Genomic DNA, 57671 nt, shown 5'->3' on the forward strand with positions numbered 1-57671 from the left:
GGGTTGTGGTGGATGTGGGTGAAGGGGTTGCGGTAGGAGGTGGGGCCGGTGGTGGGGTTTGTTGAATCTGGTACTCCCGCAATTGTTGCACCTCGTCGCCGCACCAGAAATCGGTGCTACTGACCATCGAGCACATGACTCCCACCTGAGGCACTGGCTTGGCTGGTTCCAGGCAGAAGGTATCTACCTGCCAGCCGTCTCCGTGGCACATTCTCACCCGCTGGAGGTTGCCAGACTGGCCAGGTACCGGGCCAACCCCCAAATCGACACACACCGTCCAGCCATGCAGGGGAAGGGTTTCCTGAGATAATGCCCGACTGGAAGAAGAAGCCGTCACTGCCTGAGGCGCCCGGGTGAGAGAAAACACCAGAAGCGTCAAAGCGATGAAAAATCCGGCTATCCATGCCAGACTTGCTTTTTTAACCATGGTTCCTCCCTGCAAACCGGCGGCGAAAGTGGATGTAACCGGGTTGCTTATGATTTTACATGATCAGGAACCGCTTTTCTATCCCCGATTCGTGGTAAACTTGATTCCGCTAACCCGGTGAGGTGAACTTCATACCCGGACTACAGGAAAAAATGCTTCCGATTTATCCTTTTACTGCCATCGTTGGACAGGAGCGCATGCGCCGCGCCCTGGTGCTTAATGCAATCGACCCGCGCATTGGCGGAGTGTTAATTCGCGGGGAGCGAGGAACGGCCAAGTCCACAGCTGCACGTGCGCTGGCGGCGCTTTTACCGCTGGTGCGGGTGGTGAGTGACTGCCGCTTTGGTTGCGACCCTGATACTCCAGCCAACTGGTGCACCGAATGCCGTGAGCGCGCTGAGCGGGGTGAGCAACTGCCGGTGGCAACCCGGCAAATTCCCTTTATTAACCTGCCAGTTTCGGCTACCGAAGACCGCGTGGTGGGGACGCTGGACATAGAAGCGGCCATCCAGCGCGGTGAACGGCATTTTGAACCCGGTGTGCTGGCCGCCGCTAACCGGGGATTGCTGTACATTGATGAAGTCAACCTGCTGGATGATCACGTGGTGGATGTGCTCCTGGATGCAGCCGCGATGGGCATGAACATCATTGAACGTGAAGGAATTTCTTTCAGCCATCCTGCACGGTTTATTCTGGTGGGCACAATGAACCCTGAAGAGGGAGACCTGCGCCCGCAACTGCTGGATCGCTTTGCACTTTCGGTAGAAATTCACGGCATTCGCGATGCCCGCGAGCGGGTCATCATCATGGAACGGAATCTGGCCTTTGAGAGAGACCCGGCCGGTTTTGTGGCTGAATGGCAGCCCAAAGAACGCGAGCTATCTCAAAAGATTGAGGCGGCCCGAAAGCTGCTGGATGAAGTGACCTACACCAGCCGTGATTTGCTTTCGATTGCTTCCTTAACGGCCTCGCTTGGAGTGGATGGTCATCGTCCTGATCTGGTGATCCTCAAGGCGGCACGGGCTCAGGCGGCTTTTGAAGGACGGACAGCCATTACCCCCCGCGATATTGCGCTGGCGGCTGAACTGGCTCTGCCGCATCGCTTAAAACATACCCCCTTCCAGCAGGCGTCCACGACGATGGAAGAACTGGCCGAAAGATTGGATCAACTGCAGGGTGGTTCAACCCAGGGTGAACCTCAGGAAGTTCGCACCTCCGGGCAGGAAGAGAGCGATCAAAAAAAAACGTAATTGACGGCGCGGCAGGCCAGGAAGACCAGGAAACCAGCCAGATGGAACCTGCCCGCCAGGATATTTTTGACCAGGGGAACCAGCAGTGGTGGACGGGGGGAAAATCGGTCAGGGTTGGTGAGTCCTTCGCCCCCCGGCGGCTGGATACCCCGCTGGATAAGATGATGCGCCGAAACGCCGGTAGACGCTCGCGTACCTTTACCGAGCGGAAGCGCGGACGTTACATTATGGCCAGGCCAGCCGGGAGAAAGCGGGATGATCTGGCGTTCGATGCCACCCTGCGTGCGGCAGCTCCCTTTCAGCGTCAGCGTGAAGATCTCAAGCGGCTCAACCGGGTGGCTTTTGCCGTGCGCCCTGTGGACTATCAGCGCAAGATTCGCGTCAAACGGGCGGCCAACCTGGTTCTCTTCCTGGTGGATGCCTCGTGGTCAATGGCAGTGGCAGAGCGGATGGCTGCCACCAAGGGGGCGATCCTCTCCTTACTCAACGATGCCTACCAGCGGCGCGATCGCGTAGGGCTGATCACCTTCCAGCGCGACCGGGCTACCCTGGTGTTACCTCCCACCAATTCAGTGCAGCTTGCTGAACAGGCACTGCGCGATATTCCGGTAGGGGGGAAGACGCCCCTCTCGGCAGGGTTGGAACTGGCTTATCAGGTGATCCGGCGAGAGAAGTTGCTCCACCCGGATGTTCTGCCGCTGTTGATTGTTCTGACGGATGGGGCGGGGAATGTCTCGATGGGTTATTTGCCCCCTCTGGAAGAAGCCCGCTGGCTTGCTCAGCGGATTGCTGAGGAGAAAATTCACAGCGTGGTGATCAACATGGAACACGCCGCGTTTGATCAGGGGTTGGCTCAGGACCTGGCCGACCATCTCAAAGGCCCATGTTATGCACTGGCCGACCTGAGGGCAGAAAGCCTGTACTTTACCGTACGACAGGAGATAGGCAAGGCCCGGGGATAGTCTCTGGTTGGAAGCGAACTCTGATGAAGCAGAAGTCACAGGCATGAAATGGAGTTCTGAAGTGAAAGCTCCACTTGCCACAAATCCTCAGGGATGATATGATGAAGTCTATGGGAGGAAAAGCCCACCATGGCGGCCATCCACGACCAACAACGCAATAACATTCGCACCATTCTTGTGATTGCCATCGTCATCGCCGCTGCCTGCTACTGTGTGGGTATTACAGCTGTGCAGATCAGCGAGTGGGCTAACCGTCCGCGTACCCCTACACCGACCCTTACGCTGACCCCCTCTCTTACCGAGACACCCACACCCATTACTCAGACTCCCACACCCAGCCCTGTGGTTCCAACCGATACCCCTACCATTACCCTCACCGCCAGCCCGACACCCACATTCTTCACCTTTACGCCTACCGCCTCCAATACCCCAACGCTGACGTTCACTCCGCTGCCGCCCTCCGCCACCTTCACGCCCACGCTGGCACCCCCGACGGATACGCAATCGCCATCGGATACACCCACGACCCCCTCTCCATAACAGGGGTTCATTTTCATCAAAATGGATGGTTCCATGCCTGATCTCAAAGAATTTTTAAAACGAATCATCTCGCTTCCCGGTCTCTCCGGTCATGAGGGGCCGGTACGCGAAGTTATCGCTGAAGCCTGGAAGCCGCTGGTTGATGAGATTTCGGTCAGCCGGCTGGGGAGCCTGCATGCTTTGAAACACGGCCAGGCTGCCCCTCCGCGCCCGAAGATTCTCCTTGCCGCCCACATGGACGCAATCGGCCTCATGGTCACCAGGGTGACACCGGAGGGCTTTCTGTATTTCACCGAAGTGGGCGGGGTTGACCCGCGAATTCTTCCGGCGCAGGCAGTGACGGTGCACGCCCGGCGAGACCTGCCAGGCGTGATTGGCCAGCCTCCTGACCGGCTGCTCCCTCCTCACCTGCGGGGAAAGCCCGTGCCGATGAGCCACCTGGTGGTGGATGTGGGCCTGCCTCCTGAAGAAGTGCAGGCACTGGTGCGGGTGGGAGACCTGATCTCTTTTGCTACTGAACCACTGGAGCTGGGGGAAGATCTCATCGCTGGTCATACCCTCGACGATCGCGCGGCGGTAGCTGCGGTTACCGCCTGCCTGGACGAGCTGAAAGCGGTGAATCACGCCTGGGATGTGGTTGCCGTGGCAACGGTTCAGGAAGAGGAAACGCTGGGTGGTGGATTGACCTCGCCGTTTGAAATCCGACCGGATATTGCCGTGGCCATTGATGTAACCTTTGCCAAGGGGCCGGGGGTCAATGATTATCGCGGGCGCGGGCTGGGGAAGGGCGTGGCCCTCGGCTGGGGGCCAAACACCCACCCGGCCATTTTTGAAAGCTTTAAAGAACTGGCCGATCAGCTTGACCTGCCCTATGAAGTTGAAGTGCACCCGCGTTACTCTGGTACCGACGCTATGGGCATGCAAATTGTCGCGGAGGGTATTCCAACCATGGTGTTGAGCATTCCCTTGCGCTATATGCATACCCCGGTGGAGGTGGTATCCATGAAAGATGTTCGCCGGGCAGGCCGCCTGCTGGCGCAGTTTATTGCCGGGTTGACGCCGGAGTTTATGGAACAATTGAAATGGGATGAGTAGCCAAATCGCTATATGATCCGACATCTGATCATGTCTGACGAACCATTATTAGTAGAGGATGCAAAAAGAATTGCATCTCAGTCATTAGATTTTGCCTTGCTGGTTTCAGGTGGGTTATCTGAAGAGACCTGGAAGTCCATTGATGGTCTTTTGGATGACTTGGTGCGCTCCTTAAAGCCCGGTGGATTATTGTTCGTCCAGGGCTTGCCTATCCATTTGCCATCATTGGGAGTGTATCTGGATCAGCGGTTGAATTTTAAGTACTGGATTGTTCTTGAGTCCAGCATAAAACAATTTACCAATGGGTTGCCATCTGTCCATAGCGGTTTATTGATGTTTGTAAAAGGTCATCATTTTGAAATAAATAAAGTGAGAACTCCCCATGAGTATTGCAAAGCCTGTGAAAGAACACTGAAGGATTGGGGAGGAAAAGCCCACTTGATGAATCCAGCTGGGGCAGCTATTTCTGATGTTTGGAAAGCGCAGAATGCAGAAGACAACTACACTTCTTTGAGCGAGGCGTTCTATCAGCGGATATTGAGTTTGGTAGATGTAAATGGCAAAGAAATCATCGGTTGGGCTGGGCCAACCCATGCATTGCCCACAAGCCCAACACCCAAGCGAGTCAGCGAAAATAAAATTCAATACCAACCGAGTTTGTTCTCGGTGTTGGAACCGCATCAAACCAATCCAAAGTCTGAAGAACCGATTGGCGAATTTCCTGGCTTCAATGTGATATTGGAGGGAGATGCTTTAGAAATACTCAGAAGATATCCGAATGAGTCAATTGATTTAGTGTTTGCTGATCCTCCCTATAACTTAGATAAGTCTTACAATGTCTATAATGATGAACTAGCGGGCAAAGAATATTTAACCTGGTGTAATCAATGGCTGGAGGAATACGTCCGAATCCTGAAACCTACAGGTTCTTTATTCGTTCTTAACCTTCCACATTGGTCCATGTATCATGCCGATTACCTGAATCGGCAATTGTACTTACAAAACTGGATTGTTTGGGACGCGCTTTCTGAGCCGCGTGGAAAACTGATGCCTGCTCATTACAGCCTGCTTTTTTACACCAAACAAAAAGAAGGTTTTACATTCAACTATGAGGCCCTCAAGAATATTGACAGCCGTTTGTATTGTTTGCGAAGGGCATGTATTCGCAGCCGCAAGTTAAGAGGTGAAAACCAGCAAGAATTGCTCACAGATTTGTGGTGGAATATTCATCGGATTAAGCACCGGCGTGATCGAGATTACCATCCCTGTCAACTGCCGGAAGCACTACTCGAACGAATCATCTTACTCACCACGAACCCAAACGACGTCGTTCTCGATGCGCTGGCTGGCACTGGTACAACCATTATTACGGCTGCTAAATTGAGCCGTCGTTTTGTAGGCATTGATATTGACCCATTTTATGTTGAATTGATGCAAAGAAAGATTAAAGAAGTTCAGCTAAATGGGGAAGTAATTCGTCCTTCTATTAACCGCTCAAAAACTGGATTGACAAAGAAAGAGCTTCAATTAGAATTGCGCTCGCTTGCGAAAAAATTAGGAAGGCTTCCCACGCCAGAAGATGTAGAGATATACGGCAAGTATGATTTGAAAGTGTACCTGAATGTGTTCCCGACCTGGGGAAAGGCGATCAAAGCCGCAAAATTGGAGATTTCCGATGAAAAGAAGTGTTGAAAAGATATCCTTTGAACAAGTTTGGGAGAGTGCAAGTGTTTTTTATCTTAATCCTGCTTTAGAGGATGAAATTGATCGGGAAGTTGACAATTTACTTGACTTGGCGGTGCAAGCTCAGCTCTCCAGTGGTCAACTGATCAGGGAACGAGATTTGCGGGAGATAATCGGTCAAAATCCGGCAGTTTTGGATGTTATTCTCAGGGATTTGGAACTATCCGAGGAAAAATTTTTGAGAATCATTTCGCTCTTGCGGCGAATGGGGAGAATCGAGGGTGGTTTTGATTCGGAATGGTCGCTGGTCAGGATAAAGAGTTTAATTTCACAAGACCCACATTTTCTGAGCCTGGTAGTGTCTTTACTCTACAACGGATTTAACGATCGGGAACTGGCAAACTTGGTGCCCCGTTATTATTTGGAAAGTTTGAACTACGCCGAGATTGGTTTCAGTACGCAGGCTGCTCGCAAAGTGCGTTATAAGCGTTCATTAATCGGTACTTACGGTGCGAAAAAAGGCCATAAAGTTGAAGCAGAAATAGAAACCATTTTGCATAAAGTTCAAGATCATTACGGTATTCCTTTTCAAAAAGGACGTTCTCGTTTTGTGGAAACCGATATAGACTTTGCAGTCCCGAGTCTGGATGATCCTTGGGTTATTATCATGAGTTCTTTCCAGGAGACGACAAGCAGTGGTCAAACGAATAAGGCGCGCGATATGTTAGCCATTTACGACCGCATTCGTCATAGCAATAGCCGGTATAATGAAGACCGAATATTTGTCAATTTTGCCGATGGCGGTGGTTGGTTGGCTAGGAAACGAGACCTGTACCGGCTTTGGGAAAATTGTCATTTTTTCCTAAACCTAAATAATTTGGGCGACCTTGAAAAGATCGTACTCGAATACGTTCCCAAGAAATATTTTGAGAAAAAGTAATTCCATGAGCGAACATCTCCCATTTTCACAACTTGTTTCAAAAAGTCAACTTGCCCTGCTCGAACGGCTTTCGAATGCCTGTGCGGTATCAGGTGATGAGCAGCAGGTGCGCAAGATCGTTCTGGAAGAAATTAAACCGCATGTAGACGAAGTGCGGGTGGATGCTCTGGGCAACGTGTTGGCGGTTAAAAAATCTTCCCGGGCGGATGCTCTGCGGGTGATGGTCGATGCTCACATGGACGAAGTGGGCTTTATGATCGTGGATGATGATAAAGAAGGGCTGTTTCGCTTTGTGGCCGTTGGCGGGATTGACGAGCGCACACTGCCCGGAAAGACGGTACTGGTCGGCAAGGAAAACATTCCGGGGGTGATCGGTGCCAAGCCCATTCACCTGACGGAACCGGGTGAGACGGAAAATAAAATCCCGCTCGATTCTTTAAGGATTGATGTGGGGGCAGGGGCGGCAGGCAAGGTTAAAGTGGGAGACCGGGCCACTTTTGCCACACGCTTCCGACGGGTGGGCGATTCGATTCTGGGTAAGGCCCTGGATGACCGGCTGGGGGTGGCCACGTTGATTGAACTGCTCAAGAACCCCCCGGACGGGGTGGAATTGCTGGCCGCTTTCACCGTGCAGGAAGAGATCGGCCTGCGAGGGGCGCGGGTGGCGGCGTATGCCTTTCATCCTGACCTGGCGATTGCGATCGATTCGACCCCGGCGCTCGATTTGCCAAACTGGGATGAGCACGAAAATACCGGATATAACACCCGGCTGGGGGCGGGAGCGGCCATTTATGTTGCCGACTCGGGAACCCTCTCTGATCCGCGCCTGATACGTCATCTGGTGCAAACTGCAGAGGAACTGGGAATTCCCTACCAGTTCCGCCAGCCGGGAGGTGGAGGCACAGACGCTGGAGCCATTCACCGGGTTCGCGAGGGCATTCCCAGTGTCTCTATTTCGGTGCCGGGGCGATATGCGCATACGGCCCAGATGGTGTCCCGTCTTTCGGACTGGGAAGCCACACTGGCACTGGTGTTCCATGCGGTTTCGCGCCTGGATCGGTCCCTCTTGCTGGCCGGGCGTTAACCTGTTTTGCTGAAGATCACTGGAGAATTGCAGATGAAGGACTTAATTCGAAAACTTGTGGAAACCGTAGGCCCCTCCGGTTATGAGGCGGCAGTGCGCGAAGTAGTGCAGGCGGAGATTGAAGGCCTGGCCGATGAGATTAAAGTAGATGCCTTGGGCAACCTGATCGCCCGAAAGGGAACGCGCAGTGCCGATGGAATGCGGGTGATGCTTTCGGGGCACATGGATGAAATTGGGGTCATGGTCACTCATGTGGATGAAAAGGGTTTTGTCCGGTTTACGACCATCGGCGGGGTAAGCCCGGCCACCTGTATTGGCGGGCGAGTAAAGTTCCTTAACGGAGTTTCTGGCCTGATTTATATGGAGCGGCTCGAAAGCAGTGACCGCCTTCCATCCATGGATCAGCTGTATATTGATGTGGGAGCTTCCAGCCGTGAGACATGCCCGGTTAAAGTGGGTGATGTGGCCGTTTTCGATCGCCCCTTCCTGGATTTGAACGGTCGCCTTGTTTCCAAGGCCATGGATGACCGCATTGCTGTGGCGGTGATGATCCAGGCGTTGAAGGAGTGCCAGAACAGCCCGCATGAACTGTATTTCGTCTTCAGCACCCAGGAAGAGGTGGGCCTGCGCGGGGCGACCACCGCCGCGTTTGGGGTGGACCCGGAACTGGCCCTGGCAGTGGATGTGACCCGTACCGGCGATACGCCCAAGGGGGTAAAAATGGAGGTTTCGCTGGGAAAAGGTCCGGCCATTAAAGTGCGAGACAGCGGCATGCTGGCGGATCCTCGCGTGGTGCGCTGGATGGTTGAGACCGCCGAAAAGAGTGGTATCCCCTATCAGCTTGAGGTGCTGGAAGCCGGTACAACCGACGCGCGCGCCATGCAGCTTACCCGGGCCGGGGTGCCTGCAGGGTGTCTTTCCATTCCTACCCGCTACATTCACAGCCCGTCTGAAATGGTGGACTACGAGGATGTGCTTCAGTCGGTGCGGCTTCTGGTTGAACTGATCAGCCATCCTGTTTCGCTGGGGTGAAAACGACGCGGTTCTCTGGCGTGAAAATGGCGCAAATCGGGTCTGTGCCATCACCTGTCCGGTGGAATTGGAAAAAGACTTTTCGGTCTTCCTGTTATACTCGTGGATTGGCGGCCTTCCTTGGGATGTGGTGGATCACAATCCTGTTGACGGCGTGTCAGGCGCTGGATCGATTCCCGTTTACCTTTTTGACACCCGTTGCCACACCTACTGCGGAGGGTGCGGCGCTGACCCTGACCCCGCAACCCACCCCTGAGCCGACCCAAACGCCTACACCTCTGCCGCCGAATGAACTGACGTTGTGGCTTCCGCCGGAATTTGCCCCCGGGTCGGGCGGGCGGGCAGGAGAGGTGTTAGATAAGCGGTTGGCGGCCTTCGAAACAGAGCACGGCATCCGCATCAAAGTGCGTTTGAAAGCCGCAAGTGGACCGGGCGGGTTATTAGAATCACTCAGTGCGGCCAGTGTCGCGGCGCCGCGCTCATTACCGGGGGTGGTGGCTTTGCCCCGGCCTGAATTTGAAGTGGCGGCGATTAAAGGGTTGCTGGTACCCCTCGATCCACTGGGCAGGGTGCTCGAATCCTCAGACTGGTATCCGTATGCCCGGGAGCTGGCCATGGTTCAGGGGGTAACCTTCGGGTTGCCTTTTGCCGGGGACGCCCAGGTTCTGGTCTACCGCGCCAGCCAGGTACACCCGCCGCTTGGCAACTGGGAGGATCTGATTCAGCTTGGCCAGCCGGTGGGAATAGCCTTTAGCAGCCCCACGGCTATGACCACCCTGGCGCTGTACCGCTCCATCGGTGGCGAAGTGGAAGATGCTCAGCATCGTCCGTTATTACAGAGTGAACCTCTGGCCCGGGTGCTGACCCTCTATCGAACGGGGGCGAACCGCGGTCTGTTTCCTCTGTGGATGGCCGATTTCCAGAGCGAAAGCCAGGTGTGGCAGGCCTATCAGGATCAACGTTTCCATGTGTGTGTGGCCTGGATTTCAGATTACCTTGGAGAACAACCACCCGACAGCCTGCCAGCGCCTCTGCCGCAACTTGAGGATACGCCCTATACCATGGCGACGGGTTGGATTTGGGCGGTAGCCGATCCTTTGCCCGAGCGTCAGGCGTTGAGCATTGAACTGGTGGAATGGTTGAGCGACTCACAGTTTCTTGGAGAGTGGAGCGAAGCGGCGGGCTTCCTTCCTACACGGCCAGCGGCGCTTTCTGCCTGGCAGAATCAGACCTTCAAAAGTGTGCTCACACAGGTGGCTCTCTCTGCCCATGCCCGCCCCTCGACGGAATTGCTTTCTGGCCTGGGGGGAGTGCTGGAGGAAGCGGCAGTAAGAGTGGTGCGGCTGGAAGCAGAACCCTCACAGGCGGCAGTGGATGCAGTGGAGCGGTTAGCTGACCGGCAAACGAGGTGATGGCATGTTTCGGTTTTTGCAAAACCTTTGGAAACAAATGGACTGGCGCATCTGGATCACCTGCCTCATTTTCTCTTTCCTGGTGGCTACCAGCCTGGCCTGGAGGGAGCCACCGGCAAACCGGATGGCGGGGGCTGTACCCGGGCAGGAAAAGATGGCGTCCATTCAGATGCAAGAAGCCACAACAGACCAATGGCTCGACTCTACTCCCACAAAGACTCCGCTTCCGCCCGAATTGATGGCTAATTATCAGCAAACGACGGGGGTGATTGTCTTTGCGGGTGTGGTGGTGCTGGTGGTGGTGGGTGGCGTGTTGCGAGAGTTTCTCCGGGGAAGACATACCGGTCGCTCATGAGTATCCCGGATGCTTCCCTGGCCTTTGTAAACCATGATCAGGGGTGACAGGTAATGGGCTGGTATCCGCGCATTTCGACAGGTCAGTTATCGTTCTACCGGGCGATTCCCAAGGTGGAGCTTCATCGACATCTGGAAGGCTCACTGCGATTGAATACCCTGCTGGAAATCGCCCGTGAGCATGGCCTGACCATTCCAGAAACGCATTTCAGTTCTCTGGTACAGATGCAAAAGGATGACCCTCTGACTTTTGCCAACTTCCTCGGAAAATTCCAAACCCTGCGTATTTTCTACCGCTCACCCGAGGTCATTACGCGCATCACCCGTGAAGCCATTGTGGATGCCGCGGAAGATGGCGTGAAGTACCTGGAGTTGCGCTTTACACCGATGGCACTCAGCCGATTGCAGGGATTTTCTTACGGCGAAGTGATGGACTGGGTTCTGGAGGCGGCTCAGGAAGCCGAACGGCAGACGCATGTGGTCACCCGGTTGATTGTCTCGGTTAACCGCCATGAGCCGGTTTCGGTAGCCGAAGAGGTGATCCGACAGGCAGTGGATCGGAAATCGCGCGGGATTGTGGGTTTTGACCTGGCAGGCAATGAAGTGGAATTCCCGGCGCGCCCTTTTGCGGGAGTGTTCCGTGAGGCACGCGAAAGCGGTCTGCACCTGACGGTACATGCAGGTGAGTGGGGGGGGCCTGAGAACGTACGTGAGGCCATCGAAGTGTTGGGTGCCGAGCGGATTGGACATGGGGTACGGGTGATGGAAGACCCCAGTGTGGTGGATCTGGCGCGTGAACGCCACGTGCTTTTTGAGGTGTGCATGACCAGTAATTTTCAGACCGGGGTGGTACCCTCACTACAGCAACACCCGCTTCCTCAGATGGTAGAGGCCGGGTTGAACGTTTCCATTAATACCGATGACCCCGGTATCTCACGGATTACCCTGACCGATGAGTACCGCGTTGCCCTGGAAGAAATGGGTATGCCTGTGGCGGCGCTGGTAAACTGCATCCTGGCTGCAGCTCTGGGGTCCTTTCAGCCGCCCGAAGACCGGGTGGCGCTGGCCACCCAACTTCAGCCGACCTTGAATAAAGTGTTGAGGAATTTATAGACCTATGCATATACTGGTGACGAATGATGATGGCATTCTTTCGCCGGGGTTGCTGGCTCTGGCGAACGCGATGAAGGCGCTGGGGAAGGTAACGGTGCTGGCGCCCGATCGTAACTGGACGGCTTCAGGTCACGTGAAGACCCTTGAACGTCCTCTGCGGGTGCGGGAGGCCGCCCTGTTCGATGGCAGTCCGGCGCTTTCTACCGATGGCGCTCCTTCGGACTGTGTGGCACTGGCGCTTTTAGGGGTGCTCCCGGAGAAGGTGGATCTGGTTGTGGCCGGTGTAAACCCCGGTGAAAATGTTGGGCACGACGTAACCTACTCCGGTACTGTGACTGCGGCCATGGAAGCCGCGATCTGGGGGTTGCCGGGGGTGGCTGTTTCTTTGCAGTTACCCGAAGACCCCCCGCGTTTGCTGGACTTTCAACCGGCGGCCCGGGTGGCTCAGGAGGTGGTCCGGCGGGTGATGGAGTTTGGCCTGCCATCAGGAACACTTCTCAACGTCAATGTACCCTACCGCCCCCTGGAGGAAATCAAAGGATTGCGGGTTACCCGGCAGGGATTGCGGATTTACCGGGATGAACTGGTTAAGCGGTATGATCCGCGCAACCGCCCCTATTACTGGATTGGCGGAGAGGCACCCAGCGGAGTTGTGGAAGACGGCACCGACTTTGGGGTGCTGGCTCAGGGGTATGTTTCGGTCACCCCGTTGCAGCTCGATCTGACCGCCTGGCAGATGATGGATACCCTGCGCAGCTGGGGTTGGGAATAAGGGCAGAGAGGCGATGAACGGGCCGCGCGGAGGGCAGGCTGTCTTTTTTCCCAAAGTGAGGTTTGGGATTGGCTTGCTTGGACTGGCTCTGCTGGCGGCGGCCTGCTCTGCCGCCCCCGAATTGACCATGCCTCCTGCTGCTACCGAGACGGTCACAGCCACACCGTCGCCTACTCCTACGGCTACCTGGACACCCTCACCAACGGCTACTTTTACCCCTACCCCCACTTCTACGCCGACGCCTGCCCTGGCGGGCACACCGTATGCTGGAGGGCTGGAGGGAATCGTTGAGATCAATCTGCCTCATCTGGCAGAGCTTGCTCGCTGGGGACGGGGCATGAGCCGTGATCTGGTCTGGTCGCCCGGCGGCCGTGAGCTGGCTGTGGCATCCAGCCTGGGGGTTTTCCTGCTCGATGTGCCCAAAATGATCGAGCGGGGTTGGCTTCCGGCAGAAGATGTGCGGCGGGTGGTGTACTCGCAGGATGGAAAAAAGCTGATTACCGCGGGGAACGCCCTGGAAATCTGGAATGCGGAGACGTTCGTGCGCGAAACGAGCCTCGCTTCTGAGGCCGTCCCCTCTGTATTAGACATGCATTTAAGCCCGGATGGCCGCCAGTTAGGATTGCTGGGAATGTCGCCGGATGGTCAAAAGTTACGCCTTGAAGTCTGGAACCTGGAAACGGGAGCCCTGATGCGTGAAGGAAACTGGCTCCGTGTGGGGGCACGAACCAGGGTGGCGGTGCTCTCCCCCGATTTCTCCCTGGTAGCTGCGCACGGAGATGGGCTGGTAGAACTTATCCGTACGGCTGATGGGGCGCGCCTGACCACACTTCCACTTGAGGACACGCCCCCGGGAAGCATGGCTTTTTCGCCTGATGGGACAACCCTGGCAGTGGCCTATCCCGATGCCCGGCGTGACTATCAGAATACCAACCGTGTAGAGGTGTACCGGCTTCCTGAGGGTGATAAGTTGTTCACTTTATGGGGAGGCGGCGGGGTTGAAGGGTTATCAGAAAGGTTGATCAGCCTGGCATTTTCACCTGACGGACGCTGGATTGCCGCAGGTTTTGCCAACCGGGTGGTGCGAGTCTGGGCGAACCAGGCGGGGGCGGTGCGGTTCACACTTAACGGGAGTGCTCTGCCGTTGCAACTGGCTTTCTCATCGGATGGAGAGCTGATTGCCAGCAGTGCAGTCGACGTGTGGGCGGTCAGCCGGGGTGAACTGGTGGCCACCTCGTTGACGCACTTTGAGATGATCCAGGAGATGGCTCTATCACCGGATGGACAAACGCTCGCCCTGGCCGGGTTCGACACGATCGAGTTACGCAGTCTGGCCGATGGTCGGTTAATCCGCCAGATTACTGGCCTTCCTGGCCCTGTGCGGGGGATATCTTTTTACCCCGGGGCGCAGACGCTGGCTGCGGCGGCCGGAGATGGGCTGGTGCGTCTGTATCGCGTTCGGGACGGCCGCTTTCTTTCGATGTTGGGTGAGGCTGGCCCTCCGCTGTGGGCCGTTGCTTTCTCTCCAGATTCGCGCTGGCTGGCCTGGGGGGGTGAAGGGCAAACGGTCTTTCTGTATGACCTGGTGAAAGACCAGCTGGCTTTAAAAGTGAAAGAGCCGTATTTACCGGCACGGCTGGTGTTTTCGCCCATCAGCAATACTCTGGCAGTGTTGACCTCCAGCGGAGTGCACCTACGGACACTGGATGGAACGTTACTTCGTGCAATCGGTGGGGCTGGCCTTGAAGATGTAGCCTTCTGGTTGGATGGCAGTCAACTGGCTGTGGCGGGTAATCAGGTCTGTCGGGTGGTGGATCTGGAAACTGGCGCGGATGTGGTTGCCCTGGATTACCGTGAGGGAGATTCGCCCTCGGCAGTGGCCTATTCGGCAGATGGCGCCTTTCTGGCGGTGGGCTGGCGCAGTGGATTAATCGAATTATACTGGGCAGGCAGTAAAGAAATGTTGCGTCAGCTGGAAGGGCATCACGGTGCGGTACGGAGGATACTCTTTACGCCAGACGGGCGGCTCATGCTCTCGCTGGCAGAAGATGGGACGATACGGGTTTGGGGCATAACGCCCTGAAGATTATTCCAACGGAGGAATCATGCCACAGGCGATTTTTCATTTTCCGACAGGTTTTTTATGGGGCACTGCTACTTCCTCTCATCAAGTGGAGGGGAATAACCGAAACAATGACTGGTGGGCCTGGGAAGAACAACCCGGGCGAATTTTAAACGGGCATCGCTCGGGGCTGGCCTGTGACTGGTGGGGCGGTCGCTGGCGTGAAGACCTGGATCGCGCGCGAGAGACCGGGCAGAATGCTCACCGCCTTTCCATTGAGTGGAGCCGGGTTCAGCCCTCGGCTGACCGCTGGGATGAAGACGCTCTTGACCATTACCGGACGATCCTGCGCGGAATGCACGAACGCGGGTTGATGCCGATCGTCAATTTCTTTCACTTCTCCCTCCCTTTGTGGCTGTCGGAACAGGGCGGATGGGAGAATGACGATACTCCGGCTCTGTTTGCCAGGTATGTCCGGAAATCGGTTGAGGCTTTGCGTGAATATACCAGCACATGGATGACGATCAACGAACCGAACGTATATGCTTATGAGGGATACCTGGTGGGGTTGTTCCCGCCGGGAAAGCAAGACCTTCAGGCGACGATGAAGGTGCTCTATAACCTGTTGCGCGGGCATGCAATGGCCTACCGTGAAATCCACAATGTACAGCGCGAGGCGCGGGTAGGGTTGGCGCTGGCAGTACGCCCCCTGCGCCCTGCAGGGCCGCTTACCTTTCTGGATTCAGTTGCGGCCCGGCTCGGCTCACAATTTTTCAACGATGCCTTTGCGGATGCGTTGATTGACGGAAAATTAAACATGGTGTTTAAAACGTTCCGCGTACCCGAGGCCGCTGGAACCCAGGATTATGTGGGGGTTAATTATTACACCATGGATCTGGTGCGGTTCAACCTCCTCCGAAGGAAGGATTTCTTCACGGAGCGGTTCTTTCCACCCGGTGCTGAATTGAGCGATACTGGCTTTATCGCCAATGTGCCTGAAGGGATGTTTGAGACGATTCGCTGGGCGCGTAAGTTCAAATTGCCCATTCTTGTGACCGAAAACGGTGTGGAAGATGCAGATGATCATTTACGCCCCCGTTATTTGATCGAACATATCCATCAGGTCTGGCGGGCGGTCAATTATAACTGGCCGGTGAAAGGGTATTTCCACTGGACTCTGGTGGATAATTTTGAATGGGAACGTGGTTGGACTCAGCGCTTTGGATTGTGGGGACTGGATGTTGATACCCAGCAGCGCATCCGCCGGCGCAGTGTGGATCTTTACGCGGCGATTTGTCGGCAGAATGCGTTATCTTCTGAAATGGTAGAGGCTTTTGTACCGGCGCTGCTTCCCAGGCTATTCCCGGGGTGAAAGGCGCCTTCTTTAGAGCGTTTGCACCATGTATAACTCTCCACGTTCGAACCCCCGCGAGAGGTAGTAGAGGCGGGTTCCTACGGCGGCAATCACAGCCAGCCTGGTAAAACCACGGGAGCGGGCAATTTCAGCGGCATGATTGAGAAGCTGTGTACCTAACCCGATGTGCTGGGCTGCCCCTGGAAGCTCACTCCCTACCGGTAAGGATTGTCCGTACACATGCACTTCACGGATCAGGGCGGCGTTCTTCAGGTCTGGAAGGGAAGAAGTGACATCGGGTGCCTGTGGAGAGGGCAGGGAAAGCCTTAAGTAACCGGCGATGCGATCTTCAGGGGTGACGAATTGCAGAAAATGCTCTTCGGCGAAGGCTGCGGAGTAGGTCGTGTCGCGCAGGGTAAGGGCCTGTGAAAGGATGGGCGTGGCGCGGACTTCGCGGCAACGAATGCACCGGCAGCGCTGGCCGCGGCGGGCCAGTTCTTCGAGGATATCCTGGCGCAGGCTGGTTCGGCGGTTACCATCCACGACATTTGTGGAAGGAATGTCACGAATGACGCGGTTAATCCGGCAATACTCGGGCACGGTGGGCTTTATGTCGGCGATGAGATTCACCAGTTCTTCCGTGGTATAGGGGGTGTACTCACCTCGTTGCCAGTAAGCGTAGAGGTCGGCATTGGCAAGCAACTGACAGGGGTAAATCTTCAGTTCGTCGGGGGCAAACCCGTCGTTCCAGAGATGGAGAAAATCTTCGCGGTCTGAATCGGGGGTGGCGCCGAGGAGATTGGGCATCCAGTGCAGTACGATTTTAAACCCGCCCGCCCGCAGCAAGGCGCAGGCGCGCAGGGTTTGTTCTACGGTGTGACCGCGCTGATTGAGCAAGAGGATGCGGTCATTCAGGGATTGAGCTCCCAGCTGAACTTTGGTCACGCCCAGCCTGCGCAACCATGCCAGTTCGGCAGGGGTGATTTCATCGGGGCGGGTTTCAATGACCAGGCCTACATTGCGATGTGCAGCGGTTTCGTTGCGCTGATGGGCTTCTTCCAGGGTTGATGACTCCGTTTCGTTGAGCGCATCAAAACAGCGGCGTACAAACCATTCCTGATAATCACGTCGGTAGGCCGTGAAGGTGCCTCCAAGGATGAGCAGTTCGACCTTGTCGGTGGGGTGACCGGTGGCCTGAAGAGATCGCAGGCGCGATTCAACCTGCAGGTAAGGGTCGAAGTCATTTTGCAGCCCGCGCATGGCGCCCGGTTCATCGGGCAGGTAACTTTTGGGCATGCGCGTATCGGTGGGGCAAAAAATACAGCGCCCGGGGCACGGGTAGGGTTTGGTGAGCACGGTAACCGTGGTAACACCCGAAAGGGTGCGCACGGGCTTCATGCGGATGCGCCTTAACAGGGTGTCATCCGGGGGCCACTCCCCGCTTTCCACCAGAAGCTGGTAGGTTTGCACGAGGATGGATTTTGGCAGGTAGCCCCCACCCGGCAAAGGGTGCCTGCGGATGGCACGCAGGACATCCATACCACCCCGAATGGCTTCAAGCACCTGTCGGGCGATTTCTTCCCGGTCGGGAGAGAGGGTGTGTGTATCTTCCCAGTCCATGGCAATGGGAATCATACCAGATGGGTCAGGAATGTCAACCACCAGGGGGGGCAATGACGGGAGATTCAATGTGTGGAAGTTCTGTATTTATAAAAAAACCTTCTTCAAGGGCGGAGAGGCCGAAGTGAGTAATCTCTTTCTGCGAGGAAGGAGTTCTGACGTGTTGATCTGGTGCAAAGGGTATGCAGAACGAGGAATGGAAGCGTGGAAAAAGGATGTGTGGTTTAATTGCCGTATGACCCCCGAAGTTGAACAGATTCTCCTCAGCCTTAACCGTGATTTTTATACCCGCTTTGGCCGCGCTTTTGCTTTAACCCGCCAGCGTATCCAGCCGGGAGTGCGAAAGGTTCTGGAATGCCTTCCTGACGAAGGTCTCTGGCTGGATTTGGGTTGCGGAAATGGGGCACTGGCGCTTGCCTGGCTTGAAGCAGGAAGGAAGAGCCGGTATATCGGCCTGGATGTAAGTGAACCCCTGCTTCGTGAAGCGCAGGAATCTACCCGGGCATGGCTGGCAAAACACTCTCAGGCAGAGGAGCCGCCGGGTGCACGCGTGAGTTTTTTACAGGGTGACCTGGGGCGGGAAGACTGGGCGGAGGTGCTGGAAAGTCAAAAAGTGGATGGGGTGCTTGCATTTGCTGTGCTCCATCATCTTCCCGGAGAGGCCCGCCGCCTGCGATTCGTTCAGCAAGTGCGGTCGCTCCTATCCGTGGGTGGATGGTTCGTCTTTTCCGTATGGCAGGTAAAGAATAGCCCGCGCCTCATGCAACGTTGTCAGCCGTGGGAGCGGATCGGTCTGACCCGGGAGGATGTGGAAGATGGCGATATGTTGCTCGACTGGCGCTTTGCGCTTCCGGGCCAGGAAGAGCAAATTGGGCTGCGCTACGTGCATGGGTTTGAGATAACTGAAATCGAACAGCTTGCCCGGAGTGGCGGGTTTGAGATCATGGATAGTTTTGAATCGGATGGGCATGGAGGCCGCTTGGGATGGTATCATCTCTGGCGGGCGGCACAAGTGTAAAACCCTGAAGCCTCTCAATGCGAGAGATATTCTGTGGCAGAGGCGATTAACTCGGCGCGGGTGGCCGCGTGGAAGGTCTCTTTAAGCTCGGCGATGTGATATAGCACGGTACGCGGGTGCACTCTCAACCGCAGAGCGATCTGACGGGTGGTCAAACCGGCGGCAAGATATTTCAATACCTCCTTTTGCCGCCGACTGAGAGTGTGCATGCGATGAACCCCGGGTCTGGTGTCGGGCGGGCTGGTAACAATCACGATATCATCCTGAAATGTTGGGTGAAGAACCTGACCGGTGAAAGATGGTGATGGGATGGGAGGGCGCCAGGAACCTTCCTGGATAGCCGCGATGATTTCTTCTGCGGGTTGGTCTACTTCAAACCACAGAAAGGTATGGGAGTTGGGGATGAAGAGGATGCGGGTCATGGTGATTTATGAATAGAATATATGTTCTATTATCCCTCTTTCGTAAGGCATGTCAATAGGGTGCAGCCAGGAAAAATTTGCTGAGGAAAAGCCTTACAAAAACAATAACCGCAACCGGCAAGAAACTCTCTATAATTAACCTGTACCGGGGTTGTACCCGTATCCATGTTCAACAGAATGCCTTCAGATGCTCTGCCCGAAGAGGAATACTGAAGGGGTAACTAAAAAATGGAGCCTGCATGCGCTGGAAGCTAGGATGGAATCATGCGTTACAACGCGCGGTAAGAGGTGCCCTGGTGGGTCTTCTTTTCCCGTTGGTTGCATGGATTGTAGAATGGGCACTGGTTCGACGTTTGCCCTTCACCGTGAATCACTTTATAGAAATACAAAAGAATCCCCTCATCTGGATTATTGAACTGGCTCCTGTGGTGCTTGGTTTCTACTCCTGGTACATTGGCCGAAGAGAAGAGACACTGATGCGCCTTTCGCAGAACATGGAGGTGGAGTTAAGAGAGCGCACCGTGGAGACGGCTCAGGTCAATGCAGAGCTGGCGGCTGAGATCCAGGAGCGAAAGCGGATTGAAGCGATTATCAGCCGGGCGAAAAAGGAATGGGAGACGATCTTTGATGCCGTGTCGGATTTGATTCTGCTGGTCGATGCGCAGGATCGGATCGTACGCTGTAACCTGGCGGTAGCGCGGGCGTTCCAAACCACTTTCCAGGAGGTGATCGGGAAACCCATCCAGGGTTTCTTCTATGGGGTGGATGATGGGCGCCTCATGCCTATCGGGCGACAGATCGTTTTCCCGATGCTGGGTGGGTATTTCGATGTCAATGTGTTCGACGTGCGTCGTGAAGATGGCTCGGAGGGAAAAATCTATGTGGTGCGCGACGTTACCGAGCTGGTCGAACGAGAGAGGGAGAATTCTCGCCAGCGGCAGTTTTACGAGGCGCTGGTAGAAAACAGCCCGGTGGCGATCGTGACTCTTGATCTGGAAGAGAGGATTGTCACGTTTAATCCAGCGTTTGAGCGATTGTTCGGTTATCGCCTGGAAGAAGCGGTGGGCAAAGATATTAACTCTCTCATTGTGCCAGCAGAGATGCTCCCTGAATCGGAGCAGTATTCAAAAACTGTGGTGGAGGGAGGCACTCTGCATGTGTTTACCCAGCGCCAGACCCGGGATGGGAGAGTACTGGACGTGGAACTCCATGCAGTGCCGGTAATCGTCGGGGGGCAAAGGGTGGGAGCTCTGGCGATTTACCACGATGTATCGGACTTGCAGCGTGCCCGTAAGGCGGCCGAGGCGGCAGATATGGCCAAGAGCAACTTCCTGGCTAATATGAGCCATGAGATCCGCACCCCCATGAACGGGATCATCGGGATGCTTGAACTATTACAGGGGACAGAGCTTTCTGAAGATCAGGCCGATTACCTTGACACTGCCCGTCAGAGCGCCGATGCTCTATTGAGCCTGATCAATGACATCCTCGATTTCTCCAAGATTGAGGCCGGTCGGATGACCCTGGAGACGATTGATTTTGATCTGCGCACCACCGTGGAGGGCGTGGCAACCATCATGGCCCAACGGGCTGAAGCGCGGGGTCTGGAATTGGCCTGTTTAATTTATCATAATGTTCCTTCCCGGTTGCGGGGTGACCCTGGCAGGCTGCGGCAGGTGTTGGTCAATCTGGTAGGCAATGCCATCAAGTTCACCCACCAGGGAGAGGTGGTGATTCGGGTGATGCTCGAATCGGAGACGGAAGATCAGGTCACGCTCCTTTTCACGGTGAGTGATACAGGCATTGGAATTCCTAAAGACCGGCTTGGGATCATTTTTGAACGATTTATGCAGGTCGATAGTTCCACCACCCGCCAGTATGGCGGCACGGGACTGGGGCTGGCAATTTCACGCCAGCTGGTGGAAATGATGGGGGGAGAGATCGGGGTGGAGAGCGAAGTTGGGAAAGGGAGTACCTTCTGGTTTACTGCCCGCTTTGGCAGGAGCTTCTCGCAGGTTGAGCCAGAAGTTCCCATTCCTGTGGAGCTGGAGGGAATACGCATCCTGGGGGTTGATGATAATGCCACCAACCGCATCATCCTGGAAAAGATGCTTGAGCCGTATGGTTGCCGCATCGATGTGGTGGAGCGAGGTGAAGATGCGCTCAACGCCCTCCGTGGCGCAGTAAGGCTGGGTGATCCCTACCGGCTGGTGTTACTGGATATGCAGATGCCGGTCATGGATGGGGAGCAGACCCTGGCCGCGATCAAGGCCGATCCGATCATCCGCGATGTGAAAGTAATCATCCTCACGTCCATGGGGCAGCGCGGAGATGCTGGCCGGTTGGAAGAAATGGGCTGTGGCGGATACCTTGTGAAACCCATCAAACAGTCCCATTTGATCGAAGCGGTTCTGACGGTGCTCCGGCAATCGCAAAAACCTCACCCGCAGACCCAGCAACTGGTCACACGCCACACCTTGCAGGAGAATCGCCGGCCGGGTTTACGGGTTTTGCTGGCCGAAGACAATCCGGTGAATCAGAAGCTGGCGGTCATTCTGCTAAAAAAATCCGGTTATTCTGTGGATGTGGTGGAAAACGGGGTACAGGCGGTTGCGGCGGCCACGAGTGGTCAGTACGATGTGGTGTTGATGGATGTACAGATGCCCGAGCTGGATGGTCTGGAGGCAACGAGGAGAATTCGTCAGCAGGAAGCCGAAGGGAAACACGTGCCGATTATTGCCGTCACTGCGCATGCTTTGCAGGGCGACCGTGAGCGGTGTCTGGACGCAGGCATGGATGATTACATCTCAAAGCCCATTCAACAGGAAGAATTGATGACCACCCTGGAGCGGTGGGTGCCGCGTGCAGGTCAACCACCCGAAAGTGAATCAATAACGGGTGTACCGGTCGAACCCGTTCATGATGAAGGTGAGGAGCGGTGGCTTGACCTGAAAAGTGCTCTACCGCGCTTCAGCAATGACATGGCATTTCTTCTCGAAATGCTGGAGGAGTTTTCACGCCAGCTGGAAGCCGGTTGTGTGCAGATGCGTGATGCCGTTCAATCGGGGAATGCTACAGGGCTTCAACACCTGGCGCACAGCCTGAAAGGCGCCGCGGCTGCTTTCAGTATGGATCAGCTTACGGAAACCGCGCGAGAGATTGAAATGCGGGCCAGGTCAAATACCTTCCAGGACGTGATTCCGTTAATTGAGAAAATGGAAGTCATGCTTCCGAAGATCAGAGAATACCTTGGACGGCATCAGGTGGCCTGAAACAGGAGGAATGATGAAACGTTTACTGGTCATCGATGATGAAAAACTTTACCAGAGGATGATCGAACGTGCTGTTGAGCCTCTGGGGCTTGAAGTTACTTTTGCAGATGATGGAGAAAAGGGGGTGCAGGCGGCCCTGGCCAACCCGCCTGATATTATTATTTGTGATGTGATGATGCCCAACATGAGCGGGTACGAGGTAACGCGGAGGCTTCGACGCGACCCGCGCCTGGTGCATGTGCCTATTCTTATTCTGACAGCCCAGGTTGAATTGTCCAATAAGCTGGAAGCATTCGAGGCCGGGGCCGATGATCACATGGCCAAGCCGTTTGAGCCGGCGGAGCTGGTGGCCAGGCTGGGGGTCCTGTTGAGGCGCTCAGAAATGCTTCGTTCAGTACAACCCTTGCTGACGGCCCAGCAAGAGATTAAGAATCAGGTGATTGCCGTTCACAGTCTGCGTGGGGGAACGGGGTGTTCGAGCATGGCAGTGAATTTGGGAATCGCCCTTCAGAAGTTATGGTCGGCGAATACGATTGTCCTCGACCTGGTGCTCACCGCCGGGCAGGTAGCTTTGATGCTGGATGCCTCTCTCAAACGTACCTGGGCCGATATTTCTCATATCAAACCGGAGGAATTAGATTGTGATGCACTGGGATCAATTGTGGGTACTCATGAAAGCGGCCTGAATTTTATCGCCGCTCCCACCTATCCCTCGGAGGCAGAGTTGCTGACCCCTGAATTGTTTGAGAGGGCCTTCTCTCTGCTCCGCGGGCGGTATGAATACATCGTTCTTGATTTACCCCATGATTACAGTGGTGTGACCCTGCAAATGCTGGACGCCGCAGATGTGATTGTGGTCATGCTGGCTCCTGAACTGGCGTCGGTACGCGCCGCTGTTGCCGCGCTGGATACCTACAGTCGGCTGGAATACCCGCCTGAGAAGATCAAATTCGTGCTCAACCACACCTTTGAAGGACGCTGGTTGCCGCGGAAGAAGATCGAATCGGCATTACACCGACAGCTGGAGCTGGTCATTCCCTACACGCCCGATTTGTTCGTGGATGCGATTAATCTCGGACAGCCCGTGGTATTTGGAAGGCCCAATGAGCCAGTTTGCGAGATGTTCCAGTACTTTGCCGGGCAGATCAGCAAACCCGAACATCAGGTTACTGCTCCAGCGGCGGTCACCTCTACCTGGCAGCAAATTGCCAGACGGCTCCTTGGGTAGATGGCGGGTGCTGTCTGTGTGTTACTGGCTTCCCGGCTTTCAGCTAAGCCGGGAAATTTCCTTAAATTCGGAAAACTCCGGATCATGCATGGTATACCCGTCCTTCGGATGTGACAAAAGGCAGAAAATCCTGGCAGATTGTTCGCTTGAATTGTCGGATAATTCGGGTAAACTCCATAACGGAGAAGAAAGTTTCCCTCTCAATGTGATTTGTATTCCTATGGGAGATGTTGAATGACCGAATTTGAAGTGCCGGACCCCAATGCTACCGGATTGGAAAATGAAGCTCAGCCAGAGTCGCTGCGTTTGCTGCAGGAATCGCGCAGGAAACTCGCTGAAGGGGGTGGAAAAGAACGCGTTGATGCTGGTCATTCCCTACACGCCCGATTTGTTCGTGGATGCGATTAATCTCGGACAGCCCGTGGTATTTGGAAGGCCCAATGAGCCAGTTTGCGAGATGTTCCAGTACTTTGCCGGGCAGATCAGCAAACCCGAACATCAGGTTACTGCTCCAGCGGCGGTCACCTCTACCTGGCAGCAAATTGCCAGACGGCTCCTTGGGTAGATGGCGGGTGCTGTCTGTGTGTTACTGGCTTCCCGGCTTTCAGCTAAGCCGGGAAATTTCCTTAAATTCGGAAAACTCCGGATCATGCATGGTATACCCGTCCTTCGGATGTGACAAAAGGCAGAAAATCCTGGCAGATTGTTCGCTTGAATTGTCGGATAATTCGGGTAAACTCCATAACGGAGAAGAAAGTTTCCCTCTCAATGTGATTTGTATTCCTATGGGAGATGTTGAATGACCGAATTTGAAGTGCCGGACCCCAATGCTACCGGATTGGAAAATGAAGCTCAGCCAGAGTCGCTGCGTTTGCTGCAGGAATCGCGCAGGAAACTCGCTGAAGGGGGTGGAAAAGAACGCGTTGATGCCCAGCATGCGCGGGGTAAAATGACTGCCCGTGAGCGGGTGCTGGCCCTGCTGGATGAAGGGTCATTTCAGGAAGTGGACGCATTCATGCTCCATCGTCATTCTGATTTTGGGCTGGAAAAATCAAGGTTCCCGGGTGACGGGTTAATTGCAGGGTTCGGAAAGATCCAGGGGCGCCGGGTTTGTGTGTATGCCCATGACTTCACCGTGTTAGGCGGGTCTTTCGGCGAGGTGGCCGGCCAGAAGGTGGCAAAAATCATGGATCTGGCCATGGATGCCGGAGTTCCGGTCATCGGCTTGCAGGATAGCGGGGGTGCGCGGATTCAGGAAGGGATCTTCAGCCTGGCGGCCTACGGCGAACTGTTTTACCGGAATACTCTGGCTTCTGGTGTGGTTCCACAGATCAGCGTTATGCTGGGGCCATGTGCGGGCGGGGCCGTCTATTCGCCAGCATTGACGGACTTCATCATCATGACGAAGGGCATCAGCAACATGTTCATCACCGGGCCTGAAGTCATTAAAACGGTGACGCAGGAAGAGGTCGATGTGGAGACCCTGGGAGGGGCGGCAGCCCACGCCAGCCTGAGCGGAGTGGCCCATTTTGCTGTGGGAAGTGAAAAAGAAGCTTTTGAAACCGTGCGGCGTATCCTCAGTTACCTTCCATCCAACAATACCGAACCACCCCCCGCAGTGGTGCCCACAGATGATCCCTGGCGGATGGATGCCACGCTGAATACCCTGGTGCCCGAAGATCCGTCCATGCCGTATGACATGAAAGTGGCGATTGAGAGGATCTTCGACCTGGGTAGCTTCTTTGAGGTGCATGCCAGCTACGCCCAGAATGCGATCGTGGGCTTTGCCCGGTTGCACGGTCAAGCGGTGGGAGTGGTGGCTCAACAGCCCATGCATCTTTCGGGAGTGATTGACATTGACGCGTCCGATAAAATATCCCGCTTTGTCCGATTCTGCGATGCGTTTAATCTCCCGTTGATCACTTTGTCTGATTCTCCCGGGTTCATGCCGGGTGTGGCTCAGGAACACGGGGGCATCATCCGACATGGGGCGAAAATTGTGTATGCTTATTCTGAGGCTACGGTTCCCAAACTGACGGTAGTGACCCGGAAAGGCTACGGCGGGGCATATATTGTGATGGGAAGCAAGCATATTCATGCCGATCTGGTGTATGCCTGGCCATCAGCAGAAATTGCGGTTATGGGAGCAGAGGGTGCAGTCAACATCCTTTTCCGTCGGGAAATTCGGGCGCATCCTGACCCGGAGGCCGAACGCGCCCGGCTGGTTGCAGAATATCGGGAGAAATTTGCCAATCCATATCGGGCGGCGGCCCATGGTTTTGTGGATGATGTCATCCTCCCTGCTGAAACCCGTCCCCGGCTGATCGCCGCCCTCGAGCTGCTGAGGGATAAACAATCAACCCTGCCAGCCAAGAAACACGGCTGTATGCCGGTATGAAACCGTTGGATGGAGCAGGCGGATGAGCGAAACCATTCAGGGGCTTGAGGTCAGTCTGTTAGGGATTCTGATCACCTTCACGGCGCTGGGGGTGTTCGTCCTGATCATGATCGGTTTGCAAAAGCTCTTTCCAGAACGAGAAAATGGGGAGGTGGAAGTGTCTTCAAGAGAAGCTCCCGATGAGCCAGAGAAGGCCGAGGTGATGGCTCAGGAAGAAGAAAGTGAGGTGGCTGCAGCTATTGCGGTGGCCCTGTTATCCTTCCAGTCTCAAAGACAGGGAGGGCTGGGAGAGGCATTGAACGAAGGAAAAGGGCCATGGTGGTCACTCCACAGTCAGGCTGCCAGGCACAACCGGTTGCAATCACGCTAAGGAATCAAGAAATGAAGCGAATTACGGTCACCATTAACGGAAAACCTTTTGAGGTTGAAGTAAATGATTTGCATTCCTCGCCGCTTCAGGTGAGGGTAAATGGGCGGGAATATGAGGTTACAGTGAGCCCGACGGGCGCGGTTTCTACTTCGGTAGCGGTTCCACCCTCGCCAGTGGCGCCACCCGAGCAGGCTTCTTCGCCCAAACCGGTACCTGCCAGTTCCATGTTATCGGGGAACGTGCTGACGGCTCCCATGCCAGGGGTGATTTTAAATATCGCTGTAAAAGCGGGAGACAGGGTGGTCTACGGCCAGCAACTTTGCGCACTTGAGGCGATGAAAATGAAAAATGCCATTCGATCGCCGCGCGAAGGTACCCTTGCGAGTGTTGAGGTGCAGGAAGGACAGCGGGTAAATTATGGGGATGTGTTGTTCCGATTCGCGGACTAGGGTGAGAGAATGAACCTCTCCAACTTAAGCATTTTACTGGAAGCTTTTCGTGAACTGGCCTGGCAGAATTTTGTGATGCTGGGGGTGGGAGGGATTCTTATTTTCCTGGCGATCAGATACGAATTTGAACCCAACCTGCTCTTGCCGATTGGTTTTGGTGCTCTGCTGGCCAACCTGCCACTTACCGGAGTAACTGAGCCTGGAGGGTTTCTCAAGATTCTTTATGATGCAGGCATACGTACCGAATTGTTTCCTCTTTTCATCTTTATCGGCATTGGGGCAATGACGGATTTCGGGCCGCTTCTGGAGAACCCGCGCATGGCATTGCTGGGGGCGGCTGGCCAGTTCGGTATTTTCATGACGTTGATGCTGGCACTGCTGGCAGGGTTCCGCCTCAATGAGGCGGCTTCGATTGGGATCATCGGCGCCATTGACGGCCCGACGGCGATTTATGTCTCCAGTAAACTGGCGCCGCACCTGCTTCCGGCGATTACGGTGACGGCCTACAGTTATATGTCGCTGGTGCCCATCATTCAGCCTCCCATCATGCGTCTGATGACCTCACGGCGCGAACGACGCATCCGAATGCCTTACACGATGAAGCCGGTCTCGCATACGGTGCGGGTTCTTTTTCCCATTGTGGTGACCGTACTGGTGTCTTTGCTGGTGCCAAAGGCCTCTCCACTGATCTCGACGTTGATGTTTGGAAATCTGTTACGAGAATCGGGGGTGGTAGAGCGTTTAAGCCGCGGAGCGCAAAACGAGCTGGCCAATCTGGTGACCCTCTTCCTGGGTCTGGTGATCGGTTCGACCATGGAAGGTCAGGCTTTTTTGAAACTGCAAACCGTGTATATCCTCGGGCTGGGACTGCTTGCGTTTGCCCTGGACACGGTCGGCGGAGTGTTATTTGGCAAGTTAATGAATTTTCTTTCAGGTGGCAGGTTCAACCCGTGTATCGGCGCGGCAGGGATCAGCGCGTTCCCGATGTCGGCGCGGATTGTTCAGCGTTTTATCTCGGAGGAAGATTTCGAAAATTTCCTGTTGATGCATGCCATGGGAGCCAATGCTGCAGGCCAGCTGGGGAGTGTGGTGGCTGGAGGGGTGGTTCTGGCTGTACTGGCGGGGGTACTGTAAAATTCGCATACTGCAGAAAGCAGGGGTAACCTCGCTGGCGCCCGGACAAAAAATACAGGCAATTCAAGATGGGGAGGCGCTACCCGGAAGAGGCCACTTTCCGTGTTGTTTAAGCAATGCGGCGATGAGGTGGGTGGGAATGCCTTCATTAAAGTTGACAATTCCGCTGTGATGTAAGGCAACCAGTTGCCATTGATTATTGAAGCAGGGCGAACCTGAGGCCCCTTTTTCGGTGTTGGTACGGTATCGAACCCGTGTCTGGTTAGCGTTGAATCCGAGGATAGCTTCCGTGTCCATGGCCAGCTTTAGAGGGGCGCCTTCCGGGTGTTGCACAATGAAAAGAGGGCTACCGGGTAGAAAGGGATAATCGCGGTCGGTAAGGTGGATCCATCCGCGGGGACGATCTTCCATGGCTTGCTCACTCACCGGCTGATTGCCGGGGTGGTTGCCGAGCCGAAGGATGGCGTAATCAAGTTCTTCGGTAGAGGGCAGAGCATGGGCAGGATCCTGAACTTCAGCGGGGTTGTAGGGGCTGAAGTCGTAAAGCCAGTCTGAATCCAGAGGGAAAGTTCGCCCCGGGTTGGCCACTGTCTGCCGCCGGGAGATTTTGAAATCGAACCTGGCAAGCAGGTCTCGGGGAGAGTCTTCGCCGTGTAGAAGGCTCTCGACAACGTGGTAACAGGTCATTAACAGGTCTGCGCCGATGAGAAAACCTGTTCCCACCGGCTGACTGCTGATTTCGAGACGGCAGACCTGAAACTCAATCTCGCTCAGGCGCGAGCGCCATTCGGCAATGTCCAGCAGGCTGTTGGTTCCGGAGATGATTTTTTCGAGGCTGGAGTCGGAATAAGCGCGGCGGCGTAAGGGGTTGGGCCGCACAGCGGCTACCAGGCTTGGAGCTAATCCGAGCCGGTCAGCCGCGGCCTGCAATCGGGGGTCATGAGGGTAGGTGTTGCGGGCGGCGGTGATCAACTGCACCAACCAGCCTTCTGCATCGGCGACCTGCACCAGACTGGTGACGACCTTATCCAGCTCTGTGGCGGAAGTGATCGTCTCGAGATCGAGGTTGAATTGCTCCCTCATCATCCGGCGCAGGGTGGGCAAATCGAAAGCGGCAAGCAATGCGCCAATCAAAGCATCAGCTACGGCGGGTGTCAGGGACATTTTTCCTCCGAATGCCCTCATCTTATACTGGCACAGGGAAAAAAGCAATCCGGTAACCGGAAGAATCTCTTGACTGGAGGTTAAATTTCCTTATAATTAAAACGAACGTTCGTTATTAATTTTCGAATAAGAGAGGGACCATGCTCGAACCTCTTCCTGCCAGAGGCGAAGAAAACCGCGAGCGAATTCTACAGGCAGCCTATTCCCTGTTTATTCGGAAGGGGTTTGCAGCCACATCGGTGCGTGAAATTGCCAGAGGAGCCGGGCTGACCATCGGTGGGGTGTACGCTCATTTCGCAGGTAAAGAAATGATCTGGGAAGAGGTCTTCGATCGGTATCATCCTTATCATGAGATTCTCCCTCTTCTGCTCGATGCAGAGGGAGAGACCTGTGCTGAGGTCTTTCGCAATGCGGCGGAGCGGATTGTCAGGGAGTTGGAGAAGAGAGAAGACCTTTTCAACCTAATGTTCATTGAGCTGGTCGAGTTCAATGGGAAACATCTTGAGCAGATGGCGCTGAAGGCGCTGCCCATGCTGAGCCAGCTTGGGGCGAAATTCGAACACTGCCAAGGCAGGTATCGCGAGATCACCCCTCTTAACCTGGCCAGGGCTTTTGCGGGGTTGTTTTTCTCTCTGGTGGTGACCGACCGGTTCCTTCCCTCGTTTGTCAGGGGGCAGCTTAACCGCGAGAAGGCCAGGGAAGAATTTGTGGATATTTTCCTGTTCGGGATTTTGGCTGATGATGACCCCTCGCGGAGGGCGCATGGTTAATTTGCGGCTTGTGTCCCTTATTCGAAAAGAATTCATTCAAATCGTGCGTGATCCACGCACGCTGGCACTGACCTTCGTCTTCCCCCTGGTCATGCTATTCCTGCTGGGTTACGCGGCCACGAACGATGTTAAAAATATCTCTCTGGCTGTACTGGACCAGGATCGCTCGGCAGAGTCGCGTCGTTTTTTGGATGCTTTTCGTACGGCGGATTATTTTCATCTCGATTTCTTTGTTTCTTCTGAAGAGGAAATTCGCTCGCTCATCGATAGCAATCAGGCGCGAGCCGGGATGATCATTCCTCCGGGCTATGCGGATCACCTGACCGGCGGACGCAACGCTCAGGTGGCTTTCATTCTGGATGGCTCTGACCCGACCGTGGCGAGCACTGCGCTGGCCGCAGCCAACCTGATCGGCCAGGCCTATTCCACCCGGGTCCTGGCCATGCGCATGAATCGGGTGGGCCAGGGGAGTGGCCTTGATATGCCGCTTGAGGTGCGCACGCAGGTTCTTTATAACCCCGGCATGGAGAGTGCTCATTACATGATTCCGGGGATGATCGGAATGATCCTGCAATTTCTGACCACCTTGCTGACGGCCACCTCGATTGTCCGCGAACGAGAACGTGGCACCATTGAGCAACTGATCGTGACTCCGCTCCGCCGCTGGGAGATGATTCTGGGAAAACTGGCGCCGTATGTCTTCATCGCATTCTTCGATACGTTGGAAGTTTTAAGCGCCGGGGTGTTGTTCTTCAAAGTGCCCATTAATGGGAGCCTGGGCCTCTTGCTGGGCCTGGCGGCCCTCTTTCTGGTGACGACGCTTGGGATCGGGCTGTTGATCTCAACTGTGGCGCACACCCAGCAAGAAGCCATGTTGACGACCATGTTCACTGTGCTGCCATCTATCTTTCTCTCGGGATTTTTCTTCCCGCTTGCGGCCATGCCCAGGATTTTGCAATGGATCAGTTATCTTGTGCCTCTGCGCTATTTTCTGATCATCGTGCGTGGCATTGTACTGAAAGGGGTGGGGCTGGCGGCGATCTGGCCAGAGGTGCTGGCGCTTTCGGTTTTTGCTCTGGTCGTAATGACGGGAGCTGCGATACGGTATCGAAAACGGTTAGATTAATCCTCAGGAGGCTCAAAATGCACAAGGCTCCGCGTTATGCTCCTTTCCTCGTCATGCTGATTCTAATGGGTGTGTTTGTGGCTTTTTTAGTAAGCCGGGCTTCTGGTGCTGGAGGGGTTCTTCGAGCCTCAGGGAGTATCGAGTGGGAAGAGGTGCGTATTTCTCCAGAGGTAGCCGGAAGGCTGACTGAAATTCTGGTGGATGAGGGGGCGCGGGTAAAAGCCGGTGATGTACTGGTTACCCTGGATCATCGCGTTCTGGACGCCCAGCGGGCACAGGCAGAAGCGGCATTGCAGGCCGCGGAAGCCAATGCTAGGGCAGCCCAGGCGAACCTGGAGGCGCTCGAAGCCGGGCCTACGGAGGAACAACTGCGTGTGGCTCAGGCGGGGGTGGCTCAGGCTCAGCTTGCGCTGGATGTTGCCCGGCAGGCTTATGATGACCTGCCGGAAGCCCTGAGAGAAACCGCGAATGGAAAGGCATTAAAACAACAGGTAGACAGGGCGGCTCTTGGACTGGAGGCGGCTCAGGCTCAGTATGATCTTGTTCGGGCAGGCGCGAGGCCAGAACAAATCCGCGCCGCCCGTGAGCAGGTGGCGGCAGCCAGGGCGCAGGTGGACTCAGCACGGGCATCTCTGGCGTTGCTGGATGCGCAGAAGGAAAAATATACCCTCACTTCGCCGGTGGATGGCGTGGTGCTGACGCGGGGGTTTCAACCGGGAGAGTTTGCGGCTCCGGGATCGGTGATCTTAACCCTTGGGCGAGAAGGTTCACTGACTCTCACGGTTTATGTGCCAGAAACTGATCTTGGCAGAATAACCCCGGGCCAGCAAGTGGAGATACGGGTGGATTCCTTCCCTGGAGAGGTTTTCCAGGGGAAGGTTCTATCTATCTCCGACCGGGTCGAGTTTACCCCAAGGAATGTGCAAACACAGGCCAGCCGTACTTCCACGGTCTTTGCGGTGCGGTTATCACTGGAGGATGGCGGCGGGAAGTTGAAAGCCGGAATGCCCGCTGATGTGGAGTTTAAATAGAGGGGAGAATAGGTGGTGACGAAGGGAAAGCGCGGGTTGCTGGAATGATTCGTACCTGGAAGCTGGGTAAATCTTACGGTAACAGGCCTGCCGTGGTAGACCTGGACCTGGAGGTGAGGCCGGGGGAAATTTATGGCCTGGTAGGGCCGGATGGTGCTGGCAAGACCACCACCATTCGTTTGTTGTGCGGGGCGCTCAGGCCAACTGCTGGCCAGGTAGAAATAGCCGGAGTGGCGATGGAGCGCAGCCCTGAAGAGGCGCGGCGGCATGTGGGGTATCTTTCGCAACATTTTTCTCTTTATGACGATCTTACCGTGGAAGAGAATTTACAGTTCTTCGCTGAAGTGCGCGGGCTTCCGGGTGGGGCCTGGCATAAACGGAGCGCCGAGATTCTGGCGTTTGTCGGGCTGGAACCGTTCGCCGGAAGGCTGGCGAGACACCTTTCCGTAGGGATGAAGCAGAAATTAAGTCTGGCGGTGGCTCTGGTTGCTCAACCCAGGGTACTCTTGCTGGATGAGCCTACAACCGGGGTTGATCCGCTTACCCGTCAGGATTTCTGGCAGTTAATTATTCGGCTGGTGGGCGAAGAGCATATCACGGTGTTATTGAGTACTCCCTATATGGATGAGGCCACACGCTGTACCCGGGTGGGGTTTTTGCGTGAGGGACGTCTCGTTATGGAGGGGACACCCCGGTCGTTGCGTCAGCTCCTTGCGGGGCGCGTTATGGAGTTGAGCGGAGCTCCAGATGAGGTGATCCAACGTGTGCTGAGCCAGACAACCGGGGTTCTTTCGGCTCAGCGTTTTGGAGATCGCCTGCACCTTCTGCTGGATCCGCACCACCGACAGGAGGCTGTGGAGAAGATCATCCGGGGGGTGGAAGCTGAAGGGGGGCAGATTGTTCACCTGGGTGAAGTAGAACCATTACTGGAAGATGTTTTTATCGCTCTGAGCGAGGGGTTCTTATGACGCCGGTGATCAGAGCCGATGGATTGACGCGCCGTTTTGGTTCATTCACTGCCGTGGATCACGTCAGTTTTTCGGTTGAGGCCGGTGAAGTGGTGGGGTATCTGGGGCCGAATGGATCAGGGAAAACGACCACCCTGCGCATGTTGCTGGGGTTGCTGCGACCCAGTGAAGGCCGGGCAGAGGTGCTGGGCTACAACACGGACAGAGAGGCGGATAAAATCCGGGGGCGGGTGGGGTATATGTCGCAGAAGTTCGCCCTTTATCATGAACTGACCGTGCGAGAGAATCTGGAATTCTACGGTGGCCTTTATGGAGTGCGGAAAAACGGCCGGGTGGAGGAGACCCTCTCGAACCTTGAACTGGAGCAGTTACAAAATGAACGGGTTGCAGTGCTTTCGTCGGGATGGCGCCAGCGGCTGGCATTAGGGGTGGCGATTATTCATCAGCCCCAACTTCTCTTTTTAGATGAACCAAGCAGCGGGGTAGACCCGGTGACGCGGCGGAATTTCTGGGAGGTTATTTACCGGTTGGCGGCCACAGGGATCACAGTGATGGTGACCACACATTATATGGACGAGGCGGAGTACTGTCAGCGGGTGGGTATCATGCAGGGGGGGCGTCTGCTGGCCATGGATTCGCCGGAGCACCTGAAAGCCACCCTGCCCGGACAAGTCTGGGAGGTGCATACCCCCTCTCTCATGGAGGCGTTCCGTGTTCTTGAGAGAATGCCGGGGATCAGGCGGGTGGGACTTTCAAGCGATTACCTTCGAGCCGTCAGCGAGCGAGAGATCACCCCGGAGACCATTCAACGCGAGCTTTCCAGGCATGGGATAGAGGAAGTGGAGATCCATACAACCCGGGCCAGTCTGGAAGATGTGTTCCTTTTTCTGGCGGGTTCTTCGATTTGAATTTCTCTTCCAGAAGGATTAGAATCATCGAACTAACCTTCAGGAGGTGTGTTTTTTATGGGTCAAACGTTTTATGTTCCAGAAAGCGCTATGGCAATTGTGGCGCATCCTGATGATATTGAGTTTTCCTGTGCGGGCACGATGGCACGCTGGGCACGCGCGGGAACGCGAATTAGCTATGTATTATGCACGAGTGGTGATGTTGGAATTGCCGAAGAAGGCATGTCGCGGCAGAAGGCTGCCGAAATTCGCGAAAACGAAGCTCGCCGGGCGGCGGAAATTACCGGGGTGAGCGAAGTGGTTTTCCTGCGCGAGCCGGATGGTTTACTGGTGCCCTCCCTCGAATTACGGAAGAAACTGGTGCGTGAGATCCGGCGTTTCCGCCCGGAAGTGGTGGTGACCGGTGATCCGACTGTGGTCTGGGCGGGAGAAAACTATATTAATCATCCTGATCATCGGGCGGCGTCACTGGCCGCGCTGGATGCGGTTTTCCCGGCGGCAGGCCAGCCTCACCTCTTCCAGGAAATTGAGGAGGAGGGCTTTAAAGCGCATAAAGTGCGGAAGGTTTATGTAACTGCCTGGGAAAACAGCGATCTTTTTGTTAACATCGAAGAAACCATCGAGGTGAAGATTGAAGCGCTGAGGGCGCATAAAAGCCAGATGGGAGACTGGGACCCGGCGGAGATGATCCGAAAATGGGCGGCGGAGCGGGCCAGGGGAAAAGAGATGGCCTATGCCGAATCATTCCGGGTGGTGACCCTGATCGATGACGAAACCTGGGAGAAAAACCGAAACAACGGCCATAAACCCGCCTGAGGCGGTTTATGGCTGAGGGGGTAGCAGAAAATCCCCGGCATCGGCAAAATCTGACGCGGGATGGTCGCGGTCGATATCGACCCGAACGATCCCGCTTTCGTTGACTCGCAGGGTGATGAAGGTAACGGAGCCCGGGGCGCGAGATTGAGCCAGCACAATCCCATACTGGCCGGAGGGGGTGTAGGTCTCCTGCAGGGCTTCGGGCTTTATCCGATAGACAGCAACCAGGTGAAAATCGCCTGCGAAGAAGTCAGCCGGTACCTCAGAACGGCGCAGGAAGGAGCCTTCGGGGCCAAGAATGGGGAGGCCCTCCACGAGCGTCGCTTCACTTTCACTGGCAACACACTGGGGGAGCGGAGTGAGGCCCTTCTCACGGGTGCAGGGTGCGGCCAGAAAGCTGATGAGACTCTGACGGGAGGAAAGGTTGCCGGTGGTAAAAGCCGCCAGCACCCGGTCGACGGCTTCTACACCGGTGGTTGTACCGGAGGCATAGGGAGTAAAGGAGGCGGGAGCAGCAGGCTGTGGGTATGCGGGGGCCTCTCCCCTTTCAGAAGCTGGCGGGTAGGCTTCCTCTCCCTCAGGTACCGGGGTGCCGACCGGATATGACTGTTCCCGGGAGGTAGAAGGCGGAATGTCGGCCGGGGTAGATTGACTTTCAATGGCTGGCAGGAAGCGATTCTCAGGAGAGGAGGCAGTTGATGGTGTAGATGAAACACCGCAGGCGGTCAGCAATACTATGGAGCAAACGAACAGGGCGGGAATGACGTGCTTTTTCACGGCGTGAACTCCTTCGCTGAATGCTTATCGGTCACCGAACATTTCCCGAATCATCGGGCGAATGGCTTCCCAGTTGGGTAAGAGCACCTGAGCCCCCTGATCGGTGGTAAAGGGGGTAACCATCTCGCGCGAGATGGTGCGATGGTCAATACCATCCATACCGGCGCGAATTAACGCCAGTCCGATCCGCGGCCATTCCCAGATGGGAAGGTTGGTATCGATAGAATCGAAAAAGGTGGCGATGATTGCGGGGAAACGCGGCCAGGTGAGGGGATGGAGAAGCTGGCGCGCGGTGGCAATGAGGATGACCTGTCCCTGGCGCATTCTGAAGAAGTCGTCGGTGCCTTTGCGGTCGCGGGCAAATGCCAGGGCCTGGGCACCGTTCAGGTGGTGACGACCTGCGGGTAGCCCTCCCATGGGTTCCTTGAGCTCCAGCGTCACTCCGCCCATGGCATCCACCACTTTCTGAAATCCTTCAAACCGTATCCGGGCATAATAGTGAACCGCGAGACCAAAATTGGCTTCGATAACCTGTTCGGTAGCACGCGGGCCGCTTCCCGGTTGACTGGCCTCAGCAAAGAAATGAGCGGTGTTAATCCGGTTTTCTCCCACGCCGGGGATAGGTACCCACAGATCGCGGGGAATAGAAAGCAGGGCGACTCTGGGCTGGAGAGGGTTCACCTGGAGGAGCATGATGGTATCCGTACGCCCGGTGAAACTGCCATCGGGGGCGCGGTCAACCCCGAGGAGAAGGAGGCGGGTGTTGGCCGGGAACAGCAGGTAGGCGGCAGTCAGCGCGAAGAAGATGATCAGCAAACCAAGCAGCACTCCGCTGCAACAACCAGAGAGTCCCCGCCTGTGCCGGCGCACTGGTGCGCGGCGTTGAACCCGAACCCGTTGGAGATGGCTGAGAGGATCGTCTACAGGTACGGGTTGGGTGGGGGCAGATGGATCGATCATGATTAATAGAGAGATGGGGAAAATCATACGGCTAACAGGAGTTGCATTGGGGGATTCTTCTGCAGAGATCACCTGTGAATGGTCAGATTACGCCTGCCCAGCCGCGAGAGCCCGGCATGGGTAATGCTCAGGCAGCCCAAAAGGTCGAGGTAGCGCAGGCGTGGCATGGCACGGATGTGTTTGAGGCAGGCATCGGTGAGACGGTTGCAGTAGGCCAGGTTGAGCGACTCCAGGTGAGGTAAGGCGCACAGATGGGCTAACCCCGAGTCGGTGATTCGGCAGGAGCTGAGATTCAGGCTGGTGAGATGGGTCAGGGAGTGCAGGTAGGCCAGGCCTGCATCGGTGATGTTGCGGTTTTCTGAAAGGTTTAGAGCGGTGAGAAAAGGGAGACCGGCCAATTCAGAAACCAGTTCTCGCAGGAGATGGTCATCCATGCGCCTCACACGTACCATTACTTCATGGCCGGGGGGAATGTGGAAGATACCCGGGCCATGGTCGAGGGCCTGCCAGTCCTGTTGCTCATCTACAGGGCGGATGTACACCTCGATTTCGAACGCCGAAGAGAAACGGGCCGGTTGAAGAATGGTGTTCATGCCCCCTGATTATAACAGGTGAACGGGGGCGGTTTCAGGTCGCCCGACATGAAAGGCCGGGGGTGGCTTCCGGTGGTCAGAAAGGAGAAGAACCTTAAATAAGGTTGACCCAGAGGAAGTGTTCAAGGAGGTCAATGGTGTTCTGTTTGTCGGCCAGAAGGTGCTTGACCACATCTCCAATGGAAATCAGGCCGATCAGCTGTCCATTTTCCAGCACTGGCAGATGGCGGAGTTTTTTAGCCGTCATCACAGCCATGCAATCGTCAATGGTTTGTTCCGGGCTTACATAATACACCGGGTGAGTCATCAGGGTTCTGACAGGGATCTCCAGGTCGAGACAGTCGGTAAAGTCCACAGCGTGGCGGGCAAAATCGCGCTCGGAGAAGATTCCCACCACTTTACCACCTTCGATCACCGGCACCGCGCCAATCTGCTTCTCGGCCATCAGTCGGAGCGTCTGACGCAGGCTATCGGCGGGCGAAACCGTCCAGACATCGTAACCCTTTCCTTCCAGTAAATCACGCACAGTTGCCATTGGTATCTCCTTCGGTCATGGCATGGCAGGTTGCCGGTTTTTTATCATTATGATGATGCCTGATGGGCTTGTCAAGCACCGATGGGATGATTGACGGTGAACGAACGGGTTAATCTGCGTGGGGAAATCTCCCTGATCTTTTTTGGTAAAAATTCTCGATGTGATATACTTGATATAGAAAGTTTATTTTTTTCATCGAGAAGAAAGGGGTGTCAATGGACGAGCTGGTCAGGCTGGTTTCTGAAAAGACAGGGCTACCTCCGGAGAAGGCAAAAATGGCCGTGGAAGTGGTGATGAAATTTCTCAAGGAAAAACTTCCACCTCCAATCGCGAATCAGCTGGAGGGTCTCTTGAGCAGTGGGGGGAGTGCTCAGGATGTAATGAAAAACCTGGGCGGTCTTCTGGGACACTAAATGGAAGATGCCAACACAACCGGGAGGAAAGCATCCATGACTGCAATCGTAGATATTGAAGGAATTGGTGAGGCGTACGCGACGAAACTTAAGGCGGCAGGGATTGGTACCGTCGAGGCGTTGCTTGAAGCCGGAGCTTCTCCAAAGGGACGGAAGGAGCTGGCGGAAAAGACGGGCATCAGCCCGGATTTAATCCTGAAATGGGTTAACCGCGCCGATCTTTACCGCGTCAGGGGTATCGGGCAAGAATATTCAGATCTTCTGGAAGCCGCCGGGGTGGATACGGTGGTTGAACTGTCTCAGCGCAATCCGGAAAACCTTTACGCAAAAATGGTGGAGGTGAATGAAGCCAAAAAGCTGGTTCGCCGGATGCCCACCCAGGCGCAGGTGGCCGAATGGGTGGCAGAAGCGAAAAAGCTGCCAAGGGTGATCACCTATTAAGCCGCCATCCTTTACATGCTTAAGAAATAGCGCCAGAAACGGCGCTATTTCTTTTTTGAGCGGGAATAAGATCACGGAGGAGTACGGCTTTGATTGAGGGATATTTTGCTATATAATATATCTAAATAGTCTTATTGGAGGTCAGGTATGTTCCCGGAGGCTGTTCAGGTGGATGTGGAGCGGTATCGAAAAGATGGGTATCTCACCGCTCCGGCGGTCATCTCAGAGGGTCACCTTTCTGCATTGCGTGCCGAAGCTGACCGATTAATGGCGCTTTGCTATCAGGAACGAGAGCGTTATTCCCGGCGCATTGAATGGGAAGTGGATCATCTATCCGGGGAAAACCGAAAGGGAATGGAGCGGGTAATTCGGAAACTGGAGCCGGTTTCTGACCTGAGTCCGTTGTTCCGAGACCTGGCCTTTTCTCCACAGATTACCGAACAGGTCGGTGCGATCTTCGGTGAACCGGTGGATCTCTTCGAGGACAAACTCAACCTTAAGCTCCCCGGCGGGTCGCCTTATCCATGGCACCAGGACTGGGTCTGTTGCTGGCGGGCGCATACAGACCTGCTGGTGACCTGCTTCATTTACCTTGATCAGGCCGATGCTACCAACGGCTGCCTGCAGGTGATCCCCGGGAGTCATATCGGGAAACCCATCCTGCCCTTCCGCTCCGGCAGCCGTTTTGAAGTTGATCCGGCTTACGTGGATACCCGGCAGGCCGTCCCCGTGCCGCTCAGAGCCGGTGAGATGATTTTCTTTGATCCCTACCTGCTTCATTTCTCGGATCTGAACCGCAGTTCCACGCCACGCCGGGCCATTATTTTCACGTATCACCCGGCACGCCTGGGCAAGATTAATGAGGGGCGATTCCCGGCTGATTTTTCGTAAAGGATTCTCTGAATGCTTCTTTGATCCCCGGAGGTAAACCCCTCATGCTACAATGAGGGTTGATGGACTTCTCTTTTCCGAGGTATCTGGCGGCTAAACGTGGTGTTGATGACCGCGCGCTGAACCTGGGGGTGTGGCAGGCGCTGGTGGAGCGTCTTTCGGCGCTTGAGGGGGCTCCGATGCTCCGGGTACTCGAACTGGGGGGTGGAATCGGCACGATGTTCACGCGCATGGTGGAATGGGGGGCGTTGTTTCATGTTGAATACAGCCTGGTCGATGAGCAGTTAGAGAATGTGCTGTATGGAATGGCAGCCCTCAACCGCTGGGGCGCACGCCAGGGGCTGGAGGTTATCACCGACGATCGACGGCTTTTCCTTCACGGTGAGCAAAACATCTTTCAGATCGAATTTTTCCCTGAGACGGTGGAGAACTTCATCGGGCGTGTGCGTGAGACACGCCGCTGGGATTTAATTGTGGCCAGCGCCTTTCTGGATCTGGTGGATGTTCCGGTGCTTCTGCCCTTCCTGAAGGATCTGGTCGCCCCGGGTGGGTTGCTGTATCTTCCTCTCAATTTCGATGGTGTGACCATCTTCGAGCCGGAGATTGATCCTGAGCTTGATCGGTTGATTCTTGAGACTTATCACCGCACAATGGACGAACGTGGGGCGGGAGATAGCCGCACTGGTCGGCGGCTTTTCCACTGGTTAAGAGATGCCGGGTTGAATATTCTGGAAGCCGGCAGTTCGGACTGGGTGGTTTACCCGAAAGGCGGGGGATATACCCCGGAAGAGGTCTATTTTTTGCAGTCTATTTTCCATTTCTTTGAACAATCGCTGGGAGCCAGAGCAGAAATCGACCCCCGGCAGCTGTCCCGATGGTTGAATTTACGCCAGCAACAGGTGAAGCGCGGAGCGTTAATCTTCGTGGCGCATCAATTGGATTTTCTGGTTCAGATACCGTGAGTAACTTCCCTTCTACCCGGGGAACCTACGTGCTCCTGTTGGATCTGGATGCTGACCGGGTGCTTCAGATGGGGCGGCTGGGGAAGTTTTATTTTCCACGGGGAGGGTATTTCTATGTGGGCAGTGCGCGTGGGCGTGGCGGATTGCACGCCCGCTTGATGCATCATTTGCGGTCGCCCATCGCCCCTCACTGGCATATCGACTGGTTCAGGCAGGCGGCCCGGGTGATTGGAATCTGGTGGGGAGAAACCCCCGATCGCGCAGAATGTGACTGGGTGCGGATTCTTTTGAATTTCAAGGATGTGCAGGTTCTCCACCCAGGGGCAGGCGCTTCTGATTGCATCAGAGGTTGTCCTGCGCATCTGCTTTTCTCTGGTAAAATGGAGGGGCAACCGTCCTGGAGGCGTCTCTTTGAAGAATTTTGTGCGCAATTACCTGATCTTGATCTGTATTGCTGGGGGGATTATTGTCCTTGATCAGTTCACCAAGGCCCTGGTTCGTCAGAGCCTTGCCCTGGGGGAGATATGGTCACCCTGGCCATGGTTGACCCCTTATGCCCGCATTGTCCACTGGTATAACAGCGGCGTGGCCTTTGGCCTGTTTCAGGGAAAAGGCGATATTTTTATGATCCTGGCCATTCTGGTCGCACTCGCCATCATTTACTTCTACCCCCGGGTTCCTGCGTCTGACTGGAGCCTGCGTCTGGCCATGGGGCTTCAACTGGGGGGCGCAGTGGGGAATTTGATCGACCGGCTGACGCTTGGGCACGTGACCGATTTTATCTCCGTGGGCACGTTCCCGGTATTTAATGTGGCTGACTCGAGCATCACCATTGGGGTGATCATCTTACTGCTGGGTGTGTACCTGCAGGAGAGAAAAGAAAAAAGTCAATCGGCCCGGCGCGAGGCCGACCCGCCCACAGGAGACCCCCATATCGTCTAAGATGGATCCGCAACATTTCCAGCTGGAGTGCACACAGGAAAAAGCAGGCCGTCTGGATAAGTATCTGGCGGTCTGTTTGCCTGAGTATAGCCGGGCGCGCCTTCAACAGCTCATTCAGGATGGCCTGGTGAAGGTGAATGGAAAGGTGGTGGTGAAGCCCAGCTTTGCTATCGCTATGGGTGATCGGGTGGAGGTGGAAGTGCCACCGCCCCAGCCCAGCACTCTGGCAGGGGAAAATATCCCGCTGGAAATCCTTTTTGAGAACGATGATTTCCTGGTGATTAACAAACCAGCGGGAATGGTGGTGCATCCATCTGCGGGGCACGAACAGGGAACGCTGGTGAATGCGGTGCTGGCGCATGTGCCCGAATTGGAAGGAATCGGTGGTGAGCGCCGGCCCGGGGTGGTTCACCGACTGGATAAGGACACCTCGGGGGTTCTTTTGATGGCTAAAAACGACCGAACTCATCGCTGGTTGCAGGAACAGTTCCGACGGCGCCAGGTGCGCAAGGTTTATCTGGCGCTGGTAGACGGGCGGCCACCAACCCCTGAGGGAAGAATCGAGGTGGCTATTGCCCGGGATGCCGTAAACCGGAAGAAAATGGCCGCCGTCAGAGAGGGTGAGGGGCGAGAAGCGGTGACCGAATACTTTACCCTGGAGTCCTTTCCTGAGCATACTCTACTTGAGGTCCATCCCCATACCGGGCGGACGCATCAGATCCGGGTGCATCTGTCATTCCTTGGCTGCCCGGTGGTAGGAGATGAGGTATACGGGAGGAAGCGCCCCAGTTTGCCGCTTGGGAGACATTTTCTTCACGCCTCGCGGCTTACCATCCAGCTTCCTGGAGAGCCGGAAGCGCGGACTTTTGTTTCACCGCTACCGGAAGAACTTGAGAAGGTTTTGCACATGCTACGTCAACGTCGTTAATGATCTGAAAGATGGGGAGGAAGAAACTGCAGCATGAAACTGGTGGATTTGCGTTCCGATACTGTTACCCAGCCCACCCCTGAAATGCGCGCCGCAATGGCCAGTGCCGAGGTGGGAGATGACGTCATGGGAGAAGACCCCACCGTTAACCGTTTGGAAGCTCTGGCCGCTGAGAAAATGGGCAAAGAGGCGGGGCTTTTCGTAGCTTCGGGAACGATGGGCAACCTGGTTGCGGTCTTAACCCATTGCAATCGCGGAGATGAGATGATTCTGGGGAACCTATCCCATACCTTTTTGTTTGAAGCCGGTGGCAGCGCCGCTCTGGGAGGGGTGCACGCTTATGTGTTGCCGAATCAGCCCGATGGAAGCCTGGCGTTGCAAGATATTGCGGCGGCCTTTCGAGCCGATGATCCCCATTATCCGGTCAGCCGGTTGCTGGTGCTGGAAAACACGCACAATCGGTGCGGGGGGACGGTCCTTGGGCCAGATTACTTAAGCCAGGTGGGTGACCTGGTGCGTAAGCTGGGTTTACACCTGCATATCGATGGGGCGCGCATTTTCAATGCGGCGGCGGCCCTTGGCCTGCCGGTGCAGGCGCTGACGCGTGAAGCCGATTCGATCACCTTTTGCCTGAGTAAAGGGTTGTGTGCGCCAGTTGGATCCGTTTTGTGCGGTTCCAGAGAGTTCATTGCCCGGGCGCGTCGCATTCGAAAACAACTGGGCGGCGGAATGCGACAGGCGGGAGTTCTGGCTGCGGCAGGAATCGTTGCCCTGGAGACAATGACCGGGCGGCTGGTTGAAGATCATCGGCGAGCATGCCAGCTGGCCCAGGGTTTAAGAGAGGTTCCCGGCTTGATTGTGGAAAACCCCGTTCCGGCCACCAACATGGTCTTTGCCCACCTGAGCGATGCTGTTCCCCTGGATGGGGGCACAGTTGTCCAACGCATGGCGGCTGAAGGAGTAAAGATTGGTCTGGCAGGAGAGCGGCGCTTCCGCATGGTCACCCATTACTGGGTTGATGATGAAGGGGTGGAACAGGCCGTGGAGGCGATGCGAAAGGTTTTGCAATAACTGGAGGTCATTCGAGGATGGCCTCAGGAAGATCGCGAATTACACGGTTCAGCACGTCTACGATTTGAGGATCAAAGAGAATCCCCGACTGGCTGTTAATGTATTCCAGGGCGGCCTTGCAGGTAATTTTTTCACGGTAGACGCGATCTGAGGTAAGGGCGTCAAACACGTCGGCAACGATGAAGATGCGTGCTAAGAGGGGAATTTCTTCACCGCGGAGGCCTTTGGGATAACCGCTACCATTCCAGCGTTCGTGGTGATTGGCCACAACCGGGATGGCCTCGCTGAGAAAGGGAATGTCGCGAATAATTTCGGCTCCGATATCCGGATGTTTTTGCATGAGGTTCCATTCAGCCGGGTCGAGTTTCCCTTTTTTAAGCAGGATTGAATCGCTGATCCCTATTTTTCCGATATCATGCAGCAAAGCGCCCCGCTGAAGGGCTTTTAATTCCGAAGCAGGCAATCCCATCCGCTCACCGATAGCGAGGGCGGTCTGAGAAACCCGCAGGGTATGTGTTTCGGTCTCGTGGTCGCGGGCTTCAAGTGAATTCATCAGCGCCAGGAGGGTCTGATCGTAAGATTGTTCCAGTTCGGTATAGGCTTGAGCAATTTTACTGGCCTGCTGACGTGTTTCAGCGAGGAGAATGGAGCGTTCCAGGGCAACTGCGGCCTGGTTGATGAGAATGCGGATCTCATCCACCGGCTGGTGGCCGGTATGGAGGCTGGTATCCATCTCCAGCCACAGAGCACCGTAGCATCGGCGGGAGGTCTGGATTGGAATGACGATGCGGGATTGATCGTCCGAAAGGGGTTGAAAGGCGATTTGCCGTGTCTCAATGGCCTGACGGATCAGCGCTTCGGGGTGTTGAATCTGAGGGTCGTCGCCGGGGAAGACCACACTGGCTTCGACCAGTCCATCCTCAGAAATAAGCACCAGACCACAGGTGCTGGCCTGAAAGAGGCGGAATGCCGTTCGACCGATTACCTGGGCCGCAAGGTTGAGGTTATCGGTTTCGGCAATTCGGATACTGAGGTCGTAGAGGAGCTGAGTGGTCTTGAGGGTGGTTCGCAGTTGTTCGTCCAGCAGACACCGTTCGACTGAGACTGCGGCATGGGTGCTGAGAAGGTTGAGGAGAAATTCATCCTGCTCTGAAAAGGCCGGCGCTGTTTGTTTGCCAAAGACCAGGATAGCCCCCGTAGGCTCTCCATCAATGAGAATTGGGGTAGCCAGCATGGAACGGCAGTCACCGGCGGTTGAAGTGAAACGGGCTGTTCGTGGATCTTTATGAATATCCCGGATACGCAGGCTGGTTTTGGAATTAAAGATGGTCTGGAACAGCGAATGCCATTCGGCCCGGGTGGAAAGGAAGGGCAGGGGGGCTTTCCCGGAGGAACCCGTCTGCCATTCTCTACGATCTTCATGCCGGATACCCACCAGGGCAAAACTTGCTCCGGTTGAGGTGCAGGCAATCTCTGCGACACGGTCGAGTAATTGAGCCGGGTTGAGGGTGGTGGACAGGCTGGCCGCTGATTTCACCAGCTCGGTCAGGTTATGCCAGTTACGGTCGTTTTCCCAGGCGATCACCAGGCGGTTGGCCAGGGCTTCCACATAAGGGAGATCTTCAGGGTCAAAGGCGTCAGGTTCGGCATCGCACAGGATGATAGCCCCTTCCAGGTTGCCGTGATACATGAGGGGGACGACCATTTGTGCTCCATATTGGAGGTGGGCTATTTCGACGACCTGACCGGGGTCGTTCGAATCGCGGGTAATTAACGGGCGGCGGGCGCGAATGGCTCGCCCGACCAGGCCGCGGGTGAGGCTGTGGCGGAAGTTGGCTGAGAGCCCCTGGGCATCGGGCCCGGCGGCGGCCATTAGTTGAAGCCGTTGTTCGGTGGAGTTATGGAAAAGGACGAGCACCAGGTTGCACTTAAACACCGAGTGCAGAGTGTTGGCAGCCAGCTGGGCTTCTACAGGTTGATCCAGAAGGCTTTCGAGCTGGTGACTGAATTCGTTCAGGCTGAGGAGTTGTTCGTTGCGGATGCGTTCGATGAGCAGGCGATGTTCTAATTCTTTGATGCGCCGGGTAAGCAGTTCAATGTTTTGATCCGTAGCTTTTAAATGGGATAAGCTATCCGACAGATCGAGGGTGTCGGCTAAGTTTTTGGTGTTCGTCTGTCGTCCAAGAACTCTCGATTGATTCATCCCAATGGTCTCTTCGACGTTGCAAAACCATGAGAACGTTCAATCACCCGGATTGAAATTCCCCTTTGAGTCTATCATCCCGGTAGTTTGAATTCAATCGATAGTACATTCCATCTTCATATCACTTTTGTAAGGTTTTGGACGTTGTGTGATCTTTTTGCAATGGTGGCTGTAAATGAGGGTGGAAGGGCCAGCACCGGGGGTGGGACAATCTTTGATATAATGCACTTGCACGAAAGAAGGTAATCATCCCAAAGATTTTGACGGGAGGAACATTCATCCATGCGGGAATATCTGACACTGGCGGAGATTGACCAGGCGGCGCAGGCTGTCAGGAATCGAATAGACTTTCAGCCCAGAGTGGGACTGGTTTTAGGTTCAGGGTTGGGGGGGCTGGCAGAAAAGATCTCAAACGCGGTGGCGGTGCCCTACGAATCCATCCCGTACTGGCCACAATCCACAGTGCCCGGTCATGTTGGTCGGCTGGTGGCAGGATCATTATTCGGGGTGCCGGTGCTGGTGCAACAGGGCCGGGCGCATTTTTACGAAGGTTATTCCATGGCGGAGGTTACATTGCCAGTGCGGGTTATGAAACGCCTGGGGATTGACATTCTCATTCTAACCAATGCCGCCGGAGCGATTCATCCTGCTTTTGAACCGGGGGACGTGATGTTAATCACCGACCATATTTCGCTGGTCGGAATGACGGGGTTTAACCCCCTGCGGGGTCCCAATCTGGATGAACTGGGGCCGCGTTTCCCTGATATGAGCCAGGTATATGACCGCGCTCTGGCCGAGCTTGCCCGGCGCGGCGCTGCGGAAGAGCACATTGTTCTTCGAGAAGGCGTTTATTGCGGGCTTTCGGGGCCTTCGTTTGAAACCCCCGCCGATTTGCGCTTTTTGCGTACCATTGGGGCCGACGCCGTGGGAATGTCCACCGTTCCCGAAGCGATTGTGGCCCGCCATGCCAATATGCGGGTGCTGGGTCTTTCGGGAATCAGCAACAAAGCCAACCTTGATGGGAATACCCTTACGACCCATGAGGAAGTACTGGCCGCCGGAAAGGTCATCGTCCCAAAGCTGGAGCGGATCATCGAGCGTGTGCTTCGCGGACTTTAACGCGATGGGCAGAGAAAGCCTCGTTAGAATTGCGGTCAGGCAACAGGTGTGGAAGTGCGATCGCTGGACGAGTTGCTGAGTTTTCTGCAAAGGTATGAAGGGTGGATTTATCTTCTGGTGGGAACGGGTGTGCTGGTGTACATCCGACGTTCGTTGCAGGCCTGGAATGAGTGGCGCAATGCGCTGTTTGGGCTGGAACGCGAGCAAGCTCAGAGGAAGCTCTCCACATCTTTAACCATGCTGGCGTTGCTCGGTTTCCTGATCCTGGGAGAATTTTTGATGGTATCCTTTGTGGCACCCGCCATTCCTCAACTCCCAGCACTGGCCACCCCTACCCTTGACCTTTTGGCCACTGCTACGGCCACCCTGCCCCCCGTCGTTGCCTTTACGCCAACCGCCTCTTCGATTCAGGCCACCCTTGCCCCTCAGACTGAAGGGTGTACCCCGGGGGTCATCGAATGGAATTCACCCCGCCCCGGAGAGACGGTAAGCGCAACCATTGAGCTGAAAGCCACAATTAATGTCCCCAATCTTGGGTTTTATAAATATGAATTTGCCCCCCTGGGTTCGGACGAATGGACAACCATCGCCGCTGATAACCAGCCTAAAATTAACGCCATGATCGGTGCCTGGAACACATCCGCGCTGGTGCCGGGTGATTACCAGCTTCGTCTGGTGGTCGCCGACAATCAGAATAACCCTTTCCCTGCCTGTGTGGTTCAGGTGCGGGTAGTCAGTCCATAATACGGAGAAACCATGCCTGAAGTTGCCATTCGTCCTGCTCTTTCTTCCGATCTGCCGGCCCTGCTGGAAATTATTCCGGCCTATCAAACTGCGCGTGTCTGGCAGATGGATCGCACCTATGAGGAAGGGCAGTATCTCATTCGCTTTCGAGAGATTCGCCTCCCGCGCCCGGTTAAGGTGGAGTATCCGCGTTCACAGTCACAGCTCTTTGGGGAGCACTGGCTGGAGCAGGGGTGTGTTCTGGTGGCGGTTCTGGGAGGGGAACCGGTGGGTTTTGCACGGGTCTCAATGGAGCTCAGTCCTCAGACCGTCTGGCTGCAAGACCTGGTGGTGAAAGAGAAGGTGCGTCGGCAGGGGATTGGAACTGCCCTGCTGGTAGCCACGCAGGACTGGGGTGCAGAGCGAGGTGCCCGGCGGATGACTGTGGAGATGCAATCCAAAAATTATCCTGCCATCCAGCTGGTGAGGAAGCTGGGTTTTGAACTCAGCGGGTACAGTGACCAGTATTATCTGAATCAGGATATTGCGCTCTTCTTTACCAGCTGGATTCGGTGAACGTGAACGGGTATTGTAGAAAATGACCTGGTATGAAAGTCTCCTGATCTTCATGCGCACCCTGAGCCAGATCCTGACGGCCGGGATTGCGATCACGGCATTTTCTTTGTTACTTTATTCGCTGGCATTCAATCTGCGTGATCGGGTGGTGCGCTCCTTTGCATTAATCCTGGTGTGTATGGTGATCGTGTTCACTGCGGAGGCGATTGGGAGCACTGCTTCACGGGAATGGGAGATTCAATTCTGGCCGCGGTTACAATGGATTGGGATTGTCTACCTGCCTGCGATTTACTTCCATTTGTCAGATGGTCTTCTGGCCACAACCGGACGTCCCAGCCGGGGCAGGCGGCGGTGGGTGACCCTGCTCCTGTACGGCGTTTCCACCGTATTCTTCCTGGGTCTGCCTTTTAACTGGTTGACCGGGCCGGTCCGCTCGAGTTTTGACCCGGCGCCTCACCTTCAACCTTCGGCGTTCACCAATATTTTCGTGGCTTATTACCTGGTATGTATGGGGCTGGCATGGATAAACTTCATCCGTGCCTACCGCCGGACGATTACTACGACGAGCCGCCGCCGGATGGGATATCTGATTTCTGGGGCGGTAGCGCCTTTTCTGGGGGCTTTTCCCTTCCTGCCCTACAGCCAGAATTTCGCGGCTCAGCATCAGGTGATCTTCTGGACCTTTAGCGTCTTGACGAACCTGATCATTGGTTTTCTTCTGGTGGTGATGGCCTATGCCATTGCCTTTTTCGGTGTGGCCTGGCCTGATCGGGTGGTGAAGGCTCGTCTTTTCAAATGGCTGATGCGCGGCCCGTTCACTGCGTCATTGACGCTGGCGGTGGTCACGATTTTACGCCGCGGGGTGGAGGCTCTGGGGTACAGTTATAATGCCACCGTTCCGATCGCCATGGTGGCCTGTATTTTAATCTGTGAATATTTCATCACCATCCTGGCGCCGTTGGGTGAACAGGTGTTATTTTATGGCAACGATCGCCATGAACTGCTGGCTCTACGGCAACTTGAGAATCAACTGGTGACGCGGCAGGATTTAAGCCAGTTTTTGGAGATGGTGCTCGCGGCCATTCTCGATCGGCTGCGGGCCGAAGGGGCGTATGTGATCAGTCTCAATGGCGAAGGTTCTGAGCTGGTTGCCAGCCTTGGAAAGACGCGGTTTTCAGTCACGGGCAGCAATGAGGAAATTCCCGATGAAGTGGTCTTACGCACACTGCAGGACGGGGGGCAAAATCTCCTCTTTCAGTGGGGGGCTGATTTATTAATGCCGTTATATAATGGAGCAGAGGAGCGTCCTGAATTGCTGGGTTTACTGGGTATTGGTGGCCTCTCGAGTGAACAGATCGCAGAAGAAGAATTGGCCGCTCTGGATGTGCTCTCCAGAAGGGCGGCGCTTGCCCTGCGTGACCGCCTGGTGCAACAGGAGATCTTCCGCTCACTGGAGAACCTCTCGACCCAGATGGACCTGCTCCAACGATTGCGTGCGGCAGGGCGTTTCGACCGGCAGGGTCTTTTAGCCGCACCTGAAGACCTGCCCGATGAGCGAGATTTACCGAACTACGTTAAGGAGGCTCTTTCTCACTACTGGGGAGGGCCAAAGCTAACCCAGAGCCCACTCATGCGATTTAAGATTGTACGGGATGCACTGGAGGAGCACGCCGGGAACCAGGCCAATGCTCTGAGGGCCATCCTGCGGCGAGCAATCGAGCAGGTGAGGCCCGAAGGTGAGCGCCGTTTCACTCCAGAATGGATATTGTATAATATTCTGGAAATGAAGTTCATGGAAGGCAGAAAAGTGCGGGAGATTGCCACGCGACTGGCAATGTCGGAAGCTGATCTTTACCGCAAACAACGGATCGCCATTGATACAGTAGCGGGAATTATCGCTGAGATGGAAAGCCAGGCAAGGAAAATGGATCGACACCAACCCCAGTAAAAATGGGGCGGGTTTATTCGTATGTTCAACGGCTAAGGGAGGTGGATGGATGCTTACAAAGAGATCCGTTGCGCGTGAAGGGGATGAAGCGCCGGAGTTAGATGAGGGGTGGTGGGCATCGGTTCTGGCCGATGAAGAAGCCATGGGGGCCGTACCTGCCAGGCCCGGTACCAACAAGGGGGGAGTAAGTCCCGGGGGGAACTCTGGTGAGATTGACTGGGAATGGGCCCAGAGTCTCTTTGAAAATGATGCGGTGATCAAACTTGAGGTGTACGGGTTTAACCGTGGGGGGTTGCTCGTACGGGGAGAGAAAATCCAGGGGTTTGTGCCCGTCTCGCATCTGGTAGATATGCCCTGTGGCGCTGAAGGAGATCAGCGTAAACGGGTGTTGAACAATTATATTGGCAAGACTCTTCACCTGAAGGTCATCGAATGTGAAGCGGCACAAGAACGCATTGTGCTTTCTGAGCGGGCGGCGCTGGCCGGTGATGGACGCAGGCGCGAGTTATTTAGCTCCCTTAAAGCTGGTGAGATCGTGCATGGTACGGTGACCAACGTCACCGATTTTGGGGTTTTTGTCGACCTAGGGGGACTGGAAGGGCTGATCCACGTATCAGAACTTTCCTGGGGGCGTGTTCAGCATCCATCCTGCATTCTCAAGATCGGAGACCCGGTACATGCGCTGGTATTGATGGTCTCTGAAGAGAATGGACGGGTGGCATTGAGCTTAAAGCGCCTGTGCCCCAACCCTTGGGAAGTGTTGGTGCAAACTTACCAACCGGGTGACGTTGTTGAGGGAGAAATCACCTCGCTTATGCGTTACGGGGCGTTTGCCCGTCTTAAGGAAGGCGTAGAAGGGTTGATTCACATTTCGACCATTCACCTGCCAGATGAGCACGAGACTCTCGAAACCTATTTGCCTGTGGGTAGTGTGGTTAAGGTGAAAATTCTACACATTGATGCCGAGAGGCGCAGGCTCGGCCTAGGCCTGGTTTGTGTGGGATGAGTTCTGCTACGCCGTCTCGCCGGCCAACATCTGGCCACTCCTCATCCAGGGAAGAAGCCCCGTCTGTTGCTCCCGGAGGAGCTCCCCCTTCGGAGGAAGCTCAGCCAGCCTCGGTTGAAAAGCTCGTCAGAGCCTGGTTGAGCCTGAATCGTTTTGGCTGGGACGCGCTGGGGCTATTCCTGCTTGCCCTGGCGCTTCTGTCAACTCTGGGGTTGCTTAATCTAACGCATGGTGTGTTTATCACTCCCTGGGTGAAGCTGATCCGCCTTAGTTTTGGGTGGGGCAGCCCACTGGTCGTTGTGGCTTTCGTGGTGCTGGCTCTTTCCTGCTTTCGCCATTACTTTCATACATGGCCAAAGGTTTCACTTGGCCGGGTTCTTGCCCTGGAAGGATTGGCCTTTTGTGTGCTTACGTTTTTATCCATCCTTGGTGGCATGGACCTTGCCCGAGCTGAAGGCGGGCAGGATGGGGGAGTCATTGGGTGGGGGCTGGCGATGCTCATTGATCAGCTTCTACCCGGGCCTCTGGGAACCATTCTGGTGCTTGTGCTGGGGCTCTTCCTGGCTGGTGTGGGGTTTGGAACCCTTCAATGGGGATTACGCGCCCTGGAGCGCTGGTTAAATGAGTTATCAAGAGAGAGGCCAGCTCAACCCGGATCAGACTCGCCCCTTCCGTTTAAACCCCAGGCTGAAGAAATTGAAGAAAGAGAGGGGACAGGGCCTGCGGAGCGCGATCCGCGCCTGCCGCCGCTTACACTGCTTCTGGAAGAATTACCCGCCATTCCGGACGAGTCGGCTATTTTGGAGACGGGACAAAAGATTGAGCAAACTCTGGCCGAGTTTGGCTTACCGGTGCGAGTCATAGGTTATCGGATGGGACCCACGATTACCCAATTTGCCGTTGAACCGGGGTACATTGAGCGTGCCGGTCCCGATGGTGAGGTGGTGCAACAAAAGGTGCGGGTGGCGCAAATCTCCGCTCTGCAGCGCGATCTGGCGCTGGCGCTCTCAGCAGAACGGCTGCGGATAGAAGCACCGGTGCCGGGGCGATCTTATGTGGGCATTGAGGTGCCTAACCCAAAGAACACCACTGTACGCCTGCGTTCGCTCATGGAAAGCCCCGAATTCCAAAAACTGCAGTCCACGTTGGCCATTGCCCTTGGAAAGGATGTTTCGGGTCAGCCGTTAGTGGCTGACTTGGCACGCATGCCGCACTTGCTCATTGCAGGTACTACCGGATCGGGTAAGTCGGTGTGTATTGCGGCGATTGTCACCTGCCTGGTGATGAACAATCACCCGGAAAGACTCAAACTGGCCCTGATGGACCCCAAAATGGTCGAGCTTTCACGTTTCAACGGGTTGCCGCATCTGTTCGGCAAGGTGGAGACGGATGTCGAACGTATGCTGGGGGTGCTCAAATGGGCATTGATGGAGATGGATAATCGTTACCGCCTGCTGGAAATGGCGCGGGCGCGGGATATCGATGTGTACAACCGCCGGGCTTCCCGCCGGGGTGAGGCCACACTGCCGCGGATTGTTGTGTTGATCGACGAACTGGCCGATCTGATGATGAGTGCGCCCGAACAGACCGAACACAGCCTGGTTCGGCTGGCACAAATGGCACGCGCCGTGGGGATTCATCTGGTGGTGGCCACACAGCGCCCCAGCACCGATGTGGTTACCGGGTTGATCAAGGCCAATTTTCCCGCCCGCCTTGCATTTACCGTTGCTTCTTCGGTGGATTCACGGGTTATTCTGGATACCACCGGAGCAGAAACTTTGCTGGGCAAAGGGGATATGCTCTTTCTAAACCCGGAAGCGGGGGTGCCCATACGGGCGCAGGGGGTGATGATTTCGGATCAGGAGGTGGCAGCCATTCAGGAGTTCTGGAAGCACCAGGAAGTGCCCGGAGCGTCAGAAGAGGCTCCATGGGAAGAATTGATGGCCCAGGTGGTGGAAAGCGGCGATGACGCCCTGATTCAGGATGCGATCGCGGTAGTGAGGCGGGCTCAGCGGGCTTCAGCCTCGCTTTTACAGCGCCGGTTGCGAATCGGCTACCCGCGTGCCGCCCGCCTGATTGATCAACTGGAAGAAATGGGCGTTGTGGGTCCCTCTCAGGGAAGTGGCAAGGATCGTGAAGTATTGCTCCCTCCAGAGGGAGAAGATGAGGAAGACGAATCGGAATGAGCCGCTTGACAGTTTCAACGCGGTACGTTAGCATACCCTTGATCCCACTGGTATCTTAACGTTGAGGTGATGGAATGCAGCAAATAGCCAGGGAAGACCCCGTGACCTTTACTGATGTGCTTCGAAAACGATTTAAGTATTTACTCGACCCGATGGCTGCCTTTTTAAACCGTCTCGGGCTCATGCCCAATACGGTGACTATCCTGGGGCTTGTGGGGAACACTATTGGGGCCTATCTGCTGGCTACCGGGCAGATTACCTGGGGGGGGATTGTGATCCTCTTGATGGGCCCGATTGATGCTCTGGATGGGACGATGGCGCGCCTGCGGGGTGAGCCTACGGAGTTTGGCGCCTTTGTGGACTCGGTGACCGATCGGTATTCTGAGCTGGTCATTTTCCTGGGGTTGATGGTGTATTATGCGCTTGCTGGAAACTGGCTGGCCTGTGTGCTGGTTTATCTGGCGGCGGCAGGATCGGTACTGGTATCTTATGTGCGGGCGCGGGCACAATCGCTTGGGATGGAAGCCAAAGTGGGCATCTTCACCCGGGTGGAGCGGTTCCTGGTCCTGGCTCCCTGCCTGATCTTCAACCAGCCCATGATTGCGCTGTGGGCGATTGCCATCCTGGCCAATGTCACCGCGGTGCAGCGAATCTACCATGTGCGGGTGCAGGCGCACCAGAAACGACAATAGCTGAAATTCATTTCCGAGAGGCGTTTTATGAGTTTTCAGATGGATGGTATTCTGATTGGGACGTTCAAGATCTATTATTACGGGATTCTTATCATGCTGGGGGCGCTTGCGGCGACGTGGTTGGCCAGCCGTGAAGCCCGCAGATATGGCCAGGAATCAGAATTCGCCTGGGATTTGCTTCCGTGGGCGTTGATCGGTGGCATTGTGGGGGCGCGCCTCTGGCATATTCTTTTCCCCCCGGCTTCGATGGTGGAACAGGGAATCACGACTCTGTTTTATCTGACCCATCCACTGGATGCGTTGAATTTACGTAAGGGCGGCCTGGGTATTCCAGGCGCGGTGATCGGCGGGTTGATTGCGGCGGCCATTTATTGCCGCAGTCGCAAGGTGCCGCTGGCTCCATGGGCCGATGCCATCGCTCCCGGGCTGGCGCTGGCACAGGCAATCGGGCGGTGGGGGAATTTCTTCAATCAGGAAGTTTACGGCGCTCCGACGAATCTGCCCTGGCGGCTTTTTATCGACCCGGCTCACCGTTTGCCCGGGTTTGAGTCGGTTGCGTATTACCATCCATTATTCTTCTACGAGTTCCTGTGGAACCTCATGAATATGGGCCTGTTGCTCTGGCTGAGCCGTAAACTCAGCGGATGGCTGAAACCCTGGGATCTTTTCCTGATCTACGCCGGGGTTTACGGGGTGGGGCGGTTTGGACTGGAGTTCCTCCGGCTCGATCCTGCACCGCTGGGAACGGTGAATGTGAATCAGATGATCATGCTTGGTGTGGCAGTATTCAGCGGGATAGTATTGTTCCTGCGACATCGGCTGTCTGTAAGCAAATTGTAAGTATTCAACCTGGAATCAGGGGTATGCTTATGGAGGGGGGAAAAGCGCTGACGCCTGGCAAGGCCCATGCGCGGCTTTCCGGATGGTGAATCGATGATTGTTGCTGAAGAATTGACCAAGATTTTTGATGATTTTCTGGCGGTTGACCGGATTTCGCTGTTTGTTCCATCGGGCAAGGTGATGGTTTTGCTGGGGAAGAACGGCGCCGGGAAAACCACCACGGTGCGGATGTTGACCTCCATTCTTCGGCCAAGCAGTGGTTCGGCACGTGTTGCCGGTTTTGATGTGGTGAAGCAAGCGGAGAAAGTGCGCGCTTCGGTAGGGGTGCTTACGGAACACCACGGGCTCTACGGGCGCATGAACACGGAGGAATATCTGCAGTTTTTCGGGAGCCTGTATGGCCTCTCAGCCAGGGAGAGTATGCAACGGGCGGTGCCATTGCTGGAGCGTTTTGATTTGCAAGTTGCGCGCAAGAAGCGGCTGAGCGAATTTTCGAAAGGGATGCGGCAGAAACTGGCGCTGGTGCGGGCATTATTGCACGATCCACCGGTGCTCCTGCTGGATGAACCGACCTCAGCGATGGACCCTGAGAGCGCCCGGTCGGTACGGGATGCGATTGTACAATTGCGCAAACAAGGCCGAACGGTGCTCCTCTGCACTCACAACCTGGCTGAAGCAGAGGAACTGGCCGATCTGGTGGCGATCATTCACGGCGGACGCATCTTAATCCAGGAAACACCGGAGAAGGTCAAAGAAATTTTGCTTGGTGCGCCGGAATTTGAGGTGAAACTGGCCCGGCCACTGGATGCCTGGCCTTCAGGTTTGCCTGCCGGGGTGACGCTGAGGGAGAGCGATGGTGACCGGGCACGGTTTTACATCGAGTCGCCGGCGCAAACCAACCCCCATTTCCTGCGTTGGATGCTGGAACAGCACCTGGAGGTGATTTCTTTCCAGGAAGTGCCGCGTAGCCTGGAGCAGGCTTTTTTAGAACTGGTCAAAGAACGAGAATCGGGAGAGGTGTATGCTTGACGCTGTGCGCCCTGCGCTGATCATCGCCCGCCGTGAGGTACGCGATCAATTTCGCGACTGGAGGATTATCTTTCCAATTATTGGTCTGACTCTGGTTTTCCCGTTTATTATGAACTGGACGGCCCAGCAGATGCTCGGGTTTACCAGAGAGTATGGGGCAACCATTGTTGCCGATCGGCTGGTGCCTTTTCTCCTGATGGTGGTGGGGTTTTTCCCCATTTCAGTATCTCTGGTGATTGCTCTGGAGTCTTTCGTGGGAGAAAAGGAACGGGGCAGTATCGAACCTCTTTTGAATACACCGCTTAAAGACTGGCAACTTTACCTTGGAAAATTGCTCTCTTCCACGGTTCCCCCGCTCGTTTCCAGTTACCTTGGAATGATTGTGTATCTGGCCGGATTGATGATTCGGCGCATCACCATCCCGGAAGGGGGGATGCTGGTGCAAATCGTCGTGCTTACCACGGTGCAGGCGGTCATGATGGTAGCGGGTGCGGTGGCGGTCTCTCTACAGGCTACCTCGGTGCGTTCGGCCAATTTACTCTCCAGTTTTATCATCATCCCTACCGCCTTTCTGATTCAGTGGGAAGCCCTGGTCATGTTCTGGGGAAACCAGAATTTACTCTGGTGGGTGATTGTGGCCGTGGTCATCCTTACCTTTTTACTGGTGCGGGTGGGGGTAGCGCATTTTCAACGGGAAGAATTGCTCGGGCGTGATATTGATGTGCTCAAACTGCCGTGGATCTGGGGCGTATTTCGCCGGAACTTTACCGGCCATGCCCGATCAGTGGGGGATTGGTATCGGCAGGTTTTGCTTCGGTCTTTACCAAGGTTAACCCTGCCGGTTCTGCTGAGTGCCGGGCTTGCGCTGGCGGGAATCTGGGCGGGGATAAACCTAGTGGACAGGTTTATCGTGCCAACGTCATCATCTACCCCGGAAAAATTCCGCGAATCCTTAATGCAGCTTTTCGGAGCAGATTCAATCAATCAATGGTCTCTGGCGAGGATGATTTTCTTTCAGAATATCCGGGCGCTCTTGATAGGAATGCTTCTGGGAGTGTGCTCTTTTGGTGTGCTGGGGGTGTTGCCTCTGTTTACTACCATGGGGTTAGCGGGCGCTCTCGGGCGTGCAATGGTGATCAAGGGGTTAAGCCTGGGAACCATCCTCAGTTCTCTCTTACCGCATGGTGTTCTGGAGATCCCGGCGGTGATCCTGGCAACGGCGGCGGTACTCCAGCTGGGAGCGGTGCTGCTTACGCCCACTCCCGGGCAGACGATTGGTGAGGCCTGGGTGGCCGCCCTGGCAGAGTGGAGCCGGGTGATGGTTGGCATTGTTATCCCATTGCTGATTCTTGCGGCGCTGGTTGAGGCGCTGTTAACTCCCCATATTGCGTTGTTTTTTCTCCAGTGAAGATCATCCCTCTATAAACGGAACGGGCACCCTCATCAGGTGCCCGCTTTGTGTTTTAATAGAGAAGGTTACCAGCCAGCCAGAAATTCAGCCCATTCACGGCACTCGTCCAGATGCCGGCCAAAGATATACTGAGCGGAGGCGGGAGGTTCGGTTGGCGGATGGAGCAGTTTCATCCCGGCTTCTTCGGGAGTGCGCCCACCTTTACGATGGTTGCAGGCAGGGCAGGCAGTCACCACGTTCAGCCAGTTATGCTGCCCGCCCAGGTGGCGAGGAATGACATGGTCGATCGTCAGTTCAGGAGTATGTTTACCGCAGTACTGGCAGGTGAAGTTGTCGCGCCGAAAGACCTCACGGCGGGTAAGTTTGAGCCGTGGGCGGGGACGGTGGATCATTTTTTGCAGGCGGATCACAGAAGGGATGGGCAGGGAGAGATGAACCGATTGAATGTACCCGCGTCCATTGACGACCAAAGTCGCTTTTTCGGTCATTAGAAGCCCCAAAGCTCTTCGGAGGTCGCAGACGTGAATCGGCTCGTAATTGGCGTTTAAAACAAGCACCGGGGCCTGCATTGCTTCTCCAATGCTGAGATTATAGCACGATTGACGCTCAGCCATGATCAGTTTTTGTTCATAAAAAGAATGGAGGATATCG

56 protein-coding genes (1 of these 56 cut by a window edge) are annotated in these 57671 nt (G+C 55.4%); 46 read left to right on the forward strand and 10 right to left on the reverse strand.

The window, feature by feature from the left end; genetic code table 11:
• On the reverse strand, positions 1-427 hold a 427-nt coding region (locus ATHL_RS02270; protein WP_162787549.1), incomplete at its 3' end, for a hypothetical protein.
• A gap of 152 nt (positions 428-579) precedes the next feature.
• Between ATHL_RS02270 and ATHL_RS02275 the strand changes: the two genes are divergently transcribed.
• The 14 genes from ATHL_RS02275 (at position 580) to ATHL_RS02340 (ending at position 16098) form a co-directional block, all read left to right on the forward strand.
• Positions 580-1677 carry a magnesium chelatase ATPase subunit I gene (locus ATHL_RS02275; protein WP_062189349.1) on the forward strand — a complete coding sequence of 366 codons (1098 nt, stop codon included), beginning with the start codon at positions 580-582 and terminating at the stop codon, positions 1675-1677.
• A gap of 41 nt (positions 1678-1718) precedes the next feature.
• On the forward strand, positions 1719-2639 hold the full coding sequence (locus ATHL_RS02280) for a vWA domain-containing protein (protein ID WP_201797922.1): 921 nt from the start codon (positions 1719-1721) through the stop codon (positions 2637-2639).
• Positions 2640-2768: 129 nt separating this feature from the next.
• On the forward strand, positions 2769-3179 hold the full coding sequence (locus tag ATHL_RS18725) for a hypothetical protein (RefSeq protein ID WP_162787550.1): 411 nt from the start codon (positions 2769-2771) through the stop codon (positions 3177-3179).
• 33 nt (positions 3180-3212) lie between these two features.
• Positions 3213-4274, forward strand: coding sequence for a M42 family metallopeptidase (locus tag ATHL_RS02290; protein ID WP_062189353.1), 1062 nt, complete (start codon positions 3213-3215; stop codon positions 4272-4274).
• Positions 4275-4304: 30 nt separating this feature from the next.
• Positions 4305-5966: a DNA methyltransferase gene (locus ATHL_RS02295; RefSeq protein ID WP_162787551.1), complete on the forward strand. Its 1662-nt coding sequence runs from the start codon at positions 4305-4307 to the stop codon at positions 5964-5966.
• Positions 5950-6897 carry a DpnII family type II restriction endonuclease gene (locus ATHL_RS02300; RefSeq protein ID WP_062189357.1) on the forward strand — a complete coding sequence of 316 codons (948 nt, stop codon included), beginning with the start codon at positions 5950-5952 and terminating at the stop codon, positions 6895-6897. The genes ATHL_RS02295 and ATHL_RS02300 overlap by 17 nt, the downstream gene beginning before the upstream one ends.
• A 4-nt stretch (positions 6898-6901) precedes the next feature.
• A complete protein-coding gene (locus tag ATHL_RS02305; RefSeq protein WP_062189358.1) occupies positions 6902-7981 on the forward strand; it encodes a M42 family metallopeptidase in 1080 nt (359 codons plus the stop codon).
• A 33-nt stretch (positions 7982-8014) separates the two neighbouring features.
• Complete coding sequence (locus ATHL_RS02310; protein WP_084001113.1) at positions 8015-9013, forward strand: M42 family metallopeptidase; 999 nt, start codon at positions 8015-8017, stop codon at positions 9011-9013.
• Between the two features lie 107 nt (positions 9014-9120).
• Positions 9121-10425 (forward strand): extracellular solute-binding protein, encoded by a 1305-nt coding sequence (locus ATHL_RS02315; protein WP_162787552.1) that lies wholly within the window; start codon positions 9121-9123, stop codon positions 10423-10425.
• A gap of 4 nt (positions 10426-10429) precedes the next feature.
• Positions 10430-10780 carry a hypothetical protein gene (locus ATHL_RS02320; RefSeq protein ID WP_062189362.1) on the forward strand — a complete coding sequence of 117 codons (351 nt, stop codon included), beginning with the start codon at positions 10430-10432 and terminating at the stop codon, positions 10778-10780.
• Positions 10781-10833: 53 nt separating this feature from the next.
• The gene (gene add, locus ATHL_RS02325) at positions 10834-11892 is read left to right on the forward strand and encodes an adenosine deaminase (protein WP_062189364.1); all 1059 of its coding nucleotides are present in this window, start codon (positions 10834-10836) and stop codon (positions 11890-11892) included.
• A gap of 4 nt (positions 11893-11896) precedes the next feature.
• Positions 11897-12664: a 5'/3'-nucleotidase SurE gene (gene surE, locus ATHL_RS02330; protein WP_062189366.1), complete on the forward strand. Its 768-nt coding sequence runs from the start codon at positions 11897-11899 to the stop codon at positions 12662-12664.
• A gap of 13 nt (positions 12665-12677) precedes the next feature.
• Complete coding sequence (locus ATHL_RS02335) at positions 12678-14747, forward strand: WD40 repeat domain-containing protein (RefSeq protein ID WP_062189367.1); 2070 nt, start codon at positions 12678-12680, stop codon at positions 14745-14747.
• Positions 14748-14769: 22 nt separating this feature from the next.
• The gene (locus ATHL_RS02340) at positions 14770-16098 is read left to right on the forward strand and encodes a glycoside hydrolase family 1 protein (protein ID WP_062189369.1); all 1329 of its coding nucleotides are present in this window, start codon (positions 14770-14772) and stop codon (positions 16096-16098) included.
• Between the two features lie 12 nt (positions 16099-16110).
• Here ATHL_RS02340 and ATHL_RS02345 read toward each other — a convergent pair whose 3' ends face one another.
• Positions 16111-17754, reverse strand: a complete 1644-nt coding sequence (locus tag ATHL_RS02345) for an elongator complex protein 3 (protein WP_236822314.1) — start codon at positions 17752-17754, stop codon at positions 16111-16113.
• A 181-nt stretch (positions 17755-17935) separates the two neighbouring features.
• On the opposite strand from ATHL_RS02345, the gene ATHL_RS02350 reads away from it, so the two are divergent.
• A complete protein-coding gene (locus ATHL_RS02350) occupies positions 17936-18718 on the forward strand; it encodes a class I SAM-dependent methyltransferase (protein ID WP_162787553.1) in 783 nt (260 codons plus the stop codon).
• A 14-nt stretch (positions 18719-18732) separates the two neighbouring features.
• On the opposite strand, the gene ATHL_RS02355 is transcribed toward ATHL_RS02350, so the two are convergent.
• Positions 18733-19140 carry a response regulator transcription factor gene (locus ATHL_RS02355; protein ID WP_062189373.1) on the reverse strand — a complete coding sequence of 136 codons (408 nt, stop codon included), beginning with the start codon at positions 19138-19140 and terminating at the stop codon, positions 18733-18735.
• Positions 19141-19379: 239 nt separating this feature from the next.
• Here ATHL_RS02355 and ATHL_RS02360 point away from each other — a divergent pair, with 239 nt between their 5' ends.
• The 7 genes from ATHL_RS02360 (at position 19380) to ATHL_RS02385 (ending at position 27991) form a co-directional block, all read left to right on the forward strand.
• Positions 19380-22412, forward strand: a complete 3033-nt coding sequence (locus ATHL_RS02360) for a hybrid sensor histidine kinase/response regulator (protein WP_062189375.1) — start codon at positions 19380-19382, stop codon at positions 22410-22412.
• Between the two features lie 10 nt (positions 22413-22422).
• Complete coding sequence (locus tag ATHL_RS02365) at positions 22423-23640, forward strand: CpaE/TadZ family protein (RefSeq protein ID WP_084001115.1); 1218 nt, start codon at positions 22423-22425, stop codon at positions 23638-23640.
• A 343-nt stretch (positions 23641-23983) separates the two neighbouring features.
• Positions 23984-24205: a hypothetical protein gene (locus tag ATHL_RS18730; protein ID WP_162787554.1), complete on the forward strand. Its 222-nt coding sequence runs from the start codon at positions 23984-23986 to the stop codon at positions 24203-24205.
• Between the two features lie 234 nt (positions 24206-24439).
• Positions 24440-26038: an acyl-CoA carboxylase subunit beta gene (locus ATHL_RS02370; protein WP_062189379.1), complete on the forward strand. Its 1599-nt coding sequence runs from the start codon at positions 24440-24442 to the stop codon at positions 26036-26038.
• A gap of 22 nt (positions 26039-26060) precedes the next feature.
• The gene (locus ATHL_RS02375) at positions 26061-26408 is read left to right on the forward strand and encodes an OadG family protein (protein ID WP_062189381.1); all 348 of its coding nucleotides are present in this window, start codon (positions 26061-26063) and stop codon (positions 26406-26408) included.
• An 11-nt stretch (positions 26409-26419) separates the two neighbouring features.
• On the forward strand, positions 26420-26857 hold the full coding sequence (locus ATHL_RS02380) for a biotin/lipoyl-containing protein (protein WP_062189383.1): 438 nt from the start codon (positions 26420-26422) through the stop codon (positions 26855-26857).
• 9 nt (positions 26858-26866) lie between these two features.
• Positions 26867-27991: a sodium ion-translocating decarboxylase subunit beta gene (locus ATHL_RS02385; RefSeq protein ID WP_062189385.1), complete on the forward strand. Its 1125-nt coding sequence runs from the start codon at positions 26867-26869 to the stop codon at positions 27989-27991.
• 63 nt (positions 27992-28054) lie between these two features.
• Here ATHL_RS02385 and ATHL_RS02390 read toward each other — a convergent pair whose 3' ends face one another.
• Entirely contained in the window at positions 28055-29155 is a 1101-nt protein-coding gene (locus ATHL_RS02390) for a trypsin-like peptidase domain-containing protein (RefSeq protein ID WP_062189387.1), read from the reverse strand.
• Between the two features lie 140 nt (positions 29156-29295).
• Between ATHL_RS02390 and ATHL_RS02395 the strand changes: the two genes are divergently transcribed.
• Genes ATHL_RS02395 through ATHL_RS02420 form a run of 6 tightly spaced genes read left to right on the forward strand, consistent with a single transcriptional unit; the run spans position 29296 to position 34774 of the window.
• Positions 29296-29925: a TetR/AcrR family transcriptional regulator gene (locus ATHL_RS02395; RefSeq protein ID WP_062189389.1), complete on the forward strand. Its 630-nt coding sequence runs from the start codon at positions 29296-29298 to the stop codon at positions 29923-29925.
• Complete coding sequence (locus ATHL_RS02400) at positions 29894-31051, forward strand: ABC transporter permease (protein ID WP_201797923.1); 1158 nt, start codon at positions 29894-29896, stop codon at positions 31049-31051. The genes ATHL_RS02395 and ATHL_RS02400 overlap by 32 nt, the downstream gene beginning before the upstream one ends.
• 17 nt (positions 31052-31068) lie before the next feature.
• Positions 31069-32082, forward strand: a complete 1014-nt coding sequence (locus ATHL_RS02405; protein WP_062189393.1) for an HlyD family secretion protein — start codon at positions 31069-31071, stop codon at positions 32080-32082.
• Positions 32083-32126: 44 nt separating this feature from the next.
• Positions 32127-33050 carry an ABC transporter ATP-binding protein gene (locus tag ATHL_RS02410; protein ID WP_062189395.1) on the forward strand — a complete coding sequence of 308 codons (924 nt, stop codon included), beginning with the start codon at positions 32127-32129 and terminating at the stop codon, positions 33048-33050.
• The gene (locus ATHL_RS02415) at positions 33047-33958 is read left to right on the forward strand and encodes an ABC transporter ATP-binding protein (RefSeq protein ID WP_062189397.1); all 912 of its coding nucleotides are present in this window, start codon (positions 33047-33049) and stop codon (positions 33956-33958) included. The genes ATHL_RS02410 and ATHL_RS02415 overlap by 4 nt, the downstream gene beginning before the upstream one ends.
• Before the next feature lie 57 nt (positions 33959-34015).
• Complete coding sequence (locus ATHL_RS02420) at positions 34016-34774, forward strand: PIG-L deacetylase family protein (protein WP_201797924.1); 759 nt, start codon at positions 34016-34018, stop codon at positions 34772-34774.
• Positions 34775-34780: 6 nt separating this feature from the next.
• Here ATHL_RS02420 and ATHL_RS02425 read toward each other — a convergent pair whose 3' ends face one another.
• The 4 genes from ATHL_RS02425 to ATHL_RS02440 form a co-directional block, all read right to left on the reverse strand.
• Complete coding sequence (locus tag ATHL_RS02425) at positions 34781-35551, reverse strand: hypothetical protein (protein ID WP_062189399.1); 771 nt, start codon at positions 35549-35551, stop codon at positions 34781-34783.
• A gap of 24 nt (positions 35552-35575) precedes the next feature.
• Positions 35576-36538, reverse strand: a complete 963-nt coding sequence (locus tag ATHL_RS02430) for an LCP family protein (protein WP_084001118.1) — start codon at positions 36536-36538, stop codon at positions 35576-35578.
• Between the two features lie 41 nt (positions 36539-36579).
• Positions 36580-37104, reverse strand: coding sequence for a leucine-rich repeat domain-containing protein (locus ATHL_RS02435; RefSeq protein ID WP_062189403.1), 525 nt, complete (start codon positions 37102-37104; stop codon positions 36580-36582).
• 94 nt (positions 37105-37198) lie between these two features.
• Positions 37199-37639, reverse strand: a complete 441-nt coding sequence (locus ATHL_RS02440) for a CBS domain-containing protein (protein ID WP_062189405.1) — start codon at positions 37637-37639, stop codon at positions 37199-37201.
• A gap of 215 nt (positions 37640-37854) precedes the next feature.
• On the opposite strand from ATHL_RS02440, the gene ATHL_RS02445 reads away from it, so the two are divergent.
• The 8 genes from ATHL_RS02445 (at position 37855) to ltaE (ending at position 43287) form a co-directional block, all read left to right on the forward strand.
• The gene (locus ATHL_RS02445; protein ID WP_062189407.1) at positions 37855-38052 is read left to right on the forward strand and encodes a DUF2267 domain-containing protein; all 198 of its coding nucleotides are present in this window, start codon (positions 37855-37857) and stop codon (positions 38050-38052) included.
• Between the two features lie 36 nt (positions 38053-38088).
• Positions 38089-38493 carry a DUF4332 domain-containing protein gene (locus ATHL_RS02450; protein ID WP_062189409.1) on the forward strand — a complete coding sequence of 135 codons (405 nt, stop codon included), beginning with the start codon at positions 38089-38091 and terminating at the stop codon, positions 38491-38493.
• Positions 38494-38640: 147 nt separating this feature from the next.
• Positions 38641-39384 carry a phytanoyl-CoA dioxygenase family protein gene (locus ATHL_RS02455; RefSeq protein ID WP_062189411.1) on the forward strand — a complete coding sequence of 248 codons (744 nt, stop codon included), beginning with the start codon at positions 38641-38643 and terminating at the stop codon, positions 39382-39384.
• Positions 39385-39446: 62 nt separating this feature from the next.
• Entirely contained in the window at positions 39447-40346 is a 900-nt protein-coding gene (locus ATHL_RS02460) for a methyltransferase domain-containing protein (protein WP_062189413.1), read from the forward strand.
• Positions 40343-40822, forward strand: a complete 480-nt coding sequence (locus tag ATHL_RS02465) for a GIY-YIG nuclease family protein (protein WP_162787555.1) — start codon at positions 40343-40345, stop codon at positions 40820-40822. Before ATHL_RS02460 ends, ATHL_RS02465 begins: the two co-directional genes overlap by 4 nt.
• Positions 40758-41288: a signal peptidase II gene (gene lspA / locus ATHL_RS02470; RefSeq protein ID WP_162787556.1), complete on the forward strand. Its 531-nt coding sequence runs from the start codon at positions 40758-40760 to the stop codon at positions 41286-41288. Before ATHL_RS02465 ends, lspA begins: the two co-directional genes overlap by 65 nt.
• A gap of 1 nt (position 41289) precedes the next feature.
• On the forward strand, positions 41290-42216 hold the full coding sequence (locus ATHL_RS02475) for an RluA family pseudouridine synthase (RefSeq protein ID WP_062189417.1): 927 nt from the start codon (positions 41290-41292) through the stop codon (positions 42214-42216).
• A 33-nt stretch (positions 42217-42249) separates the two neighbouring features.
• On the forward strand, positions 42250-43287 hold the full coding sequence (ltaE, locus tag ATHL_RS02480) for a low-specificity L-threonine aldolase (protein ID WP_062189419.1): 1038 nt from the start codon (positions 42250-42252) through the stop codon (positions 43285-43287).
• Between the two features lie 7 nt (positions 43288-43294).
• On the opposite strand, the gene ATHL_RS02485 is transcribed toward ltaE, so the two are convergent.
• Positions 43295-45490 carry an HD domain-containing phosphohydrolase gene (locus tag ATHL_RS02485; protein ID WP_062189421.1) on the reverse strand — a complete coding sequence of 732 codons (2196 nt, stop codon included), beginning with the start codon at positions 45488-45490 and terminating at the stop codon, positions 43295-43297.
• A 282-nt stretch (positions 45491-45772) separates the two neighbouring features.
• Here ATHL_RS02485 and ATHL_RS02490 point away from each other — a divergent pair, with 282 nt between their 5' ends.
• From ATHL_RS02490 to ATHL_RS02535, 10 genes are all read left to right on the forward strand, one after another.
• A complete protein-coding gene (locus tag ATHL_RS02490) occupies positions 45773-46609 on the forward strand; it encodes a purine-nucleoside phosphorylase (RefSeq protein ID WP_062189423.1) in 837 nt (278 codons plus the stop codon).
• Positions 46610-46657: 48 nt separating this feature from the next.
• Positions 46658-47353, forward strand: coding sequence for a hypothetical protein (locus tag ATHL_RS02495; RefSeq protein WP_062189425.1), 696 nt, complete (start codon positions 46658-46660; stop codon positions 47351-47353).
• 12 nt (positions 47354-47365) lie between these two features.
• Entirely contained in the window at positions 47366-47908 is a 543-nt protein-coding gene (locus tag ATHL_RS02500; protein WP_062189427.1) for a GNAT family N-acetyltransferase, read from the forward strand.
• Positions 47909-47930: 22 nt separating this feature from the next.
• Entirely contained in the window at positions 47931-49856 is a 1926-nt protein-coding gene (locus ATHL_RS02505) for a histidine kinase N-terminal 7TM domain-containing protein (RefSeq protein ID WP_062189429.1), read from the forward strand.
• Between the two features lie 49 nt (positions 49857-49905).
• Positions 49906-50862, forward strand: coding sequence for a 30S ribosomal protein S1 (locus ATHL_RS02510; protein WP_062189431.1), 957 nt, complete (start codon positions 49906-49908; stop codon positions 50860-50862).
• Positions 50859-53048 (forward strand): DNA translocase FtsK, encoded by a 2190-nt coding sequence (locus ATHL_RS02515; protein ID WP_062189432.1) that lies wholly within the window; start codon positions 50859-50861, stop codon positions 53046-53048. Before ATHL_RS02510 ends, ATHL_RS02515 begins: the two co-directional genes overlap by 4 nt.
• Before the next feature lie 74 nt (positions 53049-53122).
• Complete coding sequence (locus ATHL_RS02520; protein ID WP_062189435.1) at positions 53123-53740, forward strand: CDP-alcohol phosphatidyltransferase family protein; 618 nt, start codon at positions 53123-53125, stop codon at positions 53738-53740.
• A gap of 27 nt (positions 53741-53767) precedes the next feature.
• Positions 53768-54580, forward strand: coding sequence for a prolipoprotein diacylglyceryl transferase (gene lgt, locus ATHL_RS02525; protein ID WP_062189437.1), 813 nt, complete (start codon positions 53768-53770; stop codon positions 54578-54580).
• Between the two features lie 93 nt (positions 54581-54673).
• Positions 54674-55609 (forward strand): ABC transporter ATP-binding protein, encoded by a 936-nt coding sequence (locus ATHL_RS02530; protein WP_062189776.1) that lies wholly within the window; start codon positions 54674-54676, stop codon positions 55607-55609.
• Positions 55602-57017, forward strand: a complete 1416-nt coding sequence (locus ATHL_RS02535) for a stage II sporulation protein M (RefSeq protein WP_062189440.1) — start codon at positions 55602-55604, stop codon at positions 57015-57017. Before ATHL_RS02530 ends, ATHL_RS02535 begins: the two co-directional genes overlap by 8 nt.
• 68 nt (positions 57018-57085) lie before the next feature.
• Here the strand turns inward: ATHL_RS02535 and ATHL_RS02540 are convergent, their stop codons facing one another.
• On the reverse strand, positions 57086-57671 hold the 3' portion of the coding sequence (locus tag ATHL_RS02540) for an HNH endonuclease (protein WP_236822315.1). It continues 14 nt past the right edge of the window; only the last 586 of its 600 coding nucleotides appear in the window; its start codon lies off the right edge, out of view — the gene reads right to left on this strand; it ends in the stop codon at positions 57086-57088.

The organism is Anaerolinea thermolimosa, assembly GCF_001050195.2.
In the GTDB taxonomy this organism is placed as follows: Bacteria; Chloroflexota; Anaerolineae; order Anaerolineales; family Anaerolineaceae; genus Anaerolinea; species Anaerolinea thermolimosa.

Excerpts from the sequence above, each read along its gene's own strand:
- ATHL_RS02275 (WP_062189349.1), top strand. The coding sequence starts at position 580 with ATGCTTCCGATTTATCCTTTTACTGCCATCGTTGGACAGGAGCGCATG.
- ATHL_RS02280 (WP_201797922.1), top strand. The coding sequence starts at position 1,719 with ATGGAACCTGCCCGCCAGGATATTTTTGACCAGGGGAACCAGCAGTGG.
- ATHL_RS18725 (WP_162787550.1), top strand. The coding sequence starts at position 2,769 with ATGGCGGCCATCCACGACCAACAACGCAATAACATTCGCACCATTCTT.
- ATHL_RS02290 (WP_062189353.1), top strand. The coding sequence starts at position 3,213 with ATGCCTGATCTCAAAGAATTTTTAAAACGAATCATCTCGCTTCCCGGT.
- ATHL_RS02295 (WP_162787551.1), top strand. The coding sequence starts at position 4,305 with ATGTCTGACGAACCATTATTAGTAGAGGATGCAAAAAGAATTGCATCT.
- ATHL_RS02300 (WP_062189357.1), top strand. The coding sequence starts at position 5,950 with ATGAAAAGAAGTGTTGAAAAGATATCCTTTGAACAAGTTTGGGAGAGT.
- ATHL_RS02305 (WP_062189358.1), top strand. The coding sequence starts at position 6,902 with ATGAGCGAACATCTCCCATTTTCACAACTTGTTTCAAAAAGTCAACTT.
- ATHL_RS02310 (WP_084001113.1), top strand. The coding sequence starts at position 8,015 with ATGAAGGACTTAATTCGAAAACTTGTGGAAACCGTAGGCCCCTCCGGT.
- ATHL_RS02320 (WP_062189362.1), top strand. The coding sequence starts at position 10,430 with ATGTTTCGGTTTTTGCAAAACCTTTGGAAACAAATGGACTGGCGCATC.
- add (WP_062189364.1), top strand. The coding sequence starts at position 10,834 with ATGGGCTGGTATCCGCGCATTTCGACAGGTCAGTTATCGTTCTACCGG.
- surE (WP_062189366.1), top strand. The coding sequence starts at position 11,897 with ATGCATATACTGGTGACGAATGATGATGGCATTCTTTCGCCGGGGTTG.
- ATHL_RS02335 (WP_062189367.1), top strand. The coding sequence starts at position 12,678 with ATGAACGGGCCGCGCGGAGGGCAGGCTGTCTTTTTTCCCAAAGTGAGG.
- ATHL_RS02340 (WP_062189369.1), top strand. The coding sequence starts at position 14,770 with ATGCCACAGGCGATTTTTCATTTTCCGACAGGTTTTTTATGGGGCACT.
- ATHL_RS02350 (WP_162787553.1), top strand. The coding sequence starts at position 17,936 with ATGACCCCCGAAGTTGAACAGATTCTCCTCAGCCTTAACCGTGATTTT.
- ATHL_RS02355 (WP_062189373.1), bottom strand. The coding sequence starts at position 19,140 with ATGACCCGCATCCTCTTCATCCCCAACTCCCATACCTTTCTGTGGTTT.
- ATHL_RS02360 (WP_062189375.1), top strand. The coding sequence starts at position 19,380 with ATGCGCTGGAAGCTAGGATGGAATCATGCGTTACAACGCGCGGTAAGA.
- ATHL_RS02365 (WP_084001115.1), top strand. The coding sequence starts at position 22,423 with ATGATGAAACGTTTACTGGTCATCGATGATGAAAAACTTTACCAGAGG.
- ATHL_RS02370 (WP_062189379.1), top strand. The coding sequence starts at position 24,440 with ATGACCGAATTTGAAGTGCCGGACCCCAATGCTACCGGATTGGAAAAT.
- ATHL_RS02375 (WP_062189381.1), top strand. The coding sequence starts at position 26,061 with ATGAGCGAAACCATTCAGGGGCTTGAGGTCAGTCTGTTAGGGATTCTG.
- ATHL_RS02380 (WP_062189383.1), top strand. The coding sequence starts at position 26,420 with ATGAAGCGAATTACGGTCACCATTAACGGAAAACCTTTTGAGGTTGAA.
- ATHL_RS02385 (WP_062189385.1), top strand. The coding sequence starts at position 26,867 with ATGAACCTCTCCAACTTAAGCATTTTACTGGAAGCTTTTCGTGAACTG.
- ATHL_RS02390 (WP_062189387.1), bottom strand. The coding sequence starts at position 29,155 with ATGTCCCTGACACCCGCCGTAGCTGATGCTTTGATTGGCGCATTGCTT.
- ATHL_RS02395 (WP_062189389.1), top strand. The coding sequence starts at position 29,296 with ATGCTCGAACCTCTTCCTGCCAGAGGCGAAGAAAACCGCGAGCGAATT.
- ATHL_RS02400 (WP_201797923.1), top strand. The coding sequence starts at position 29,894 with ATGATGACCCCTCGCGGAGGGCGCATGGTTAATTTGCGGCTTGTGTCC.
- ATHL_RS02405 (WP_062189393.1), top strand. The coding sequence starts at position 31,069 with ATGCACAAGGCTCCGCGTTATGCTCCTTTCCTCGTCATGCTGATTCTA.
- ATHL_RS02410 (WP_062189395.1), top strand. The coding sequence starts at position 32,127 with ATGATTCGTACCTGGAAGCTGGGTAAATCTTACGGTAACAGGCCTGCC.
- ATHL_RS02415 (WP_062189397.1), top strand. The coding sequence starts at position 33,047 with ATGACGCCGGTGATCAGAGCCGATGGATTGACGCGCCGTTTTGGTTCA.
- ATHL_RS02420 (WP_201797924.1), top strand. The coding sequence starts at position 34,016 with ATGGGTCAAACGTTTTATGTTCCAGAAAGCGCTATGGCAATTGTGGCG.
- ATHL_RS02430 (WP_084001118.1), bottom strand. The coding sequence starts at position 36,538 with ATGATTTTCCCCATCTCTCTATTAATCATGATCGATCCATCTGCCCCC.
- ATHL_RS02435 (WP_062189403.1), bottom strand. The coding sequence starts at position 37,104 with ATGAACACCATTCTTCAACCGGCCCGTTTCTCTTCGGCGTTCGAAATC.
- ATHL_RS02440 (WP_062189405.1), bottom strand. The coding sequence starts at position 37,639 with ATGGCAACTGTGCGTGATTTACTGGAAGGAAAGGGTTACGATGTCTGG.
- ATHL_RS02445 (WP_062189407.1), top strand. The coding sequence starts at position 37,855 with ATGGACGAGCTGGTCAGGCTGGTTTCTGAAAAGACAGGGCTACCTCCG.
- ATHL_RS02450 (WP_062189409.1), top strand. The coding sequence starts at position 38,089 with ATGACTGCAATCGTAGATATTGAAGGAATTGGTGAGGCGTACGCGACG.
- ATHL_RS02455 (WP_062189411.1), top strand. The coding sequence starts at position 38,641 with ATGTTCCCGGAGGCTGTTCAGGTGGATGTGGAGCGGTATCGAAAAGAT.
- ATHL_RS02460 (WP_062189413.1), top strand. The coding sequence starts at position 39,447 with ATGGACTTCTCTTTTCCGAGGTATCTGGCGGCTAAACGTGGTGTTGAT.
- ATHL_RS02475 (WP_062189417.1), top strand. The coding sequence starts at position 41,290 with ATGGATCCGCAACATTTCCAGCTGGAGTGCACACAGGAAAAAGCAGGC.
- ltaE (WP_062189419.1), top strand. The coding sequence starts at position 42,250 with ATGAAACTGGTGGATTTGCGTTCCGATACTGTTACCCAGCCCACCCCT.
- ATHL_RS02485 (WP_062189421.1), bottom strand. The coding sequence starts at position 45,490 with ATGAATCAATCGAGAGTTCTTGGACGACAGACGAACACCAAAAACTTA.
- ATHL_RS02490 (WP_062189423.1), top strand. The coding sequence starts at position 45,773 with ATGCGGGAATATCTGACACTGGCGGAGATTGACCAGGCGGCGCAGGCT.
- ATHL_RS02500 (WP_062189427.1), top strand. The coding sequence starts at position 47,366 with ATGCCTGAAGTTGCCATTCGTCCTGCTCTTTCTTCCGATCTGCCGGCC.
- ATHL_RS02505 (WP_062189429.1), top strand. The coding sequence starts at position 47,931 with ATGACCTGGTATGAAAGTCTCCTGATCTTCATGCGCACCCTGAGCCAG.
- ATHL_RS02510 (WP_062189431.1), top strand. The coding sequence starts at position 49,906 with ATGCTTACAAAGAGATCCGTTGCGCGTGAAGGGGATGAAGCGCCGGAG.
- ATHL_RS02515 (WP_062189432.1), top strand. The coding sequence starts at position 50,859 with ATGAGTTCTGCTACGCCGTCTCGCCGGCCAACATCTGGCCACTCCTCA.
- ATHL_RS02520 (WP_062189435.1), top strand. The coding sequence starts at position 53,123 with ATGCAGCAAATAGCCAGGGAAGACCCCGTGACCTTTACTGATGTGCTT.
- lgt (WP_062189437.1), top strand. The coding sequence starts at position 53,768 with ATGAGTTTTCAGATGGATGGTATTCTGATTGGGACGTTCAAGATCTAT.
- ATHL_RS02530 (WP_062189776.1), top strand. The coding sequence starts at position 54,674 with ATGATTGTTGCTGAAGAATTGACCAAGATTTTTGATGATTTTCTGGCG.
- ATHL_RS02535 (WP_062189440.1), top strand. The coding sequence starts at position 55,602 with ATGCTTGACGCTGTGCGCCCTGCGCTGATCATCGCCCGCCGTGAGGTA.